At 32.9% G+C, this 57,671-nt stretch carries 51 protein-coding genes and 3 pseudogenes (2 of these 54 cut by a window edge); 1 reads left to right on the forward strand and 53 read right to left on the reverse strand.

The window, feature by feature from the left end:
- The 49 genes and pseudogenes from BAU27_RS00560 to BAU27_RS00795 all read right to left on the reverse strand — a co-directional run.
- Positions 1-524, reverse strand: the 5' portion of a protein-coding gene (locus tag BAU27_RS00560) for a class D sortase (protein WP_071769844.1). 112 nt of this gene lie to the left of the window's left edge; only the first 524 of its 636 coding nucleotides appear in the window; its start codon is at positions 522-524; its stop codon lies beyond the left edge, outside the window.
- Positions 525-532: 8 nt separating this feature from the next.
- Positions 533-1,240: an LPXTG cell wall anchor domain-containing protein gene (locus BAU27_RS00565; protein WP_071769845.1), complete on the reverse strand. Its 708-nt coding sequence runs from the start codon at positions 1,238-1,240 to the stop codon at positions 533-535.
- Positions 1,241-1,388: 148 nt separating this feature from the next.
- The gene (galE, locus tag BAU27_RS00570; protein WP_071769846.1) at positions 1,389-2,381 is read right to left on the reverse strand and encodes a UDP-glucose 4-epimerase GalE; all 993 of its coding nucleotides are present in this window, start codon (positions 2,379-2,381) and stop codon (positions 1,389-1,391) included.
- A gap of 89 nt (positions 2,382-2,470) precedes the next feature.
- Positions 2,471-3,241: pseudogene (locus BAU27_RS00575) on the reverse strand (SGNH/GDSL hydrolase family protein).
- A 99-nt stretch (positions 3,242-3,340) separates the two neighbouring features.
- Positions 3,341-4,255, reverse strand: coding sequence for a polyisoprenyl-teichoic acid--peptidoglycan teichoic acid transferase TagU (gene tagU, locus BAU27_RS00580; protein WP_071769847.1), 915 nt, complete (start codon positions 4,253-4,255; stop codon positions 3,341-3,343).
- Between the two features lie 44 nt (positions 4,256-4,299).
- The gene (locus BAU27_RS00585; protein ID WP_071769848.1) at positions 4,300-5,376 is read right to left on the reverse strand and encodes an NAD/NADP octopine/nopaline dehydrogenase family protein; all 1,077 of its coding nucleotides are present in this window, start codon (positions 5,374-5,376) and stop codon (positions 4,300-4,302) included.
- 13 nt (positions 5,377-5,389) lie between these two features.
- Positions 5,390-6,715 carry a phenylacetate--CoA ligase family protein gene (locus tag BAU27_RS00590; protein ID WP_071769849.1) on the reverse strand — a complete coding sequence of 442 codons (1,326 nt, stop codon included), beginning with the start codon at positions 6,713-6,715 and terminating at the stop codon, positions 5,390-5,392.
- Between the two features lie 40 nt (positions 6,716-6,755).
- Positions 6,756-7,490, reverse strand: coding sequence for a WecB/TagA/CpsF family glycosyltransferase (locus tag BAU27_RS00595; protein ID WP_071769850.1), 735 nt, complete (start codon positions 7,488-7,490; stop codon positions 6,756-6,758).
- A 4-nt stretch (positions 7,491-7,494) separates the two neighbouring features.
- Positions 7,495-9,408, reverse strand: coding sequence for an alginate lyase family protein (locus BAU27_RS00600; protein WP_071769851.1), 1,914 nt, complete (start codon positions 9,406-9,408; stop codon positions 7,495-7,497).
- 48 nt (positions 9,409-9,456) lie between these two features.
- Complete coding sequence (gene murJ / locus BAU27_RS00605; protein WP_071769852.1) at positions 9,457-11,004, reverse strand: murein biosynthesis integral membrane protein MurJ; 1,548 nt, start codon at positions 11,002-11,004, stop codon at positions 9,457-9,459.
- Between the two features lie 13 nt (positions 11,005-11,017).
- Complete coding sequence (locus BAU27_RS00610; protein ID WP_071769853.1) at positions 11,018-12,085, reverse strand: glycosyltransferase family 4 protein; 1,068 nt, start codon at positions 12,083-12,085, stop codon at positions 11,018-11,020.
- Positions 12,086-12,123: 38 nt separating this feature from the next.
- Entirely contained in the window at positions 12,124-12,585 is a 462-nt protein-coding gene (locus BAU27_RS00615) for a serine O-acetyltransferase (RefSeq protein WP_071769854.1), read from the reverse strand.
- Between the two features lie 71 nt (positions 12,586-12,656).
- Positions 12,657-14,027, reverse strand: coding sequence for an O-antigen ligase family protein (locus BAU27_RS00620; protein ID WP_071769855.1), 1,371 nt, complete (start codon positions 14,025-14,027; stop codon positions 12,657-12,659).
- Between the two features lie 22 nt (positions 14,028-14,049).
- Positions 14,050-15,288, reverse strand: a complete 1,239-nt coding sequence (gene wecC / locus BAU27_RS00625) for a UDP-N-acetyl-D-mannosamine dehydrogenase (protein ID WP_071769856.1) — start codon at positions 15,286-15,288, stop codon at positions 14,050-14,052.
- 30 nt (positions 15,289-15,318) lie between these two features.
- Positions 15,319-16,005 carry a sugar transferase gene (locus BAU27_RS00630; RefSeq protein WP_071769857.1) on the reverse strand — a complete coding sequence of 229 codons (687 nt, stop codon included), beginning with the start codon at positions 16,003-16,005 and terminating at the stop codon, positions 15,319-15,321.
- 18 nt (positions 16,006-16,023) lie between these two features.
- Positions 16,024-16,905: pseudogene (gene galU / locus BAU27_RS00635) on the reverse strand (UTP--glucose-1-phosphate uridylyltransferase GalU).
- Between the two features lie 243 nt (positions 16,906-17,148).
- Positions 17,149-17,916 carry a tyrosine-protein phosphatase gene (locus tag BAU27_RS00640; protein ID WP_071769858.1) on the reverse strand — a complete coding sequence of 256 codons (768 nt, stop codon included), beginning with the start codon at positions 17,914-17,916 and terminating at the stop codon, positions 17,149-17,151.
- 83 nt (positions 17,917-17,999) lie between these two features.
- Positions 18,000-18,689 (reverse strand): CpsD/CapB family tyrosine-protein kinase, encoded by a 690-nt coding sequence (locus tag BAU27_RS00645; RefSeq protein ID WP_071769859.1) that lies wholly within the window; start codon positions 18,687-18,689, stop codon positions 18,000-18,002.
- On the reverse strand, positions 18,679-19,416 hold the full coding sequence (locus tag BAU27_RS00650) for a YveK family protein (protein ID WP_002184593.1): 738 nt from the start codon (positions 19,414-19,416) through the stop codon (positions 18,679-18,681). The genes BAU27_RS00645 and BAU27_RS00650 overlap by 11 nt, the downstream gene beginning before the upstream one ends.
- Positions 19,417-20,015: 599 nt before the next feature.
- Positions 20,016-20,450, reverse strand: a complete 435-nt coding sequence (fabZ, locus tag BAU27_RS00655; RefSeq protein WP_002184592.1) for a 3-hydroxyacyl-ACP dehydratase FabZ — start codon at positions 20,448-20,450, stop codon at positions 20,016-20,018.
- 1,195 nt (positions 20,451-21,645) lie between these two features.
- Complete coding sequence (locus tag BAU27_RS00660) at positions 21,646-23,448, reverse strand: ABC transporter ATP-binding protein (protein ID WP_071769860.1); 1,803 nt, start codon at positions 23,446-23,448, stop codon at positions 21,646-21,648.
- A 2-nt stretch (positions 23,449-23,450) separates the two neighbouring features.
- Positions 23,451-24,638 (reverse strand): nucleotidyltransferase domain-containing protein, encoded by a 1,188-nt coding sequence (locus BAU27_RS00665; protein ID WP_071769861.1) that lies wholly within the window; start codon positions 24,636-24,638, stop codon positions 23,451-23,453.
- 22 nt (positions 24,639-24,660) lie between these two features.
- Entirely contained in the window at positions 24,661-25,113 is a 453-nt protein-coding gene (locus tag BAU27_RS00670) for a lasso peptide biosynthesis B2 protein (RefSeq protein WP_071769862.1), read from the reverse strand.
- Between the two features lie 45 nt (positions 25,114-25,158).
- Positions 25,159-25,458, reverse strand: a complete 300-nt coding sequence (locus BAU27_RS00675; RefSeq protein ID WP_000095761.1) for a lasso peptide biosynthesis PqqD family chaperone — start codon at positions 25,456-25,458, stop codon at positions 25,159-25,161.
- Positions 25,458-26,387: an aldolase gene (locus BAU27_RS00680; protein ID WP_071769863.1), complete on the reverse strand. Its 930-nt coding sequence runs from the start codon at positions 26,385-26,387 to the stop codon at positions 25,458-25,460. The genes BAU27_RS00675 and BAU27_RS00680 overlap by 1 nt, the downstream gene beginning before the upstream one ends.
- A gap of 107 nt (positions 26,388-26,494) precedes the next feature.
- Entirely contained in the window at positions 26,495-26,626 is a 132-nt protein-coding gene (locus BAU27_RS31540) for a paeninodin family lasso peptide (RefSeq protein WP_016130932.1), read from the reverse strand.
- Between the two features lie 14 nt (positions 26,627-26,640).
- Positions 26,641-28,578, reverse strand: a complete 1,938-nt coding sequence (locus BAU27_RS00685) for a lasso peptide isopeptide bond-forming cyclase (RefSeq protein WP_071769864.1) — start codon at positions 28,576-28,578, stop codon at positions 26,641-26,643.
- Positions 28,579-29,606: 1,028 nt separating this feature from the next.
- Positions 29,607-30,776, reverse strand: a complete 1,170-nt coding sequence (locus BAU27_RS00690) for a DegT/DnrJ/EryC1/StrS family aminotransferase (protein WP_071769865.1) — start codon at positions 30,774-30,776, stop codon at positions 29,607-29,609.
- A 13-nt stretch (positions 30,777-30,789) separates the two neighbouring features.
- On the reverse strand, positions 30,790-31,422 hold the full coding sequence (locus BAU27_RS00695) for an acetyltransferase (protein WP_016130935.1): 633 nt from the start codon (positions 31,420-31,422) through the stop codon (positions 30,790-30,792).
- Between the two features lie 13 nt (positions 31,423-31,435).
- Complete coding sequence (locus BAU27_RS00700; RefSeq protein WP_070146104.1) at positions 31,436-32,032, reverse strand: sugar transferase; 597 nt, start codon at positions 32,030-32,032, stop codon at positions 31,436-31,438.
- Between the two features lie 346 nt (positions 32,033-32,378).
- A complete protein-coding gene (locus tag BAU27_RS00705) occupies positions 32,379-33,926 on the reverse strand; it encodes a lipopolysaccharide biosynthesis protein (protein ID WP_001264123.1) in 1,548 nt (515 codons plus the stop codon).
- A 48-nt stretch (positions 33,927-33,974) separates the two neighbouring features.
- Complete coding sequence (locus tag BAU27_RS00710; RefSeq protein WP_016130938.1) at positions 33,975-34,982, reverse strand: glycosyltransferase; 1,008 nt, start codon at positions 34,980-34,982, stop codon at positions 33,975-33,977.
- A gap of 43 nt (positions 34,983-35,025) precedes the next feature.
- Complete coding sequence (locus tag BAU27_RS00715) at positions 35,026-35,952, reverse strand: SP_1767 family glycosyltransferase (RefSeq protein ID WP_071734716.1); 927 nt, start codon at positions 35,950-35,952, stop codon at positions 35,026-35,028.
- Between the two features lie 128 nt (positions 35,953-36,080).
- Positions 36,081-37,247 (reverse strand): acyltransferase family protein, encoded by a 1,167-nt coding sequence (locus tag BAU27_RS00720; RefSeq protein ID WP_071769866.1) that lies wholly within the window; start codon positions 37,245-37,247, stop codon positions 36,081-36,083.
- A 72-nt stretch (positions 37,248-37,319) separates the two neighbouring features.
- Entirely contained in the window at positions 37,320-38,501 is a 1,182-nt protein-coding gene (locus tag BAU27_RS00725; protein ID WP_071734717.1) for a glycoside hydrolase family 88 protein, read from the reverse strand.
- Between the two features lie 20 nt (positions 38,502-38,521).
- Positions 38,522-39,703, reverse strand: coding sequence for a glycosyltransferase (locus BAU27_RS00730; protein ID WP_016130942.1), 1,182 nt, complete (start codon positions 39,701-39,703; stop codon positions 38,522-38,524).
- 12 nt (positions 39,704-39,715) lie between these two features.
- Positions 39,716-40,906, reverse strand: a complete 1,191-nt coding sequence (locus BAU27_RS00735; RefSeq protein ID WP_016130943.1) for a glycosyltransferase — start codon at positions 40,904-40,906, stop codon at positions 39,716-39,718.
- Between the two features lie 13 nt (positions 40,907-40,919).
- Positions 40,920-42,080: a polysaccharide pyruvyl transferase family protein gene (locus tag BAU27_RS00740; RefSeq protein ID WP_000671003.1), complete on the reverse strand. Its 1,161-nt coding sequence runs from the start codon at positions 42,078-42,080 to the stop codon at positions 40,920-40,922.
- A 17-nt stretch (positions 42,081-42,097) separates the two neighbouring features.
- Positions 42,098-43,129: a glycosyltransferase gene (locus tag BAU27_RS00745; protein ID WP_071769867.1), complete on the reverse strand. Its 1,032-nt coding sequence runs from the start codon at positions 43,127-43,129 to the stop codon at positions 42,098-42,100.
- A gap of 84 nt (positions 43,130-43,213) precedes the next feature.
- Positions 43,214-44,410: a glycosyltransferase gene (locus tag BAU27_RS00750; RefSeq protein ID WP_071769868.1), complete on the reverse strand. Its 1,197-nt coding sequence runs from the start codon at positions 44,408-44,410 to the stop codon at positions 43,214-43,216.
- Positions 44,411-44,419: 9 nt separating this feature from the next.
- On the reverse strand, positions 44,420-45,160 hold the full coding sequence (locus BAU27_RS00755) for a glycosyltransferase family 32 protein (protein WP_000885932.1): 741 nt from the start codon (positions 45,158-45,160) through the stop codon (positions 44,420-44,422).
- Positions 45,161-45,263: 103 nt separating this feature from the next.
- Entirely contained in the window at positions 45,264-46,337 is a 1,074-nt protein-coding gene (locus BAU27_RS00760) for an EpsG family protein (protein ID WP_000469601.1), read from the reverse strand.
- 150 nt (positions 46,338-46,487) lie between these two features.
- Positions 46,488-47,390, reverse strand: coding sequence for a glycosyltransferase family A protein (locus BAU27_RS00765; protein ID WP_071769869.1), 903 nt, complete (start codon positions 47,388-47,390; stop codon positions 46,488-46,490).
- A 30-nt stretch (positions 47,391-47,420) separates the two neighbouring features.
- Positions 47,421-48,512, reverse strand: a complete 1,092-nt coding sequence (locus BAU27_RS00770) for a hypothetical protein (RefSeq protein ID WP_016130947.1) — start codon at positions 48,510-48,512, stop codon at positions 47,421-47,423.
- Positions 48,513-48,569: 57 nt separating this feature from the next.
- A complete protein-coding gene (locus BAU27_RS00775; RefSeq protein WP_000340571.1) occupies positions 48,570-49,670 on the reverse strand; it encodes a glycosyltransferase family 1 protein in 1,101 nt (366 codons plus the stop codon).
- Positions 49,655-50,809, reverse strand: a complete 1,155-nt coding sequence (locus tag BAU27_RS00780; RefSeq protein ID WP_071769870.1) for a glycosyltransferase family 4 protein — start codon at positions 50,807-50,809, stop codon at positions 49,655-49,657. The genes BAU27_RS00775 and BAU27_RS00780 overlap by 16 nt, the downstream gene beginning before the upstream one ends.
- 115 nt (positions 50,810-50,924) lie before the next feature.
- Positions 50,925-52,739, reverse strand: coding sequence for a polysaccharide biosynthesis protein (locus BAU27_RS00785; protein ID WP_016130949.1), 1,815 nt, complete (start codon positions 52,737-52,739; stop codon positions 50,925-50,927).
- 442 nt (positions 52,740-53,181) lie between these two features.
- On the reverse strand, positions 53,182-53,841 hold the full coding sequence (locus BAU27_RS00790) for a CpsD/CapB family tyrosine-protein kinase (protein ID WP_000581658.1): 660 nt from the start codon (positions 53,839-53,841) through the stop codon (positions 53,182-53,184).
- Positions 53,831-54,529 (reverse strand): YveK family protein, encoded by a 699-nt coding sequence (locus BAU27_RS00795; protein WP_000409967.1) that lies wholly within the window; start codon positions 54,527-54,529, stop codon positions 53,831-53,833. The genes BAU27_RS00790 and BAU27_RS00795 overlap by 11 nt, the downstream gene beginning before the upstream one ends.
- Positions 54,530-54,899: 370 nt before the next feature.
- Between BAU27_RS00795 and BAU27_RS31545 the strand changes: the two are divergent.
- Positions 54,900-55,015, forward strand: a pseudogene (locus BAU27_RS31545) (transposase); the annotation flags it as partial.
- A 192-nt stretch (positions 55,016-55,207) separates the two neighbouring features.
- On the opposite strand, the gene galU (BAU27_RS00800) reads toward BAU27_RS31545, so the two are convergent.
- The 4 genes from galU (BAU27_RS00800) to mreB form a co-directional block, all read right to left on the reverse strand.
- Positions 55,208-56,089 (reverse strand): UTP--glucose-1-phosphate uridylyltransferase GalU, encoded by an 882-nt coding sequence (gene galU / locus BAU27_RS00800; protein WP_000757802.1) that lies wholly within the window; start codon positions 56,087-56,089, stop codon positions 55,208-55,210.
- 236 nt (positions 56,090-56,325) lie between these two features.
- Positions 56,326-56,589 (reverse strand): glycosyltransferase, encoded by a 264-nt coding sequence (locus tag BAU27_RS31550; protein ID WP_071769871.1) that lies wholly within the window; start codon positions 56,587-56,589, stop codon positions 56,326-56,328.
- Between the two features lie 160 nt (positions 56,590-56,749).
- Positions 56,750-56,995, reverse strand: coding sequence for a glycosyltransferase family protein (locus BAU27_RS31555; RefSeq protein ID WP_071769872.1), 246 nt, complete (start codon positions 56,993-56,995; stop codon positions 56,750-56,752).
- A gap of 459 nt (positions 56,996-57,454) precedes the next feature.
- Positions 57,455-57,671 carry the 3' portion of a rod shape-determining protein gene (mreB, locus tag BAU27_RS00815; protein WP_071769873.1) on the reverse strand. It continues 785 nt past the right edge of the window, so the window shows 217 of its 1,002 coding nt (coding positions 786-1,002); its start codon lies beyond the right edge, outside the window — the gene reads right to left on this strand; its stop codon occupies positions 57,455-57,457.

A 57,671-nucleotide genomic window follows, 5' to 3' on the forward strand; every position in this document is an offset into this window, starting at 1 on the left:
TCATAATCAGTTGGAACGATAATTGTATCATCGTTTGCTCCCGTAATTTTAAAGTCTGTTATTTCATACACAAACTCACCATACGGTGTTCCGAATTTGATTTGATCACCCTTCTTCAAATCTTCCAGCTTACGAAAACTCGTATTTCGGTGTCCGCTTAGTACAACATTTCCACCTTGTCCGGGTAACATACTTCCAGCAAAATGTCCCACTCCTGATTTTAATTCTTTCGGATGCGTTCCTTCTACAACAGGAACTTCATACGAATGAGAAGGAAACTTCAATTCACCAAGCTTCTCTCCTGGATCAGGAATTTTAGACCAAATTTGTTTAAACTCTTTTTCAGCCTCCGCTGGCTTATACGGTGTAATCACTGTATGAGCTAACAATGTTGTTTGCTTTGTTAATTCCCATCCGAAAAAAGCAATAATTCCAAGGCCTAACAAAATAATGAAAACGGGAATCCCGATGATTACCCATCTCCATTTTGACTTACGCTTACGTACTTTCTTTCTCTTTTCCATAAGACGTATTACGCTTGTTCTGTCTTACGAGCTAATCGTACTGCTGGAACTAATGCAGCTGCACCTAGAAGTACGATTAAGCCACCAATTAACATATACGTATGTTCATTAGATGCTGTATTTGGCAGTTCAGCATTTGTCATTGGAACAAAGTGACCAGTTGCGTTTAGCTCACGCTTCGCTTCCATCGCAACTTTCAATGCATTTACCATACTTTTGAAGTTAGCTGCTTGTACCATTTCTCTTGTTGGGTTAATTGTCGCAAGCAGTTTTCCATCTAAATCTTTTAATTGAATTAATAAGTTATTATCCTTACTAATTGTATAGTTTAAAAGATCTAACGACTTCCCACTTTCATCTACAAGTGAAACTTGTAAATGTGCAAGTTTTGCACTATCGAGGAATAAACGAAGCATTTCTACTTTTTGCTCATTCTGTAGACTCATAACATCCTTCGCGCCTGAAAGGATTTCACTCACTCGAGCTGCATTTGCATTAATTTGAGCTTGCTCTTGATCAGTTAAGCTCGTTTTTTGTAAATAAGAATATAAGTAGTCCACGTGATCAAGATTTAAAGTTTTTAATGAATTTACTAGCTTTTGTGAAGCTTCTTTTCCATTCGTATCTGCATGTGCAGCTGGTGCAGCAAACGCTGTTAAGCTAAGACTGAGTACAGCGACTAATGAACCTTTTTTCATAACGTTTTTGAAATTCATGGTTACTTCTCCTTTTTATTACAATTTAGTAATTTAAATATATCATAAGTGCACTAGTGAGGATAACCTATATTCTATTTTCAATATAAACAAAAAAGAACTTCTACTTGAAGTCCCTCATTCTATCCTTTTTTAAAGCTTAGAAAAACTACTTCTCATAGCCAAAAGGTTTCTTTTGATGCCAATTCCACGCATGTTCAATAATTATTTTAACCTCTACATACTGTGGATTCCATCCTAATTTCTCTTTCACTTTTTGTGAAGAAGCAACTAGACGTGCTGGATCTCCCACACGACGTGGCGCTACCTCTGCTGGAATCTCATGATTTGTAACTTCACGAACCGCATCAACGATTTCTTTTACGCTGAAGCCATTACCATTTCCTAAATTGTAGAAATCACTTTCTCCGCCATTCTGTAAATCTTTAAGCCCTAAGAAATGAGCCTCTACTAAATCTTCAACATGAATATAATCACGGATACAAGTACCATCTGGTGTATTATAATCATCACCAAATATCATAATCTTCTCACGTTGTCCTAAAGCTACTTGTAAAACTAAAGGAATAAGATGCGTCTCAGGACGGTGATCTTCACCAATAATACCGTTCGGCGTTGCACCAGCCACATTAAAGTATCTAAAAATCTTATAGCGTAAATTCGAAGCTTGGCTATACCAATGAAGCATCTTCTCGATTGCTAACTTCGTCTCTCCATATGTATTCGTCGGATTTGTCTTCGTTTCCTCAGTAATAAGATCTACATCTACTTCACCATAAGTCGCTGCAGTAGAAGAGAAAATAAACTTATCTACTTTAAACTCATCCATTACTTCTAGCAGGCAAAGTGCACCATACACATTGTTATTATAATATTGAAGAGGCTTCTCCATGCTAACTCCAACTAAAGAATCAGCTGCAAAATGCATAACCGCCTCGATACTTTCTTGTTTAAAAACATCTCTTAAAAATGCTTTATCACGAAGGTCACCATTATAAAATTTTGCCCCTTCTGTAATTGCATCTTCATGACCAGTTTGTAAGTTATCTACTACTAATACCGATAAACCTTCATCCACTAGTTTTTTAACAGCGTGGGAACCGATATAGCCCGCTCCGCCGCATATTAAGATTGAATTCATTGTTTTCCTCCCACATATTTACTACGATTTCTTAATTACTTTACTAATATAAAAGGTATATGATTGCTCGTATACCTTTTATATACCCATTAATTAGCTACAAAATAATCCGTTACATACTGCGCCCAAACTTCATGCCCTTTTGCACTTGGGAAACCGAACTCTGTTTGTAAGTACGGTAAAATCGCTTTCGTTGTTGCATCAGGCCACGCTGTCCAATGGTCAACATATGTATAACCATTTTGCGTAGCGAACTGCTTTAATGCTTCAATTGCCTTTGGATAATTCTTCGCACCATACACTGGGTTTGGTGGTTGAATCATAATTGTAGCGCCTTTTGCACTAGTAGAAAGTGCTTAAACAAACTTCTGTGTATTTGCAACAGAATTTCCATTACCCGTTTTTCCGTTATCAGTAATAAATGGTGGCTCAAATAAAATTACATCTGGATTGTCTTTCGCAATCTCTTTATCACGTTTATTCGCAATTAATTCCTCTGTACTTTCACCCTTATATTCCTTTACCGTCACATTCCATAAACCTTTACCGTAAGAAGCCTCTAAATTAGCAGTGAACTTAGCTACCCAAGCAGCTTTTTCAGATGAAGAAGCTGCTTGGGTAGCTAAGTTCACTGCATCCGGTAAGTTCCTTGCGTATGCTTCATTAAAAGATGACTTTGCATCTTGTTTTTTCTCGTCCTTCTTCGCTCCACTATCTTTCGCTTCAGCCTTTGTTTTCGTTACTTCACTTGTTTGTCCTGTTGCATTTGCAATCTTCTTATTCCAATATAATTTACCGCTCACAACCGCAGCAATAAACAATACAAAAATAAATAGGACAAGTACTGCTTTCTTATTCATCGATTCACCTCACCTATTAATCTCACAATATATAATACTAATATAAATTCAAGCAAAAATAAACCCAACTCCTTCCAAGGGAGTTGGGTTCAATACATATTACTTAGTCACTTCAAGATGCGCTCTTAACTTGTTCGTTAAATCTTGTTTTGCTGCGTCTGGAACATAGTAGTACCAAATACCGTCAGCGGCTTTGTGACCGTCACCAGGGATTTGGATTTCCTCACTGTTCTGTATGCAATCTTTATAATTCTTTTGAATATCAAACATTTGATCTTGAGTTAAACTTGTTTTTACGTTTTTTTCAATCGCTTTTAACACGTCACCATAGTTTGCTAAAGAAGAAATACTAGCACCTTTTTTAATTACTGCTTGGACTACTTGACGTTGACGCATTTGACGGCCGAAGTCACCGCGTGGATCATTGTACCTTGCACGAGTATATAAAAGTGCTCTATCCCCATTCAAATGAACATCACCTTTTGTAAAATGAAATTTATCCACATCAAAGTCTAAATCATTATAGACATCAATTCCACCCACTGCATCTACAACATCTTTAAAGCCTTCCATATTAACTTCAATATAATGATCTACAGGTACATTTAAAAAATTCTCAACAGTTTTAACTGCCATATCAATACCACCAAAGGCATAAGCATGATTAATTTTATCTTTTTTTCCTTTTCCAACTATTTCAGTGTACGAATCTCTAGGAATACTAACAATCTTCATTGACTTGTTTTTGGGATTTAATGTTAATAACATCAATGAATCTGAACGTCCTTTGTCACCTTCCCTCTCATCTACACCTAACATTAAAATAGAGATAGGCTGATTTTTACCCACCTCAACCTTCTCATTTCTTTTTTCAGAGCTTTCTCTATCCAAAGGCTTATGCACAGTATCTAATGTTTTAGATACTGTAGAGTATACATTATAAGCATATACTCCACCTGCAATTATCACTATCCCTATTATTCCTAATATCCAAAAGAAAATTTTCTTTTTCATTTTTAATACTTTCTTTTAATTATTTTCCGACTTAAAATCGTGTATTATACATATTCAACGCAAGAATCCATTAGTTCTCTAAATTCATTTTCACCCAATCTTTTTACGCTTCTTCCATTAGCTCTAAAATCTCTTTTTAAAGCCCCAGACGCTATATTAATTAATGATGAGCATATAGGGGTAGGGATATTAAAATATTGACCTAAAGATTCTAATAATACAAGCCCTTCTGGTACATCCTCCGTAATATACCTAGAATCCACCTCATTCGGGCCTTTTGGCGAATGATTGTTTGCGTAATTAAAAAATACTTCTCTAGCATTTTCATTAGAGTTACTAGAATTCCTTTTCTTACAAGCCTCTACATAAGATAAACGTGGTAAATTCAGCCGATCTAGAACTTCCATTTTCTCATTATCAAGTCCTTCTACTAAATTCCACACAGAAGGTGTGAAAACCTCTCTGTACATCCAGTACTCACCCTTTGTATATTCAATCCTTGGCATACTCATTATTGCCCCTAAAGTATGTACAATTAAATTAGGATTATGCAAAGCACTTTCAATAATGGAATTTACACTTTCAAAATTATATCCCAGCGTAGCTAATTTAATCAAAGTTTCTTCTGTTCTAGGCACTGGGTATACTCCAATAGGATTTACAACATTTTCAAACAATACAGTTACTTCTCCTGGGTTAGTAATACGACAATCTATAGGAGAACTCTCTGCTTCTACATAAGTAATTGTTTCTAGTGAATTATATTTTTTAAAATAAAGTGTTCCTAAATAACCAGGCTGTAGCATTACAATTTGATCCCTTAAGTACGGAGCTATTTTTTTAGCAACTTCTTCATGGTAATTTGTTTGAATAAAAACAATTACTAACTCACTCCCCTGAAGGGCCTCTTCATAGTCTGTAGTAATTAATTTTAACTTCGCTACTTTTTTAACACCATTTCGAATTAATGATATTTTGTATCCATTATTAAGAATGGTATTAAAATGTTCATTATGGATACCCTTAGATGTTTTTAGTAGCGTGATTTCATGACCTTTGAGGGTTAAATCTGCTGCGATTGCCGATCCGCCATTTCCTGCACCAACTATAGTTATTTTCATATTGTTCACACCTTTATTTTAAATTATTAATTATAAGTTTCGTTTTTCCAGACTTTGTTTTTTCTACTTTAGATATATAATGAATTTTAATATCGAAAAAATCTCCCCATTTTTTTTGTTGAGATTCTTTTATTTGATTTTCAATATCAATATTATAATTATCTCTTCTTAAAATATGAAATTCTACTTTACCTGCTTCATTCTGAACAACTTGGAATACTTCAACATACTTCCATACAAATTGATCAATTGAAATTGAGAAACCAGGTATTTTAGCCCCAGTTCTTGTTATTAAAAATTCTTGGGCCCTTCCTTCTAAGTTTTTCACATACCCATTCTCAATTTCTCCTAAATCTTCTGTTCTATATCTGATCAGAGGCATTACATAGTTCCAATAAGATGTGCCTACTAATTCTTTATATCCATCTTCACGAATGTAGTTTTCACTAAAACCATATACTTTTTCACATTTATATACAATAGAATTATCTTTAAAAATACCCCAGGCTAAATTTGTTCTTTCGGTAAGACCATAGCCAAAATTAATTCCGACTCTATCTCCAAATATTTTATTTATCAAGATTAAAATGGATTTATCAACATATTCTGAAGCAATGAATATTCCTTTTAGGCTTTTTAAATCTAAATTATTTTCCTCCATATATTGCAATAAATACATTAAAGAAGATGGATATACATGAAAATATTCCACCTTAAAATCATTAACCTTGTTATAAATAATTTCAATCCATTTTTTATTCAAATGATAGGGCGAAATTAAGAGCCTATCCCCCTGATAGCTAAAAGGTGAATCAGAATCTTTCTTTATACCATCAGCTCCAATTCTGACTACTTTTGATTTAGAATTATATCCTAATTTTCCCCATTCATAATCATAAAAAGCTCTCTCAATCAATATTTCTTCTAAAGTATTAAAAACTTTAATCCCTCTTCCAGTAGAGCCGCCACTGGTTCGTGTAATTAATTTTTGATTTATAAATTTTTGATTCAAAAATTTATCCGGCTGTTTCATTATAGTATCTTTTGAAATAATCGGGAATTTCAGTAGTATTTCCCTAGCATTACCAGCATTAATTTCTGAAACTGATATATTCAAGTTTAAATCTTTATAAAAAGGAACATGTTCTAAAGATTCTTTTAAGATAGCCGCTAATCTATCGTTGAGAATACCCTCTAAATATTCACCTTCATCTTGTCTTTTCAATATTTTTTGAATCTCAAAATAACTCTTAGGATAAAAAAGTTTTTTGGGCATACGATTTGTTATTTTTACAATTGTTGAATATAAAAATTTATTATTTTTTATTTGACTTATCATTAACTAAAATGCCTTCCTTTCTATAAAACATGCCTTATTCCTATTTCTTCCTCCACTCCTTGTACAGCAGAGCTAAAAATCTTGAATTTCCCACAAGATATCTTTTCCACATACGTCCTGGTTCTTGAATAAATCTATAAAACCATTCCAGTCCAGATTTTTGCATCCACACAGGCGCTCTTTCTGTAACACCAGCTATTACATCAAAACTACCACCTACTCCCATACAAAAAGGAATATTTAAATTGGGTCCATATTTGTTTAAAAAGTACTCCTTAGCCGGTGAACTAAATGCTACAAATAAAACATCGGCTTTTGACTCTCTAATTTGTTCTACAACCTCTTGCTCTTCATCTTCTTTAAAATAACCGTTTCGATATCCCGCCACCTGTAAGCTCGGATATAATGTCTGATAATGCTCCATCGTTTTTGTAACCACCTCTTCTTTTGCTCCAAAGAAGAAAATTCTATAGCCTTTCTCAGCTGATTTCTTTACGAGTTCCTCCATAATATCAATGCCAGTAACTCGTTCTGGTAGCGGTCTTCCTAATAATTTGGCTGCCCATACAATTGATTGACCATCTGCATTGATAAAATTACACCCTTGAACAATCTCTCTCAACCTCTCATTATCTTGCATGAGAACCACTTTTCCTGCATTAATTACAACATGTTGAGTGTAATTTTTAGTATTAATAATTTGTTCTATTTGTTCTAATGTTTCATTTAAATTTAAAGAAGCAACATCACAATTAAATAATTTTACTGTATTCAAAGTATTACTCTCCTAATATTTTCTGTAGATTTATCTCTTCAGTATTAATTTTTAACCTATCATCATAAACTTCGAATGGAGATGGCGAAATAATAGTGTAATGCACAGGTTTTTCTGAGAAATTATGTTTTATTAGTAATCCTGTAGATTTAACTTTTTCCATAAATTTTTGTGATACATACTTTTCTACAATCTGTAAATTAGATGTAGTATATAAATATAATTCATTATTAATCAACAATTTATTTGATGTTCGTTGTTCAACTTGAATGCTAGGATCAAACGTATAATTAATATTTGCTTCTTCATTAAATTGATCTGCTATTATTAATAGGTTATATTTTTTCAAATAATAAATTGTCCTATGATGTATTGAAGAATTATAACCATTATGCTTCCCTTTTAATAAATATCCATTTTCAAAATCCTCAGCATTTTCTAAAGTTGCTTTTGCTTTTTTCCCCCATAAGAAAGGCCCTTGCATTTCAGATTGATCACTTCCAGCTATACTTAAAGTATTGTGTACATCTGTACGTCTGAAATAATTTCTCCATTCAGATTCTATATTGTAAATATATGTGCCTGGCTCAACTAATATCGGATTATTTTTATAATGATATATAACATTTAAAGCATCTGCATGCCCATGAGCTGCTAGTTCACCAAAACCTAAAGAACCTGTATCAAATACAAAAAAAGTATCTTCGCTATTAACAACAGAATATCCACCTTGTGTAAATAAAGATAATTCCTCATATATAACGTTCTCTAACTTAATTTGTTTTGTATCCCCTAAAAGAAACTCAATTTCCGGATATATTCTTTCTGATACAATAAATCTCTTTTTAAAATAAAAAGAAGCTAATTGCAATAAGTATTGATAATAATTTGTGTATCCATCGAAATATATAATTTTGGCGTCATCACTATCTCCTATCTCTGGAACTGAACCACCTTGGGATAAATAGCCTAGAAATTCCGACATTTTATGTACTATACCTTCATGTAACGGAGAATCCCCTTTGCTTCGGAGCATAATATTATACTGAATCAAAATATCAAGTACAAATGCATGATAATGAACCGCTTGCTCTTTATTTACACCATCACTATATACTTGTTTAGGAACTTCTTTTTCCAATATATTATATCCCTGTTGGAACCAACTCTGCTTATAAATCGGTTCCAGTATAAAACCTATAATTGAGCTAATTGCTGCCTCTAAAATCAAGTGATTATTGGCCGAAGAATGTTTTGATAAATTCTTCATTACATAATCTATAGAATTTATAACTCCTATTAAAAGATCTTCTACGAAATTCGAATGTTCTTCTTTTAAAATAGAATATGTTAATATCCACTGATATGCCCTAATAGAAATCTCCATAGGAGAAGCCCAATTCACTCCTTTATAAAAAGGATTTTCATCTATCCAATTATAAAAATGACTCTCTAATATTTCTAAATATTTCTCTTGCCTAGTTTGCTTATATAACAACGCTAATCGTGGGAAAAACAAATGCCTATTTATCTCCCACGTATATCTTACTTCTCCCTTATCGGAATCTCGAAATGGGATATTAAAAGAAAAACTCTTAATATCCCATTTCAATCCACCTGATCCTTGGTGCCAATCTATTTTTTCAAAAATATTGATATTATTTTTAAATGTTTTATAATTTTTCTGTTTAGATATTTCTCTAACAACATCTTCATAATATAAATTCCCTAATCTTTGATTTGTCTTCTCTATACCTGACTTAGATAACTTAATATTATTGTCTAATTTTAAAATAGAAGTATTTGCACTATACTTCCACTTTCCGTAATGCTTTTTAGATAATTGTATTACCCTATAAGGAATCTCAGCAGGTGCCATCGCCTTTAGTCTGTTATAATACCAATTTATTTCTTTCATCCTATACTCCTTTTCATACCATATAATCTCTATAAGTACATAGACGATTTACCTTGTACGACTAATTGAGTTTCTTAGTCCTTTAGAATCCAATACTTTAAATACAATTGATAAAATCAAAAATACAATAATCCCTATAACGCTAGCACACCCTATAGAAAATATTTGGACCGTAATATTTGATGAATTCAAAGAATCCCAAATCCATTGATACGTTAGCTTTGAACAAAAATATATAGGTATACTAATTACTAATATTAATGAAAAATACTTAGGAATTCCTTGTAAAGTTACACTCTTTTCTTTCAAATATCTCATTTGCAGGATGGTAACAGCCATTACACTTAAAGAGGTCGCTAACGCTATTCCACTTAACGACAAATACTTAACAAAAATCACTTTAAGTACAATGTTTATTATTACACCTAATATTGAAATAAACATAGGTGTTTTGGTATCTGCCAATGAATAAAACGATCTATTAAAAATTTCTCTAAATGTAATAAATATCATTGCAGGGCTATAAAACAATAAAACTTTTGCTGTTTCTAAAGTGGCTTCATGTGTAAATTTACCTCGCTCAAACAAAACACTAATTATAGGCTCTTTTAGAGCTATTATTAGTATTGTAATAGGTACTACCACTAAACTTGTCATCTTCACAGCATTTTGCAATGTATTGGCAAACTCTTCTTTTTTATTTCGAGCTGCTAATTCAGATAAAGTAGGAAAAACTACTGTTGCAATCGCCAATCCAATAACATGAGTCACCAAAACATTTAATTTTGAAGCATAATTTAAGATTGATAAAGCACCTGAGGCAATTAAACTGGCTAATATACTATCAATTATTAAATTTACTTGCAGTACGGAGGATCCTATAAAAACTGGTATTACCCTTTTAAACATATTTTTCATTCTACGTTCACTAAAAGAAATAACTACACTATATTTGTATCCTACTTTTCTCAAAAATGGTAACAACGAAAAAATAGATATAATATAACCAATTGTTATTGTATAAACAATACCATATTTCCCTAACTTATCATGCCAAAAACATAGAAATATTATCAAAGTGAGATTTGTATAAATACTTACACTTGCAGCTGCTCTAAAACTTTTATAACAATTTAAAACACCTACTAATATACTTTGAATACCTATTAAAATTAAAGTAAAGGACATGATCTTTACAGAGTTAATAGCCACATTAAGTTCGGTTATTGAATAATTAGTTATAAACCCTGGTGCTAATAATCCAATAATTTGTCTTGCAAATACAAAACATAAAAAACTTATGCATATTAAAAATAGAAAGCATATATTCAATGTGTTACTTATAAATTTATTTTGTTCGTCACTTGAGTCCTTCACAATTAATTCAGATAATATAGGACTAAATGTAGTGCTTACTGCTCCTCCTACAGAGATGAATATAAGGGTTACAATAGATACTAAAAATACATATAAATCGCTGGAAAAAGAAGGGCCATATTTATATGCAAATAGGGTATCTACACCCAATCCTGAAACCTTACTTAATAAAGTAAAAACAACTACAATGATGGTACTTTTAAAAAATGTATTTTTCATAAAATCCTCTTCCTTAGGAATCCGAAGTTAATACTGAATACATACTCAATATTTCATCTCCTATTACATTTAAACTAAATGATTTATCAACTTTATAGTTCGCATTTTTACCAAACGTTTTTCTAATATCTTTGTCTGCTAGTAAAATAGTAATACATTTTACTAATCCCTCTTTATCACCTGGTTTAATAATAAATCCACTAGAATTATTATCAATTTGTTCTGGGATTCCACCGATATCAGTAGAAATAACCGGTAAACCAGCGGCCATAGCTTCTAAAATTGATACAGGTAACCCCTCATTATAAGAAGGTAAAATAAATACCGACGAATGCTCTAACAATTGAACTTTTTGGTTATAATTAATCCATCCATGTATAAAAATTGAATTATTTATATTTAAGTCTTCAATTTTTCTTTTTAAAGTTGATAAATCACCATCACCTGCAATATGCAATTTTACATTAGGGAATTCTTTTATTAAGTACGGCATTATATCTACCAAGTCGTATATTCCTTTTCTCGTCCCAACCCTACCCATAAACAGAATATCCTGACTATCCAAGTCTGACAAATTAAATTTTTGATTATCAATGGCGTTGTATATAACTTTGACATTCTTATTATTAGTAATACTTTCTATATCCTGTTTCCATTTTTGCGATAATGTTATTATTACATCTACTTGATCCAATATTTCCCGAATCTGATTTTTGACAGTTTCATTACTCTCCTGATAAAAAACCATAAACTCCGCACCATGTATATGTAAAATAATCTTTTTCTTAAATAATTTACCCAGTTTAACAAAGATTCTTTTGCGGAAAAAACTTCCTCTAGAAGCAGTATGAATATGAAGAATTTTCACCTGTTGATGAAAAATTAATATAAATAAACATTGAACTATACCTTTTAAAAAGGCTGCAATTTTTTTAAATTTACTTCCATCATTGTATGAAGACACTAAAAAAGCTCTTTCTTGCATATCCTGTAATTCTAGCAAAGATTTAATTACAGAAGAAATCCCTCCCCTATTGAACGGGGAAGGACCAATCATAATAATATCTTTTTTATTATTCATTAATATAAAATCTCCTTTTTTGTTAGAAGGTTCTTTCTTTATTGATCCATATTCTTTAAGTTACAATACTCGAATATATTAACATTACTTTTTATAACTACAGCAGGATTCCCTGCAACAATCGTATTATTAGGGACAGATTTAATTACAACTGAATTAGCACCAACTATTACATTACTTCCAATTGTAACATTCCCTAACACTTTAGATCCTGTACCTAGATATACATTATCTCCAATTATCGGTAATTCAGGATTATTGGACTTCCCTCCTATAGTTACTTGAGGGCCTATTAAAACATTTTTCCCTATTATTGCTTTCGGATGAATAACTACTCCTATACCACCATATCCGCATTTAGAATGCATCCCGATTTTTGTCTCGCTAGGAATAATAGAATTAAACAGAAAAAAAATCACCCCTTTGACAATTTTAGGTATTACAGGAACTTTTTTTCTATAAAAATAATTTCCAACTCTATATAAATTTATAGCATTCATTCTATCACTCTCTTATTCTTCATTGTATAAAGTACACATCTTTGTATAAAAAAGAAAATATACTTATCAATCTATTTTTTACTAAATTGTATTTCCTTTAACATATAAACCAAAGCAATTAAAAATATCCACCGAGGACCAGCTGAATATTGCGTATTAGAAATTGTCATAATTACTGTTACATGAGCCAATACTGGAATTGCGAAAAATAAAGTATATTTATAGTTTCCCGTCTTAAATAGTAACTGATTGATTCTTATAATAAAAGCTAGCAATAGTACTAAACCTATTAAACCATTGGATAAAAAGGTATCTAAGTAATCATTGTGGGTATAATCTTCTAAACCAAAGATTGAATATTTATAAACAAAATACCTTGAATTACTTATACCATATCCTAGAATATTTTGAATCCATGACCCTTCAGTACTAATCCCCTCTATAATACTGTACCAAATACCCAACCTTCCGCCCCCAAAAGTATCGGAGCTTGAAGTATCCAGAAAATCAACGGTTCTTCCAATTACTACATCACCAGCAAAGGTTAGTACTCCACAGAGTACTATAAGTCCAATAAATAGCGTTTTTATTAATGGAATCAACGTTTTCCTTCTATAGGAATAATAGAATGCTTGTAACAATATTGTGCTAACTAGTGCTAAAATTACAGTTCTTGTTAACGTGGAACATATTCCTATTACTATACAGATGCTTGTTATTAAATATATCCTATTTTTGGAACTAACATACTTATATACAGACATTACATATAAAGGAAATAGTGATATCGCACTTGCAACTGGTCCACCAAAACCGCCGCTAGGTCTATATACACCACCATAATATTCACTCACTATACTAAAACCTAAAACAGTTGTTATACCAAATTTCTCATACAAAATTAGCTCCACACCTGTCAATATTCCAGAGAGGGCTCCACAAACAACTAAAATTTTACATAACATATCATTATTTTTTTTACTTGTAACTGTAGTCGCAAAATAGTAAAAAAGTAACCATCCTACAAATAATCTTAAATAAGACACGATAGCATCATCTATATATCTACTATAAAAAATCCCTATAAAGCTCCAAATCACCATAAAAAGGTACAGTATTGTTAAGCTCAATAAATGGTTATCACTTTTACCCCTTAAAACTACAGCCATACTTAGCGTCAGTAACAAAAAAACAGGGAACAATTGGGATAGGGGGTATCCTCCAATGCTAATTGCTGCTAAAAACCCCTGAAAAATACTCCACATCCCCATTACTATAACCATTACTTTTAGAGGATTCTTTATACCTAAAATAAGTGGGTACATTAAAAATGAAAAGATTAAAGCACCCCATGGTAATAAACTACTTGTGATTCCAATCAAACAGCATATAGCTATAAGAGAAAAAATTAATTTTCTATTATACAAAGTTGTAGAATTCATGCAATAAGTCCACCTATTCTGATTACAGTATACCTCTAGTATCCACTACTACCTTTTCTTTTAGTAACTCCTGTCCAATATCTTGAAAACCTTCATGATCAACTAATAGTAAAACAATATCTGCCTCATCAATTGCCTGCTCTGTGGATACAAGAATAACATTTTCTGTATTTAACAATTGCGGTAATTCTTTAATATGCGGTTCAGAAATTCTTAAAGAACCTATCTTCATTTCCACTAAACTTCTTACAATTTCAATAGCTGGACTTTCTCGTAAGTCATCAATATTAGCTTTAAAAGATAACCCTAAGCAAGCAATCACAGGATTTTTAAATCGATCTGCCTTCTCTTTGACTTTTTCTACAATATACATTGGTTTGTAATCATTAACGTTTCGGGCTGTATGAATTAATTTCGACTCCTCTGGCGCAGCATCTACAATAAACCATGGATCCACTGCGATACAATGACCTCCTACACCAGGCCCCGGCTGTAAAATATTCACACGTGGGTGACGATTTGCTAAGCGAATTAATTCCCAAACATTGATATTTAATTTGTCACAAATTAATGATAGTTCATTTGCAAAGGCAATATTTACATCACGGAATGAATTCTCCGTTAATTTTGCCATCTCCGCTGTTCTTGCATTTGTATCCAAAATTTGCCCTTTTACAAATTGCTTATAAAATCCCACCGTACGTTTTGTAGATTCCTTATCCAATCCACCAATAATTCGATCATTTTCTACCAACTCTTTTAAAATATGCCCTGGTAATACACGTTCTGGACAATGCGACACATAAATCCTACCCTTTTCACTATGCATTTCCTCGGAAGTTGTTAAATCTGATCGTTCTTCTAAAATCCATTCTGCAACCTTTTCAGTTGTACCAATTGGACTTGTAGATTCAAGAATAATAATATCCCCATTTTTTATAACAGGAGCAATTGTTTTCGCAGCAGCCTCTACATATGATAAATCTGGTTTATGTCCATCTTTAAATGGCGTTGGCACTGCCAAAATGAAAATATCTGCTTCTTCAGGCTGTAATGATGCCTTTAATTTCCCACTTTGCACCGCTGCTTTTACTAAAATGTCCAGATCTGGTTCATAAATATGTACTTTCCCACTATTAATCATTTCAACTGCGTTTTCATTTACATCAACACCATGTACTTGAAATCCTTTTGTGGCTAGTAAACTAGCAGTAGGTAAACCAATATAACCAAGTCCCATTACACAAATCTTTTTATCCATTTCTTTCAACCTCTTCCCGTGAATTAACTACTAAGATGCTCCATTAGATTTAATCATAATTTGAATTGTTTTAAATATAATTTTCAAATCATAGAGTACGCTTCGTTTATTTATATATTCTAAATCTAGTTCGACCATTTCTTTGAATCCAACACTATTTCTCTCCGTTACTTGCCAAAGCCCCGCACATCCTGGAGTAACAAGTAAACGCTGCTTATCATACGCTGTATATTCCGTTACTTCCCTTGGAAGTGGTGGGCGTGGTCCAACTAAACTCATTTCACCTTTTAGTACATTCAGTAACTGTGGTAATTCATCAATACTTGTTTTTCGAATAAGTTTCCCGATTCTTGTAACTCGAGGGTCCTCTTTCATTTTAAACATTGCACCAGATACTTCATTATGTTTTAATAAGTCCTTTAACTTCTCTTCTGCATCTGTAACCATCGAGCGAAACTTGTACATATAAAATTCTTTTCCATCTTTTCCAATACGAATTTGTTTAAATAACACAGGTCCTTTTGGATCCTCATATTTAATTAAAACTGCTACAATCAAAAAAACAGGAGATAATAAAATTAGTCCACATAACGCTCCCGTAACATCAATACAACGTTTAGCTACTAAATATCCTTTACGCGCATTTACTTTTTCCCAATCAAGTTCTATATTATTTTCCTTTTTTAGATCCCCGCTTGATACCTTTACCAAGGTCAACGCTCTCCCACCTCACTTTTATACATGTACATTTTCTTTCTTTACAAGTCCATTCATATACTTCATCAATTCTTCTTTTAACTCTTCCTGCTGTAACGCCATCTCAATCGTCGTCTTAATAAACCCAAACTTCTCTCCAACATCGTAACGCGTCCCTTCAAAATCATAAGCAAACACTCGTTGAATTTCATTTAATCGTTGAATCGCATCTGTTAATTGAACCTCTCCACCAGCACCTGTTTGTTGATTTTCCAGGAACATAAAAATCTCTGGTGTTAATACGTAACGTCCCATAATCGCTAAATTAGACGGTGCTGTTCCTTGAACCGGCTTTTCAACAAATTGACGCACTTGATAACGACGATCATTTTGTCCAATTGGATCAATGATACCGTAACGATGTGTCTCATTTTCTGGTACTGTTTGTACTCCAATAATAGATGATTGTGTTCCTTCATATTGATCCATTAATTGTCGTAAACACGGTGTTTCCGCTTGTACAATGTCATCACCAAGTAATACCGCAAATGGTTCATTCCCAATAAATTTACGTGCACACCATACCGCGTGACCAAGCCCTTTGGGTTCTTTTTGTCTTATGTAATGAATATTAATCTTTGAAGATGCTTATACTTTTTCAAGCATTTCATACTTCCCTTTTTCTAAAAGATTTTGTTCTAATTCAAAAGAATGATCGAAGTGATCTTCAATTGCACGTTTTCCTTTTCCAGTTACAATAATAATATCTTCAATGCCAGATTCAATTGCTTCTTCTATAATGTACTGAATCGTTGGCTTATCAACGATAGGTAACATTTCCTTTGGCATCGCTTTTGTCGCTGGTAAAAACCTTGTCCCCAGTCCAGCAGCTGGAATAATCGCTTTTCTTACTTTCTTCAAACTTATTACCCCCAAGAGTATTATTTTTTCCATATGTAGATATAACAAAAACTCTACTTATGGAGTCATATTTATAACTCCATAAGTAGAGTTTCTATCATAAATAAATTATGGGCATCTAACCCTACCTCACATCATGCTTTTGACAACAAACGCGTCTAAGGTAGAAATTTACTCTACCCACAGCATAGCCGAGTGTCTCCATTGATATTGGTTAGGAGGCATCACCAAGTTGTTCTCTCTTTAAAAGAGACCGAATATTTTTTTTCGTCTTATTTTCTCGGGTTCTTCTCGATAAATCATTTTTCCACTTATTAGTTCATATGTATTTTCCTTGAAGTAGCACAATGTAGGACTCCCAAATATTTTCCCTACTGTTTCATACGCAGCTTGCAAGTGAAAGGAGCGCGTTGTTGTGTTATGAGCATCTGATGATATGACATGTGTTAAATGATGCTCAATAAGTTGCAATGAAAACTTATTGATTTTCTTTCCGAACTTCCCTGTCACGCTTCCTGCGGTAATTTGTGTTAGTGCCCCTTGATTGACGAACTTATACAACACATCGGGGCGTTCAATAATTTCCATATTCCGTTCTGGATGAACAATAACCGGCGTGATCCCTTTCACACGTAATTCATATAACATTTTTTCTGCATAGCGCGGGACATGGTTTGCTGGAAATTCAATTAATATATATTTATCGGTACGATTCAGTGTAACAATACGTCCCAAATCATAGTCCTCTAATAACTCTCCGTACAACCTGATTTCTTGACCAGGTAAAATGGTTAAATTGATATCTTCTTCTTTTAATCTTTCATTTAACTGCTTTACCTGATGAAGAATGCTTTCTGCTAGATTCATATAAACCCCATTTTGGTGATGAGGAGTAGCAACGATTGTATGAATTCCTTCTTCGCATGCTGCCTTTGCCATTGCAACGCTGTCTTCGATTGATTGTGCTCCATCATCGACATTAGGCAAGATATGACAATGTAAATCAATCATTCTATTTCATCCCCTCTCCACATATTTTTCACATACTGAATATAAGAAGAAAAGATGAATGTTCACCTTTCCTTCTTTTGCATTTAGTTAGAACCGTAATAGTAATATTCGGATCCATTTTGTTCTTTATCGTTTAAGACAACGCCAAGTAATGTACCTTTTGCGCTATCTAATGATTGTTTTGCTTTAAGTGCCGCCTCTTTTTCTGTTGCACCACTTCGAATAACAAGTACAGAAGCATCACATTGATTTGCCATAATTTGTGCATCTGTAACTGGTAAGATTGGTGATGTGTCAAAAATGACAAGGTCATACGTGCCATAAGCTTCTGAAAGTAAATCTTTCATCGAGCTTGCACCCAGTAATTCCGCTGGATTTGGCGGGATTGGACCACATGGTAAAAATGTTAAATTACCGATTTTCGTTTGTGTCACACATGTTTCTAGTGTTTTACTACGTGTTAATACGTTTGTTAAGCCAAATATATTATCCACCTGCATCATTTGATGTAATGCTGGTCTACGTAAGTCTGCATCGATAAGTAATACTTTCTTACCTTGTTGTGCGAAAACAATTGCAATATTAGCAGCCGTTGTTGTCTTTCCTTCACCTTGATTCGCAGATGTTACGATAAGAGAACGAATCTTCTTATCAACAGATGCAAATTCAATATTTGTTCGTATATTTCGGTATTGCTCTGACACAGATGATTTTGGTTGTTCATATGCAATCAGCTGACGGCGAGTACGTAATATTTTTTTCTTAAGAACCAATTGTATGACCCCCTACTCTCTTCGTTGCTGATAAACTACCGCTCTTTGTGCCATCTTCCTCCATATGAGAAACGACGCCAAGAACTGGTACACCAAGTTGTTTTTCAATATCTTCTTCTTTTTTCATCGTGTTATCTAAGTACTCTAGTAAGAATGCAATTCCAACAGAAGCCATTAATCCAACAACAAATGCAATTGCTACGTTCAGCATCTTATTTGGTTTAATTGGTGACTGTCCTTCTGTTACTTCTGCTTTTGATAAGATTGTTACGTTATCAACACTCATGATTTTTGCAATTTCACTCTTGAATACTTCCGCTGTTGTGTTTGCGATATCACGAGCTAGCTTTGCATCTTTATCTTGTACAGTAACAGCGATCACTTGTGAATCTTTCTCGTTTGCGACGTTAATTTTGCTATTTAAAGCCCCAGTTGACATGTTAAGCTTTAACTTTTCTTTCACTTGATCTAAAATAACTGGGCTTTTCACAATAACTTTATATGTATTTGTTAATTGAAGACTTGTTTGTACTTCACCAGGTTGAAAAACACCTTCTTGCTTCTTTTGATTAACAAGAATTTGCGTCGAAGTCTGATAAATTGGCGTTATAAAGTAGAAACTTACGATCGCGCTTACAAGTGCTGCACCAATCGTAATTACTAGGATCATAACTAATCGTTTTCTTAAAATAGCAAATAACTCTTTCAAACTTATTGTTTCTTCCATGCCTTCCTCCAGCTTTCAATAATTTGTTATAAAAACTTCTGAAAATAAATAAATTGTCAGGTTTTAGGATGACCACAAAAATCTGGTATCTAGTCCTAAAGTTGTTTAGTTATAAATAACTATTTAACATATTACATAACTTACATTAGTATAGCAAGAATGGTTGAGAAAATTGTTGGAGAAATTGACAAATACTATACTACTGAATCTGACGAATTTCGACACAGTTTTTAATGTATAGATTTTCATTTGCTATATACTGTCGATATATGGGGATTATTAGTATTAATAGTGAATATACCATTGATTGATCTGTGTATTTATACTATCTTATTTATAAAAATCTTACCATTTTTGATTTCTATTTTGTTTTTTCTTAATATTTTGATATATTTTTCAGACTTTAGTTGATAAACTTTTTTTCGAAAGTCCCCAATTTTTTTAATCAAACGTTTGTTTAAAAGTAAGAGAACTTACCTATCGACAAATCCTCTTACCTTTCGTCCATTTCTTCATAATTCGCTTCAATAACAATAAAAAAGATGAATGACCATACTCTCTTCATTCATCTTCCAACGTAAAGTTATGTTAACAAATCTTTATTCTTTCTTATCACCAATTGCAAATGTGATTTCAGCTTCACAAGCGATTTCACCATTTACAGTTGCTACTGCTTTTCCTTTTCCAATCGGTCCACGGACACGTGTCATTTCGACTTCTAGGCGAAGTTGATCACCTGGGCGAACTTGACGTTTGAAGCGGCAGTTATCAATACCAGCAAAGAATGCAAGGCGACCGCGATTTTCTTCCTTCTTCAGTACCGCAACAGCACCCACCTGCGCTAATGCTTCTACAATTAGAACACCTGGCATCACAGGATAATCTGGAAAGTGTCCATTAAAGTATTCCTCATTTGCCGTTACATTTTTAATCCCAACCGCACGCTTTCCTTCTTCTACTTCTAAAATTTGATCGACTAGTAGAAATGGATAACGATGTGGAATAATTTCTTTAATCTGTTGAATATCTAGCATATCATTCTCTCCTTATATACCAAATTGGTCATACCACCAACGCACTGTCCTTATTATCCCATTCTCCATTGTTTTTGTCACGAAAAACAAGAAATGCTTTCTACCCAAAATATCTATTAGGACTATTCATACAAAAAAGATACACCCTTTTCCCTTCGCTAATCGGCATAACAAAATAATAGCAATTAACACGGAGGTTGGAAAAAGGTGTATATCAAAGTTAGGGAGAGGAAATATACATTATTTCCCTCGTATGTCGTATTCATAGCTCATTATAAAGGACAAAAATAAGAAAGAAAAATTTAATATTTACTCCTTTTTACCATTATCCCCTTAATTTTCTACAAATTTCTACAAATTTCTTCATTTTTCTTATATTATCTTAAATAATATATCCAGAAATTAAGATTCGTAATACAGAACACTATACTTTATAAAAAAATAAATCTTCGTGGATTAGCCTTTAATAAAAACCCTATAAAATATCATCACAAAAGATACATTTATATTTCACATAAATATCCAATATTACATATGAATTCTTTTAAATCTATTTAACAATACATACGAATAAAGTATAACTAATAAGAAATTGTTGCTTTTCCTTGTTTATCTATTAAATAAGGCATTCCGGAGTATTTGAGAGAAAAACTCAAATGAAATAAAAAGAAATACTTATATAATATTCTTCACTATCTCTCTTTCATCTCCTCAAATCGTTTCCCTTCTTAATTACTTATATAAAATTAGTAGCAATTCAAAATACCAACAATTCATTAGGCACTACCTCTCATTAATCACTGACCATAAAAATGTCTACAAGGTGCTTCAAAATATATTATCACAACTACACTAATAAACCTTTATATACAAAAAGCAGCGAGACCTCTAGTCCTAAAGACAAGGGGTCTCGCTGCTTTTTGTTATATGGTATAAATAAAATCAGGTTCCATGTTAAATTATAACACGGATATTTACACATGTGTATAGATGGTATATTAATAAGCCACAAAAAATATTTCTAATTTTTTTACTGGTCACACAATTAAATTAAGCTCATATTTCCATAAAAAGACCAGTACACAAATACCAATTATCCCCCGAACCATAAATAATCAAATTGTGTTACCGGCCCGAAAGAAATAAAGGCAGTGTATTCCTTAAATTTATAAAAAATAATTGTGACTAGTCATATTTAAATGTTTACCTTAGCCTGTTGTCCAAGTAGACTACTAAATAAACCACTTTCATCTTTTGCCAGTTGTGCGAAACTACCGTGTTGAATAATTTGACCTTGATCCATTACAATTACTTGGTCAGCTTTACGTATAGTAGATAGTCTATGTGCAATGACAATAATTGTCATTCTTCCTTTCAATCTTTCCAATGCTTCTTGTATTTTCGCTTCATTTTCAGCATCTAACGCACTTGTTGCCTCATCCAATACTAAAATAGAAGGCTTTCGAAGTATCGCTCTAGCCAGAACTAGACGCTGTCGTTCTCCTCCTGAAAGCTTGACTCCCCTATCGCCAATCATTGTATCCAATCCTTGCGAGAGCCTGCTAACAAACTCAGCGGAAGCAGAAAATTCCAAAGCTTCCCAAAGCTGCTCCTCACTTGCATTTGGTTCAACCATTCTCAAATTGTCTCTTATACTGGCATTGAATAGAAATGGATCTTGAGGAACATAGCTAATAGATTTCCTCAATGATAATAGGTCCTTACTTGTCAATGGTTTGTTATCTATTAATAACTGACCGCTCTCCGGCTGCATAAGTCCCATTATGATATCAATTAATGTACTCTTTCCAGCACCGGAACGCCCTGAGATAGCTGTCATACAATTTGCAGGAATACACAAATTAATATCTTTAAGTGAGTACACAGCATTTTCTTTATTGTAGCGGAAAGAGATATTTTGACACTCAATAGATTGTTCTATCTGCATAGGATTTATACAATCATAATCCTGCTCTATATCTTGCAATTCTATACTTTTCTTACACTCTTCCTGTAATTGCAACAAATCTTTAAAAGCGGGAAGATTCGCTGCAATTTGTTCCATGTTTGATTGTATACCTGCAAATCGTGGCCACAAACGAGAAAATATAAGAATAATTAATAATAATTGCTCTGTTTTCGTCTGAAACAGCTGAACAGATAGAAAGATAAGAATAGCAATGAAAACAGCTGATGCAATTTTATAAAAGAGTTGAGAATTATTTCTCACCTTAATATATGCAAACTGTTCACGTTCCACATCTTCTACCCAATTACGTAACCACATATAACGAGATCGTTCTAGTGTATTGCTCTTAATATCCTTAATTCCATTAAAATGATCAGTTATACCTGAAAGATACGCTTTTGAATTCTCTGAGGTTCGACCACCTAATCTTTTTGATTTTTTAATAAATCTTCGTGAAAGAAAGGCAAGTACCACAGCGCAACATAGTACAAAAATTGTTATATCTGCCGCTAACCAAAAAGCGAAACCAATCTGTATAAATGTAAACATTAAAGAAGTGAGCAACTGTAAAAATAAATTAGTGCCTGCGCTAACACGCCCTAATTCCGTTGTCAAAGAATTGATAAGATCTGATTTTCTCTTTTTCACAAAAAAACTCCAGTTGGCCTGCAACAATCCACGATAAGTTTCCAATCTCAAATGATTAATAAAACGTATCTGGATTTTCGCATTACGAACTGTTATATTCCTTTGCAAAAGCGCTTGTCCCACGACCAATATAATATATATTCCTAATACAATTGGTAATCCTAAAGTAGTTGGAATCTCACCTAGGAATCCAAGAACCCCTGAAAGAGGACTTGTCTGTTCATTCATCTTCGCAATACCGCTAATACTTATCATAGGAATTAATAATAAAATGCCGATTCCTTCTACAAGACTGACCAATACCATTCCCATGAGATTAACAATGAGAATGTTTCCAGTAAAAGAGTATAACCGCTTTGTAAAATATAAAATATTTCTCATTTTCACTTCTCCTTACGGTACCTCATTTCCCTCCAAATCCATAAAACCGGTCGCAAAGGGAAATATAAAACATGCAGTTGTTTTGGCAGTGGTAAAGTTTCCACATCCTGAGGATAAGGATACAACCAACTAAGATGAAACAGTAGCTTTTGAGAGCTTGTCTTTAACAAATATAAATATCGCTCATGATATTTTGAAACTTCTTCTGGGACAGGATCTGTATGCAAGTTAATCATATTTTCCAAGTAATATATAGCAAGCTGCGCTAATTGCGTTACCCTTCTCCCTGACATTAATACTTTTGCCTCTCCCGCTATTATAAGAGTATCTAAAAGCTCAGAAGATAAAATAAGCGCCTGACCTACCAGTTGTTTACATCTATATCTTTCCAACATAACAGTGAGTTCTTCCCAATCTATTTCTTGCCTTACCATACGGTCAATGTCCGTTAACCATCGAAGCCTGGACCAACCATGCCTAGTCCCATGAGTCACAAGAAACATAAACAAATCCTCTCTACCTAAAAAATAGACAGGATAATTTGTGACAGGACTCGTCCTCTTTCGCCCCCATAACTCATCGAAGTGTGGTTCCTTTCCCGGTCCTGGGTGTAGTCGCCAATGAATCTCCAATTTCACCTTACTTATCGGATGCATGTAAGTTGTATGGTGGCGTCTCCACTTCCATTCATTCATAACCGTCGGAAAATCATCCTCTTTGACATAACCATTCTTTACAAGTAATTCGTTCACTTTTCCAAGATCATCTATAGGAACAAGGGCATCCAGATCCCCTGATGTTCGAAGGGAAACATCTCCATATAGGTCTGCGCCAAGAATAGGGCCCTTCAAAAATAGAAGTTGAAGTTGGTTTTCAGCAAATAATTTACTTACTTTTCCCATTTCTCCACTTAAATGAAGCATATGGAATGTATTCCTTTTAAAATATGTACTTAATACTTGCACAACATTTGATGGAACTAACTGTTTATCAATAGATTTCATTTTTGGATAAATGAACGCGTACATACGATGATGCAGCGCCAGTTTCAAAAATTTGTTCCAATCAATATTTATGAACCAGTCTCCCGGGATTTCTTGTATCTCTTTATCTTCCTTTTTTATAATTTCAAGTAACAATTTTAGTTCTTTAGGTAAATGACTCAAATCAAGATTACAACCGGTATACATCTCATTCTCCTTCAAGATTTTTTTACCCTATCCTTTTTGCAAATTTACCAACAACGGTAAATCTCTTCATTTCTTCTACGCCAGTAATATAAAAGGGCCCGCTACGTAACCACGCATGGGCAATCATATTTCCTGTCTCATCTTTCGCGGTCCCTAAGTAAAGGGTACTTTCAATTTGACGCTTCTCCAACATTTTCATTGCAGCGATAGCTTTAACGAGACACTGGCTTTCCCAAAATGTATAACGGCTCATCATATGCACTGCTTGAGAAATTTTCCTTAACGTAATCTTTTCCGATTCATCATAGCTTAAAGACGTTTCTGCCATATGAATTCCTAATATAGGAGCAGATTTAGAAAACGGTATACTTTTAAGAATACGAGCCCAGCCTAAATAAAAGAAAGCTTCTATAAGTAATAATTTTGTTCCCATATCAAACGACAAGAAAGCTTTGGCTTTATTTATGATATTCATCGATCCTACTCCTAATCTATTAAATCTGGAACGTTCAATTAAAAATCAAAGTTTTTCATCAACCGAGATTAACCCTTCTGCATACAAATGATTTAAGAAAGAGAGTACTTGTTCCTTACATTCTGCCTCTTCAATCATATATCGAGACAATAATATATCAATCACTTGATTGACAGATATTAATTCATTAATTAAACTCCAAATTTCACCACCTATACCTCCTAAGTTATAGTATTTCCCATTATGGATGCTCATCATCACTTTCTCCCCATCCATATCGCTCACTACATTTTCCTGACCTTGTACAACAAAACTGTGTAATGAAATTGTTTGTTTACTACTCATTATTTTTCCTCCTCTTTTAAAGACTCTAGAATTTTGGATACTAAATCATGTGCCGTAAACTTTGAAATAGGACGTCTCAATTGAAACATATCTATTTTGTTTACGATATTTGTAGAATGCATAAAATGCCATTCCATCATCCCCAATCGTGGGATTAATGAATTCCTATATGTATGACGCAGCAATGTGCGTAGTCTCTCCAGTCCTTCAATCTGCTGAAGTTCAACATCCCCATTTTCTACTTTCACTAATTCGAATACACCTGCCAATGGTAATGATTCCTCGAAAAAGTTAGCTGTAACGGGGACAGCATATTTAGTTTCCCTTTCAAATAATGGCTGATAATGCGCTGTCTCCATTCCAAACTGATCAAGACTCTCTTTCCATAACTTTTGTTGTGGGTAAGATGGTGTAACAAAAGGAGTATTATCCTCAGAAAGAGACACAGCAATTACATCATCGCTTAAAAGCTTATAGCCTTTGCTTAAAAGGGCTGATGCAAGAGTTGATTTTCCAGCTCCTGATCTTCCTACAAAAGCATACGCCTTTCCATTGATGGCTATTACACTTCCATGCAGAGGGAGTATTTTTCTCTGCATCAACAATGCCCCCATACAAGTCCCAAGAATATAAAGCCGAATCTTATCTTGATCAGACCCTTTCATAGGTGAAACAATGATTTTTTCTCCATTTTTAATACAAAACGTAGCAGTTTCGGGGATTTGAAACATAATTAATTCTTCTTCAACTACAAACAATGACTTCGGAGAAGATAACTCTCTCCATAATTGGGACAAATCTGCAGTTTCTATTTTTACGTCTACTTCATTTTCGTAATTACTTACTTGAGGCAATTCCGGCAGGGGAATCTCACTTAATAGGGCTAATCCGAAGGCTTTGTAAATCTCTTTCTTTACAGTATGTATCATCTTTCTCACTCCAAATAGTTGAAAAATTGATTAAAAAAAACCCTTATACCGTAATTAAACTATATAAGGGCTGTAAAGCATATAAATCTCATTTAAATATTAGTGCATTAGCTGTGGTGAAGAGCGCCTGACTCATCCTCATCTTCAAAAACTTGGTCAACAAGTCTCTTTCCTGGTCCAGCCATTGTCATGTTGATATCAAGCACTTCTAATACTGGTGATTGCCATTCTTGTTTCATAATTTCACCCCCTTTCAAATATATTTTTTGATAAATCGATAGACAATAAGACTACGCATTAAAATTCTAAAATCTGGATCAAACACGTATTCTACTCGTGGTTCTCCTTGAATTTTCAAAATCGCGCTCTTAATAATCTCCATATTAAAAAAGTTAGAGGCCACTGGGTCTTTACTAAGCTGCTGAAGTTCCTCGATAAACATTTTCCATGAAGGAATCATGCGATGAACCACATCAGCTGCCTGTATTCCCCGCACACGTTGATTTAATCTTACTTTGTCAGGAAGAAATCCTTTTGTGGACCTCCGGACAAGTGCACGATTTAAGCCATTTTGAACAAATTGTTCGAGTGGTAACGATAAACAGAATCGAATTACCCGTAAGTCATTCGTTGGATCATGCCCTTGTAAACCATAACGTAAGGAGAGCTTTGTTCCACTTGTACCCGTTGTATTCCACAAGTTTAGCTGTTCAAAATGTTTCTGCCTTATTTCATATATATTTGGGATAGAAGCCCCTGTTACTTTCACACCATGTTCTTCAAGCTTTCTAAATACATCAGTACGTTTTGCAAGTTCTGGACTAACTAACGTTGGCAGTTCGTATTGCTGTTCTGAGGAAAACATGTTTTTTATCGATGGAAATGCTTTCTCCCCTACAACTTTCAGTATTCTCGATTTTTTAACTCCAACGTTCTTACCATACAAATCAATTTCACGATAAAGCTGCAACCAGCTGAACTTTTTAAGTAAAATCGCATAATAATCTAAAGCTGGCCCCCAAGAGATTGTGAAATTTCCTCTCGCTCCATTTAAGAGCACCCCAATCCCTTGTTGTTGAGCTTTTTCATAAATTCCTTTCACCCAGACGGAATTTTCGAAAAATTTATATGGCATCTCCATAATCTCAAGCCAATCATCAATTTCTGAGAAAGAATTTTCTCCCGGAAAATTCAAATAATTCCCTTTAATATTCCCTACATGTTGTACTGTAGTTTGAATAAATGGCTTTTCATCAGCAATCGTATGACCACGAGTCCAATCAGTAAACCCTTCCGCAGGTACCGAGCTGAATGTATATAATTTTTTGTTCTCTTTTTGCAGGGCTCTCGCAGCAAAGCTAGCAACAGCTCCTGAATCTAATCCCCCACTTAAATGAGAACCAACATTACGATGAGTACGTAACCTTGATGTTACTGCGCTTTCAAATACGTCCCTGAACGCCTCTTCATAATCTTCATTTGATTTGAGTTGCAACTGCTCCTCTACAAATAACGTGTCGTATTTCGCAATACTAACTCTTCCCTTAACTACGGAGATAGTATGAGAAGGCGGGACTTGCTCTATATTTTTATGCACTGTTGAAAATGCATCTATTGTATCAAGCATATTAGGTATCGCTAAATATTCAGCTAACCATTGCTCATTCAATTCCTTCCCAACGTACGGTAAAGAAAACAGCGGTTTTATGCTAGTACAAAAAGCAAATTGATTTTGATTGCGGTAAAAGTAAAAAGTCCGACTTCCTGAAAAATCACGTGCACCAAAGAGCAATTGCTTTCTCTCATCCCAAATCATAAAAGCAAAATCACCAATTAGATACTTTGGTACATGCTCTCCCCACTTTTGATAAGCGAGTAAAATCAACTTACTATCAGGCATCTCTCTTCTATGTACCTTGTCTACTTGCAATCTATCGAATAATTCATTGCGATTATCAATAATAGCATCAGCAGTTATAACCAACTGTGTTTCATAATCATAGTAGGGTAATTGTTCATTAATAGATTCAGATGTTATCCATTTTGCATGGGAGCCAAAAAAAATATTTTCCTTGTGCCATATATCGGTATTGTCACCTGGATAACGAGATAAATCTTTCATGATTCCAATCCTATGTTCAGGCGGTATCGGTTCTCCATTTAAATGATAAATTCCGGTTATTGCACTCATTTTTTCCTCCCACTACGAGACAATTAAGGGAAAACCCGATGGATAAGTAAATTACTAGATATATCAAAAAAATGTTATTAATATACTAGAAAACCCTTTCCTCAAACTACCTCGTTTACGCATAACAGATTTTAAAACCCAATTTTATAGCCTTAAATCTTTTTCAGTTGAAGTATTCAAGCTTCCAGGCTACCTATCCTATTGTAAACCCTTGCATTTTAATTTTCTCAAAAAAGAACAAAGGTGTGATTTTCTTAATTCGAATCAAAATATTACCATCTGAATTTTATATAAATAAAAATCAATGAATTTAATATATCGATAAAACGTTTATATTCTTTATAAAGAATATAAACTCAGATTACCATTTCACTATTACATTGTCAAGTATCTATATACTCAAGAAAGTGAATATTTATGTATCTTTTTTAGTAACTGTAAGAACAAATAATACAGTACAACTTTAATCGGTAGGAGGCTTTACATCCCTACCGACTATTAATCTCATCAATCGAGCTTTTACGAACATTCCATCTATCTTCTAAGTTTCCCTAAAATCTTAAGGTAGTGCTCTTAATGCTCATAAATAGCAGGATAAACGTTATATCTTACAAATACACAGGATAATTTTCATCTTTTTATATTTTTAAAATTTCTGTGCTATGATATTTTATATAATTTATTATTAACCCACTAATTAAAGTTGATTTTTCACTTGTTATGTTCTCTATTACTTTATTCTCCTGCTTCTTTAATCGAAACCGGAGAATAACCTTTTTATATTTATACCATTTTCACAAAGGGGATGATATAATATGCGTTTACCACTAATAAAAAATACCATTCGCATTTACCACAAGATTATGTACGCTTACTATTTCACTCTTTATAGGGATTGCCGTGACTTTCATTCAAAGAAAATTTTTTTCAGTAAAATGAGATTTCACAAAAACAGCACTGAATGAGATATTAAATCCTCCTAGTTCATTAACACCCTTCTTAATTAAAGCTGTTTCTATTTTTTATCTTTACACGCCAGCACTTACCATCAATATATTCTTAATACATGTAATAACTCTTGTCTGATCTTTTTCTGTCATACCTGATCCAGACGGAAGACATACGCCTGTTGCAAATAATTTTCTAGAAACATCCTCACTCTCACTATGCGGATAATACATTACATCTTCAAATAAAGGTTGCATATGAAGAGGCTTCCAAACAGGACGCGCCTCAATGTTTTCATTTTCCAGTTGTTTCAGTAATGCCTGAATCGGTACTCCTGTTTTTTCTTCATCTACAGTAAGAACTGTAAGCCATCGGTTTGAATAAGTATCCTCTAACTCAGGCATAAACTGTATCCCTGAAATATGAGATAATTCTTGATAATATCTATCAAATATTCGTCTTCTTGCATGTACTCTCTCTTGTAAGACCTGCAGCTGTGCTCTACCTACACCTGCTAAAATATTACTCATACGATAATTATATCCAACCTCACTATGTTGGTAGTGTGGAGCCGGATCTCTTGCTTGAGTAGCTAAAAATCTTGCTTTTCTCAATGCCTCGACATCATTTGAAACAAGCATGCCTCCACCTGAAGTTGTAATGATTTTATTGCCGTTAAACGAATAAATACCAAATTTTCCGAATGTCCCGCTTTCTTTACCTTTATAGGAAGAACCGAGCGATTCTGCCGCATCTTCTATCACTGGGACATCATATTCATTACATAACGAAAGAATTTCATCCATTTTAGCGCTTTGTCCATATAAATTTACAACAATGACAGCTTTCGGAAGTATTCCTTTCTCATTTGCATCACGTAATGCACGTTCTAAAGCTTGTGGCGACATATTCCACGTTTCAAGCTCAGAATCAATAAATACTGGTTTAGCCCCTAAATATAAAATTGGATTTGCGCTCGCTATAAAAGTAAGACTTGAACAAAACACCGTATCTCCATCATTTACATCCAGTAAGCGAAGTGCCAAATGGATAGCAGAGGTTCCTGAACTAACTGCAGCCGCATCAAGAACTCCAACATGGGATGAAAGTTCACTTTCAAACGCATCTACATTTGGACCAAGTGGAGCAATCCAATTCATATCAAATGCTTCCCCTATATATTTTTGTTCATTACCGCTCATATGTGGAGCGGAGAGATAGATTCTTGTTTTTTCCTGTGAGTATACCACTTTAAACACTCTCCTATAATTCTTTGTTTATCACTCTAGCTGGAATACCAACTGCCTTACAATTCGCTACAATGTCACGGATCACCGTTGCTCCGGCACCGATAACGGACCAATCGCCAATTGTAATATTTGGAATCACATTAACTCCTGCTCCTATATGTACTCCTATTCCTACAGTAACGGATCCTGTAAGCACTGCATTTGGGGAAATATGTGCAAAATCATTTATCTTATTATCATGTTCAATAATAGCGCCTGAATTGACAATAACGTGATTCCCAATTTCAACATCTGCATTAACAATTGCACCTGGCATAATAACCGTACCAGTTCCAATCTTTGCACTTAAACTAACAATAGATTGTTTATGTATAAGCGTCGCATAGCGATGACTGGGAATCTCTAACTGCTCCATAATTATCTTTCTTGTTCTGTTATTCCCTATAGCTATCACGAACTTTGTATCTACATGCTCATCCATTAACTTTACAGCTGCAGAAATAGGTCCAAAATAGACACCATCCTCAATTTTTAACTCTTTATACACATCATCTAATTGCGCAATGATTTCATAATTTCCATACGATAGGATAATATCTCGGATTACTTTACTATGACCACCTGCCCCAATCATAATTATTCGCATCCATCTCACCTCCTCAAGAATTCTTTGTACCATTAAATTTTTCCACAGTTACATGCCCAACCTGATTGATTCCTTCTGACTTAAATACTTTCTTTACCGTTAACAACAAAATTTTCATATCAAGCCAAAAAGTCCGTTTTTTTGCATACCATACATCAAAATCAAATTTTTCCTCCCAAGAAATCGCGTTTCTGCCATTTACTTGGGCCCATCCCGTAATCCCTGGTCTGACATTATGCCGCTTGGCCTGCTCTTCTGTGTATAGTTCCAAATACTCCATCAATAATGGTCTTGGACCTACCAAACTTAAGTCCCCTTTTATAACATTAAACAACTGTGGCAATTCATCTAAACTATATTTTCTCAGAAACCCTCCGAAACGGGTAAACCTTACATCATCAGGCAACGCATTCCCCTCACTATCCTTCTCGTCAGTCATAGTTCTAAACTTATAAAGAAAAAAAGGGACACCATGCAATCCCGGGCGTTGCTGCTTAAATATGATAGGGGAACCCAACTTAATTCTAACTAAAACAGCCACTATTATAATAAGAGGTAAAAGAAACACCAATAATGACAAAGAAACGAACAAATCGAAAAGTCTTTTCATATATAATCATACTCCTAATTTGGTTTATGTATTAACCTCTACTCCATAACTGCCTAAAACTTCTATCTTCATAAAAAGCAGCCCCATTCATAGTTGAAAAATAACGAATTGATTTACTTTTTTATTTAAGGACATGTCATGCAAAATACTTAATTAAAATACTCAGTAATAAGAACACCACCATATTCAACAGAGCATAGTGGTGTTTCATTTCTAAAAGATTCTTAATACTTTCCTTTTATTTACTTGCTCTTACTTTAAGCATTATAATTTTGTGTCAATTCATTAGGCGCTGGTGCTCGATGGATTGGGTCAGTAACGGGATTATAGAAATGTAGATTTCAAATTAAAAAGTGCCCTTTTTGTGTGACTGAATTTTCACCCTCAGGTTTCCAATTATACTTTTAACAACTCCAAATAAATACTTAAATTCATCTGTCTTATAAAAAACAAATACATAAATAGCATTTGGAATTATTAAACAAATCATCCCTCTTAATATTAATTCTAGTAATCCATTATACGGAATAAGACCACATATTAAACTTGTGATAACACAAGCTCCTAACCCTATCATCACATAGTAAGTATATTTTAAAAAATAATCTCTAACCGGTTTACGGAATACTTTCTTATATACTAAATAAGGAGCAATCCAAAATGGAACCACTAGTGTACTTATAAGTGTTCCAATAAAAACACCTGTTATGCCCATATATTGCACCAAGACAATAGAAGCCACCAGATTCACGGCAGCCTCTAAAAAGGGCGCATACCTATCTTCATGAAAAATCCCTGATGTTGTTTTGACCATAGATATAGAACGTCTCATTCCTGATACATAAAAATTTATCATTAATATAATTAATACACTTATATCCATAATAAATTTCGAACCAATCCATAAAGTAATAAAGGGTTGCATTATAATATATAAAAATATGGAAAAAAATGAGTATATCCAAAAATTACAAAGCATAGTAATCTTAAATATGCTATAAATTTTTTCATCGCTTTCTTTTGCAACCAAATTCCCTACACTATGATTTATATTATCAAAGATTTGATTTATAAAAGTTCTACAAATGTTAATTAACATATAATAATTTGAATACAATCCAACAGCTGTAACACTGACAAAAGACGCAATTAACATGTTATCAGTACCAAAGACAATATATCCGCCTATATTATGTAGCACTAAAGCCTTTACATTTTTAACAATATTACTTTTGGTTTCACTATCTAATTTGCTTGCTGCTTTATTTTTTAAAAATGGGTACATCTTATCTACCAATATAGCCAAGAACGCAGAGGTACTGATTGTTATAATAATATCGATTATTAGATATAAAATATAACTATGCGTAAAGTATAAAATTCCTATTTTAATGCAAGTAGATATAATAGATGAGATAGAATAAATCCCTGTAACAATATATCCCTTTTGACAAACATTTAAAAATGAGGTTTTATAAGAAAATAGATAAGATGAAGCTGTATTAATTAAAAATATAATATAAATAAAATGAATATTGTCTACCTTTGCATCTTTAGCGATATATCCAAGAAAAGGTAACAAAAGTAATCCTAGTAACAATACTATTAAAGCTATTGCCATATATGCCTTTCTATAAAAATTCATAAGCATATTGATTCTATCCTGATTATTTTCTGCCACTGGTTTATATAGATTATATATGATAGCAGATCCTATTCCTGCTTCAGCTAAAGATAACATTCCTAATATATTAGTAAATAATCCATTTACCCCCAGATACTCAACACCTAAATAAGTAATAAATATGGTTCTGGAAGCAAAACTTAGTAACGTAATAATAACTTGACTGCCTATACCGGCTGATATATTAATTATTGAATTTTTAACTCTCATTTTTCCTCCCACTTCAGAAAGTATGAAAACACTTTCAACCCAAGAGCATTACCTGATTTCTCTTTTATATGCTGCAACTATTAAAGGATACACTTTAAACTTTATTGCTAAATAATATATATACTCCTTAAAGTTATTGCATCGATATGAAAAACCAATTCCTTTTACACTATCTGAGAACATTTCATAATTCACTATTCTACGAAAAGCATTATTAACATCCACATTAGGGTCGCTTTTTAAATTATTAATCAAGAGTCTATATATGTGATTTATATAATAATTAGCCATATCTTTTTTAAATTGCTTATCGTGTAGTAAACCAAATTCTTGTGAAAGTTGTCTTCTCATTTGATATTGTAAAACTAAACTGTTCTCTAAATTTGGTTTATACGGAACCCTCATTAAGCTATTTGGATTATTAATAGTATAAAAATAAAGAACTTCTGAGACTGCACATACCCTTTGTGAGTGCAATAAAAACTCTAAATTAAAAATAACATCTTCTCCAATAAACACTTGTTCATTAAATCTGATGTTTTTTTCTTTTATAATGCTTAAATTGTATATATACCTCCATGCGAAGCATAGATCATTCTTGGAATGAACATTTGGAGAGCTCAGTATAAAATCTCTCCCGTTCATAACAGTATCTAATTTGAAGTTAGGAATAATACTATTATTATTTGGAACAGTTTTGTATCCGCATATTACAGCATCACACTTTTCATCTTCCGCAATACCATATAACCTAGTAAAATAGTTTTCGCTTACCACATCATCGGGATCTATAAACACTATATACTTCCCTGTAGCAGCCTCGATCCCTGCATTCCTTGCGCTACTCACTCCTCCATTTTCTTTATAGATTACTTTAATTCTATTATCCTTTTCTACATATTCTTCACATATTTCACCACATTTATCTGTTGAACCATCATTGACTAGAACTAATTCAATATTGACGAAAGGCTGTTTTAAAACACTTTCAATACATCTAGCTAACCATTTTTCCACATTATATATGGGAACAATAACACTTATTAATTCATGCAATCCTTTCACCTCTACATTACTTACATAAGTTAAACCCTCATGCCTATCTTATTACAGCTTTAATTTCGCTTAAATATTTCTCATCTTGAATATCGCCCACATTTTGTCCAGCACCTGCTTCACATACGTACTTATTTTCAATTTTGATTTTAGTTTTTGCTTGTCTTAAAAACCATTCGTATTCAATATCCACATGCCCTATATCAATTGCTTGATATCCCTCTTTATACAAATCATATGCTAATATAGTAGCAGTAGGCCCTATCGCTAATAGAATCAATTTAGATTTATTATTTTTTTTTGCTGCTGTTAAGATTTTATTGTAATGTAAGAATGCGTGCTCCTCTGGTACTAAAATCCTTTCAATTGATTTAGCATTGTCAAACAGATCATTTCCAATACCTAATCTACTCTTACTACCCTCTATTAAAACTATATCCCTATCTTTCCATATTAATTTTAATAATATAAACCATTCTTTACATTTTGACTTATCTCGAAAGGGATAATAGAATCTCGATATAAAGGAATTATAATATATTTTTCCCTTCTTCAAGTCTTTATACCACTTTAATCTATATTTTGCAGTATGAAGACTCCAATAATCCTTTGGCTCATCTGCATATTTTGATAAATCTTGAAAAACATCCGGCAAACAAACTAAGAACTTCTCATCTTCACTTAGCAATATTTCTTTTAATCTTTTTGATAACAAATGATCAGCCCGTTGAAATGTTATATCTAGATTATGAATTAATTTAAATTCACCATCACCATACCTGGCTACGGAAGCTTTATCATGAATAATTTTTTTTAAAGTTTCATCTATAGATTGAATTCTAGGGGGCTTGAAAAAGCACTTCGTGAATCGATCTTTTATGATAGTTAATCGATTCAAACTCTGAATTTTGATATCGATCAATTTATTCCAAATAAAAACTAACATACTTTTTATTTTTATTTGCACCATACCAAGCTCCTTTCTAATACTTTTCTCGATAGAGCATTAGATTATCTTTCCTCTTTTTCTTAAGAAAATTACTCTTATCCCTCTATTCACATCTTACATACTATTTATTCTTATTATTTTCCAATTTTTCAACTAGCCTTTTTTCTCAATGAAACATCGCCTCTAGAATTTTTAGTGGCAAGTTTCCGGCCTATTTTTATTGATGGAATTTCAATAAATTTATAACATAAGACCGACACAACCATAGTAAATAAGAAAGAAATTAATAAAATTAAAGGCACTGATATCTTTCCATAGAAAATATGAACTGTTGTTAATAGAACAATTGGATGTACTAAATAAAGACTATATGATATTTCCCCTATAAATTGTACTGGTTTAATCAGTAATAATTTAGAAAATAGTTTTGAACTTAGAGCGGATAGAATAATTAAAACTGCACCAAAGCATATATACCAATCGATGATAATAAGATACAAATCATAATCGATTTCACCAATTAGTTTGGAAAGTAACATAAATGGGATACGGGGATAGCTAAAAAATAAAAGACCTAAAGGCAATAATATATATTTTACTTTTGAATTAATAATTTTACTCACTAAATATTCTCTGTTTTTGGCTAGTAGTGCACCAATAATAAACATTGAGCTATAATGTAATGTGATAAAGTAATTGGTGGATACTGGCATATTAAATTCGCTTGGAATGTTCTTCATTAATAAATAACCAATAACTGATAAAAACATCGCTATCCCAATACTTACTTTCCAGTTTACTCTAAGTAAAAGAAAAATAATTAAAGGAAACACTATGGAAATTCGCATCTCGTGAACTAATGACCAAATCACCATAATAAACGCATCAGAATTAAATTCTCTCAAGAATAAAATATGACCTATTACTCTATTAAAAGAAACTTCTATGTTCCATGAACCCCATTGTACCAAACCAGGAATGGTACCAATTTTAGAATGAATCCCCAATTTAATTCCTATTGCAATAAAAAGAATCATAATATAAGGAATGTAAATCCTACAAACTCTTTTAATAAGATACTTTAAATAATTAAATTCCGTCCCTTTATAAAAAGGCAAGGATAGAACAAATCCACTTAACACAAAAAATATAATAACAGCCGAATGACCTTGCCATAATATAGAAAAATAGGTCCCAAATGTTGAATACATTACCTTTTTACCTAATATCGGAAATAATGCTAAGAAGTGCCCTAATAGAACAATGATTGCAGCAATACCCCGAAGGGAATCCAATTCTTTATAACGTCCCGTCATAATTCTTCCCTCTGTTCTAAAATAAAATTTATTAATCTGACTATTGAAATTTAGTCATCTTTATAAGGATGACTAAATTTTATAATTATTACGTAAATTAATTAATCTAATACAAAACCCTTGTGTGAATGGCAGGATATCGAATAACGTAGAATATACACCTATATCCTTCGTATCACCTTGAGAGAAGTCGACCGCTCCGTTTCTTCTTGTCACTCCCATCAAATAACCGATAGCTTTATCTGCACTTTCCAAACATTCCTTTGAAATATCTTCTATCTTTGCTGCATTTAACATAAACCACCCCAGTGTGGATGTAGCGGAAGAATCTGGTCCGCATTCGTTCCTGGTTACAGTCCAATTCCAATTGCCTTGTTGTTGAAATTTCATCGTAGCTTTTGCAAATTTACGTACACTTTCTTCTAATACAGGTTTATAGCTGTTGTTTTCCGGTAATTCATTCCACGTATCTATAAGACCTATAGCAAACCATCCAAGACCTCTTCCCCAGCCATATAAACCTAGAGGAACTTTATCTTCTAATCTATAAGCATGACATGGTATATGACTTAAGTTTAACATTCCATATGTTTCATATTCTTTAATCTGCTTTACAGCCAAATCTATACACTCACTTTTGTTATACCTAATGCCGTAAGTCACTAAAAATGGACATATGAAACCTATGGTATCTACATAGCGATACCCTTTCATAAACTTCCTATATTCTATTGTACCATCTTCACCTAAATGCTCTTGTATCATTTCCCAAGTAGCATCCAAGGCTTTTTTATATTTATCTATATCCTCAAAATCCAGCTTCATGATCGCATAAGCAAGTATTGCCCCATCTACATACTGAGGTTTGTGCGCCCACTGACCATTATGATCAAATTTAGAGTTCAAAAACTTCGTAATTTCATGTTTCACTGCTTTGTCATCGTTATATTTCAGGTATTCAGACAACCCTAATAGTAAAGATGCTTCTTGCCAATGCTGTATAGCACTTTTCGTATAATTTCCTTTCAACATATCAATTGCTATTAATCTTGTGTTATCAGTTACCTTAATCTTTGGTGTTTTATTTAGCCACTTAACACCTATATGAGTGATTGACTGATTCCATAAGCTTTTATCCGTATACCTTCCTATTTTTATTCTTCCCAACCAATTCTTTCCTATAGGAATGAAATCAATCACTACAATAATTGCGATTACAGCAAGTAACACAAAGCACGCTGCCTGTATAACCATATAATTATGTCCTTTCTATACTACTCAAATAATGTATATAATTTTTTTATCTCCGACTCGGTTCCTAGCTCTTCATCTGATAAGTTCTTTATTAACTTATTTCTTAATTCTTCATTATGTATTAATTTCTTAATTCCCTCCGAAAGTGAGTGAGCATCCATGTCTATAATCAGCCCATTTTCTTCATTTTTAATTTGGTCTTTAGCTGTACTGAAATTTGTTACCACTATTGGTTTATGCAGTATTTTTGCTTCGTCTATTGCGATAGACTTTCCTTCGAACCTGGATGGTTGTACATATATATCTGCTTCTCTTATATACGGATAGGGATTTTCTTTCAGTCCTAACAGTAAAAAATGATCTTGAAGGTGATTTTCTTCTATCATTTTTTCTAACTTACCTCGCCCTTCCCCTTCTCCAATGATATACCACTTTATTTCATATCCATCTCCAACCAGATTCTTACAGGCTTCTATAGCCAAATCAAATCCCTTTTCATGACTTAACCTTCCTACAGAAACAAGCTTTACCCCTTTACGCTCTAGATCTACCTTTTCCTGTGACATTTTATTTATCGTACTTGGAGATACAATGTTATGAATAACACCTATTTTGTCGTTATATATAGAAAATCTTTGTTTTAAAACATTGGCACATTCCTCAGACACCGTCACTATATGATCCAATGAACGAAAATAACCCCTATCAATGTTAGGATCCATTCCTAATTTGTCATAATCAGTGTGTATAAAACCAATTTTCTTATTCGCATTTACTTTGTCTATACAAAAGTAAACTGGGTTCTTTTCTAAGTACCCAATCGCTACATCATACTTTTTACTTATATTCTGTAAAGATTTTGATAGATATCGCCATACTCTCTGTTCACAACGAGCCTTGTTTTTTTCACTTTTAAATATGTAACCTGCACAAACCCTTGATAAGGCTATATCTAGTCTTCCTTGTCGCAAGCATTTCATGATAGCTGCTTTTATCGGCATATCAAACAACTGATACTCAGGAGGTTCTTCTAATACATTCACTTGTTTAGGAATTTTATTAAGGAATAAACCTTCATGCTTAAATAAAAATAAATCCACATTATAGCGAGAGTAATCCATCGTATTCAACAGAGAGATTAATGACTTCTCAGCCCCACCACAGTTCAAATTATTGATAACAAATAATACGTCTTTTTTCATAATAATCACCTTTTAAAGAATTCCGTAGAGCTTATTTATTTCTTTTTCGGTTCCTAACTTTTCTGTAGATAAATTATTTACGATTCTTTCCCTTAATTCTATATCTTTGATAAGCCTTTCAATTTCAGTTGCTATTCCTTCTTCAGACATCTCAGCAATAATTCCGTTTATTCCATGATTTATTTGATCTTTTGCAGTTTCAAAGTTAGTCACCACTATCGGTTTATGCAATATTTTTGCTTCATCAATTGCTATAGACTTACCTTCATACCTAGATGGTTGCACATATATATCTGCTTTTCGTATATAAGGATAGGGATTTTCTCGAACCCCCAAAATTGTAAAATGGTTTGATAGATGATGATCTTCTATTAAACGTTCTAATGCATCTTTTTCATTTCCATCCCCTAATACGTACCAATTTATCTTGTATCCTTTTTCAAGAAGTAACTTGCAAGATTTCACTGCTAAATCTAAACCCTTTTCATGACTTAATCTGGCGACAGTAATAATATTGGTATAATGTCTATCAAACAAACTGTCATCTTCTATATCTTCTTTAGATAAATCATATATAACGCCAGGAGCTACTATATTATATATAATCGTAACTTTATTTTTTAGTTGTGGAAAATTTTCTTGTAACGATTTTGCACACTCTTCTGAAACCGTTATTAGATTATCTAGTTGTTCAAAATATGAGTTATCGAACTGGCAATCCATACCTGAATTCGAGTAGTTTGTATGTATCCATCCAGCCTTTTTTTTGGCATTGACCTTATCAACTACGAAGTATATTGAAGACTTTTCAAGATAGCCTATCGCTGCATCATACTCTTTTTCTAACACTTCAAATGACTTACTTTGATATTCCCATGTATACTGTTCTGAAATTGCAGCTTCCTTTATCAATCTATTTTTAATAGTGAACATCAATCTTGAATATGCTAAATCAATTTGTCCATTCTTTAAAAAGCCCATTATTGAATTTTTAAGGCTAGATGCAAATATTTTATAATCACTTGGCAGATCTAATATATTTACCTCTCTTGGTATCGAATTTATGAATATTCCTGTTTTATTAAACAAAAATAAATCTACATCATATAAACTGTAATCTATCTGAGATAGTAAATTTATCAAGCTTTTTTCTCCACCACCAGCAGATAAACTAGGCATAACAAATAGTAGTTTTTTTTTCATAATGTACCCCAAATTACTTAGACAATTCTTTCAAATATTCTACTGCTTTGTAAGACATTTTCTTTATATTAGGTATAGATTGTCGTAGCTTTTGCCTTATCTCCTCTTCCTCTCGTACCATCTCATCAAATCTTGCTTTTAATTTATTACTATCAGATATCTCCTCTATATCTAAAACTAATTTTTCTTCCCCAAATATATCTTTAGATATCCCTTTGGACTTTACACTATATCCCAATACCATAGTCGGAATAAAACTAGAGTAAGCAGCTATAGTTGCATGCGTTCGAGCTCCTATAAAGAAACGCATTCTAGCTATATACCCCTTATACTGTATTGCATTTAAGTTATCTGGTAACAGAATCACTCTGCCTGTGTCCTTAAATTCTTTGTAATATTTGTAGAGAACTTCGTAATCATTGTTCCCATCTTCAATAACGTGAGGTGTAAGAGCAATCGTCATATCTGTCGTATTTAATATATGATTAATTAACTCTCTTACCGCAACTTGAGAATTCTCATTTCTATTCCATACAAGCGGGCTAAAATTAAGACCCATTGTATTTCCTTCCTGCCATCCATTAGGCAACTCCAATTCTTCTTTTTCCATTGTAAATGCAGCATCAGCACACAATTGAACGTTATTTAATCCTTGTTTTTTTAACATATTATAGGTAAGACTTTCGCGTGCTAATATTAAATCAAAGAGCTTTAGATCTTCCAACTTTCTTTCAGACATATCCTCTTCTCCTATAGAACATCCCCATAGTACTAGCTTTTTCCCCTGCATTTTTACTCTTCTATCAATCTCATACCACCCAGGTTGCTCTCCATAGCAATAATTATCCCCCCCGATAGATAAACATACATCGGAACTTTTTATATGCTTTATTATGTTATGATGAATTTTCCCTAATGCATAAGACTCATCGTTAAAGAGTTTTACTTTAACTGAGGACAATAACCAATCATATGAATATTTTTTCAGACTGCGGCTAGAACCATCATATATATAATCTAACTTATTGATTACCTTATCTGTTTCAGGTCTATCTGATGCCAAACATACTTTTGCTCCATCTATTTTTTCTTTTATAATATTTGTAGAAGCTCGAACTATCGCTTCGCACCCTCTATTTAAACTGCCCCCATGGGCAAACATCATAAACTTCACACTAAATTCCTCCAGTTTTATTTATTTCTAAGCCTGCTGTAAGAGACTGCGAAGTATAACCCCACAGTAGATTTTCTTTTAATCATATTTATTAAAAATTTCTCATATCTACCAAGCTTGCTATAAGTTACTTCACAATATAGCGGCAATGCCTCTCTAACATATTTATTGCATATCATATTTTTTATGTATTCATATCTCTCACTAAACCGTATTTCCTTAGACGGTTCAAAATAAATATATACGTAGGAAATTACACTATTTATAAACTTTCTTGATTTCAATTCACGTATCTTTGCCTTATCGACCTTTTCGATGTAAATTTTCGGTAGTTCCATATTATATACTTCCACAGCTCGCTTGAAATAATCTTTTTTTGAGATATCCCGAGTTGCGCTACCCGCTACATCCCTATAATAATATCCCGTATAATCTATATATTTCATATTAGTTGCATTACTAAAAAATTGAATATTAAACATTCCATCTTCTCCTAATGCGACCTTCTCTGGAAACTTCACATTATTTTTCGTTATTATGCTATTTTTATAAATTTTGTTTACAGCAGTATTTAAATTATCGCTTTTAAGAAAATAGGTTAATATCTCTTTATTTACATATTCTTTTTTTAGAACGATATTAGTTGGAAATGGATATTCAATTGTTACCTTATGCCCTTCAATCTCACTTCTTAAATTTGATATAATTACATCACAATTGCTTTGTTTTGCTGAATTATACAGAGTTTCATACATATCCGCTTCTACATAATCATCAGCATCAACAAATCCAATATATTCACCATTAGCTATAAGAAGTCCTTGATTCCTTGCAATACTCACACCTTGATTTTTTTGATTTATAAGTATAATCCTGTCATCTAGTGCCCTATACTTTTCAATAATCTCTACGCTATTGTCCGTTGAACCATCATTAATAAAGATAAATTCGCAGTTATGAAGCACCTGATTTAACAGTGATTCTATACACCGAGTAATATATTTACCAGCATTATAAACCGGTATAATTACACTGACATTTCTATTCATGGGCAATTCACCCCTTTGCTTTGAATCCCTTATACTTTCATTTTTAAAAATTTTTGTAGTTGTACCAATACACTTAATAAACTTTTAAGCCTCTATAACTTCATACAACTTATTTAATTCATATTTATTACTATAATCAGTATTACTACAATTGTTAGCTAACTGCTTTCTTACGGTAGCATCCTTATACAATTTTTCTATTCCATCTGCTATTCCTTCAACGGATAATTCCGTAATATATCCGTCAACCCCATTTTTCACTTGACTGTTTGCGGTTGTATAATTTGTAATTAGGACTGGTTTTGCAAGTATCTGAGCCTCTCCTACTGTAACAGCTTTTCCCTCATATCTAGATGGTTGGACATATAAATCAGCTTCTTTTATATATGGATATGGATTGATTTGCTTTCCTAGCAACACAAAGCTATTTTCTAATTTCAAATCCCTTATTAGATTTTTAATCATTGTTTCGTCTCCACCATATCCAACTACATACCAGGCTATATTCTCATAGCCTTTATCTTTCAATATCCTTAAAGCCCTAACAGCATTATCGATTCCTTTTGCATGAGATAGTCTAGCCACAGTTATAACTTTAAAACGGTTATCAAGAAGCATAGGGGTATCTATTTCTTCATTCGCCATATCTCTAATAAACTGCGGGGAGGTTATATTTTCCATTACTATAACCTTATTTTTTAATGCACTATATTTTTTTAAAAATGAATTTTTGCATGCCTCTGATACAGCTACAATACAATCAAATTTATTCCATACTTTTAAATCCATCTCTATATCTGTCTCAATTGTAGAATAATCTGTATGAATCCATGCTATTTTTTTCTTAGCCTTGACCTTATCTGCTACAAAATAATGTGGCCACAAATAACTAATTGCAACATCATACTCTTTATCTAGTTTAGGTAAAAATGGAATAGCATATTTCCACATTAATTGCATTTGATAATATCCTGTCTCTACTATTCCTTTAGCTTTTCCTGCAAAACGAGTATTTATCTTAGATAAAATTCTAGAAAATCCAATGCCATACTCTTTATCCTTTAATGTTTCTCCGATTGACTTCCTAAAGGTGGTGTATTGTGGAATTTCTTCTAATAAATTTACCTTGTTACAAACTAATTCCATAAAATCCCCTTGATGCCTATACAGCATTAAATCAACAGCGTATTTTTTGTAATCAAAACCCTCAAGCATACTTATAAGGCTTCTTTCTACTCCTCCAACTTCCATATCAAATGAGGCCACCAGTATATCCTTCATATATGCCTCCTAATTTTTTGTAACAAATTTTCTTATCCGCGCTATATTTTCTCCACCTATAACCTTAGATGCTAACAGTTTTAAACCACTCTTCAATCTTGCTTTAGGTGGTAACCAACTTTTATAAAAATGATGCATTGCATATGTATTTGGAGTAATAAATTTTCTACAGTTAATATAATCATATGGAGAAAAATATGTTTGAGGATAGAAGGCTCCTATCCCACTTATTTCTTGATATTTTCCATTCAACTGTAATCCTTTATTTTTTAGTATCTCGCTTATAATGGCCACATTGGTTAAACTGTCATACTTTCCGTCCTCTTTAATAAAACTTTTTTCTTCGTATGAATCTAGAAACATTCTTATTAACACATTTCCTTTAGTCGCTCCTATTGTACTTGTAGCTATATAGTTCTCTTGTTCAAATCCCCAAAATGAATCATGATGTAGCATATCATCAAAAGATTTGAATACCTCCACATCCGTATCTAAGTAAATTCCTCCAAATTTATAAAGAGCGTATACTCTTACATAATCACTTACAAATGCAAATTTTTTGTATTCATAGGCTTCCTTGACATATAAATTACAATTTATATCAAAATTATCTTCATTCCACTCAATTATTTCATAACCAGCTAAATTCTCTTTCCAGCTATCTATACATTTTTTTACTATTATAGGTTTTTCTCCTTTACCAAACCAACAATAGTGAATGGTGCGTGGAATCTTTTCTGTAAATGCCAACTCAGTATCCCCTTTCTAAACTATATAGAATAATATACCTATACACCTAAATTTCCATATTTCATTGATCAACTAGTCATTAACATATTTCACCTTAAAAAACTTAGAAATTTAAAAAATTACTTTTATAAATAATGTTTAATGTTATTACATTCTCGTATGCATAGAAAATAAAATAAAATACTAATATTGCATAATAAACTAGTTTTTGGTCTTTATCAGTAAATAATTTTATAATCCATGAAATTAAAATTAATTGGTATAATCCAAAATATATAGAAAATCTTGCAAAAATCCAATTTTGTGTTGAAATTATCATGAATACAAGTCCTAATATAGACATATTTACTACATAGTCACTTTTAGGAAATATTTCCCTAAGTTTCTCTCTTCCAATGTAAGCAATAATAATTGGAGGAATATTAACTCCAACTCTAAGTATATTTGCTCCGCCCTCAGAAAAGTTCTTGTAATCTCCATACTGACTATCTCCTATGACTGAGAATAACGTATCTAAAAATTGATTAAACCCTATAACTATGAATACAGAGCAAAAAAGGGTTACATACGTTTCCCATGACCATGCTTTTCTCCTAATCATAAAATATATTGGAATAAGGATAAGTGCAGTTTGATGTATTGTTGATGCAAATAGAATAATTAGAATATACTTTTTCCAGTTACCTTCAAATATATATTTTGTTGCAGCAAAAATAATTGCTGCTGCAAGAAATTGCCTTATCCCATTCATTGATATTAAATACATTCCACCTGTTATATATACATATAAACTCAATTCGAACATTCTTGTATATTTATATAAAACCAACACAATAAGTACATTTGTTATTAGTGCCGTTACAAAAATCAATATTTGAGGGTCATTAGAGAACTGTTTTAAAATCATCTGAAGCACATTAAAACCCATATCTTTTCCTTCTTTTATATGTTCCCAATCAAACGTATCTTTTTTATAAGAATACATATAAAAAAAAGTATCCCCGATATTATTACGGAGACCAGACACCATTACAAGAATAACTATTGTTAAAAATACTAACAGCTTATTTGGCTTTGATTGAACAATGTGTGGTCCCATTATTACAGGAGTAGAAAAATATCTTGCTAAAAAAGAAAGAATATAAACTAAGACCAGCGTAACCCAAAATATAAACATTTTTAAATTCCTTTCATATTATAGATTGTAAATATAAAACTCTTTGCTATTCTTTAACCAAATAATTCAATAATATAGCCTATCAGTCCTATATTTCTCTTACAATCTAAATACATGTGACAATAAAATACATAGTTAATTAAAGACCTACTATTTATTTTTCAAAACAGTAGCTTTACTCGTCTTTTGAATATAAAAATGAAGCATAATCCCAAAAGGTGTAGCCACCAAAGTAATAAGCTTACATGGGGACTCAATAAGAAATTTATAGTTTTTGATCATCAAGTTGCTAGATACATAATGTATAGATTCTCGAAATTTTTCTTTTAATGTAGGAGCATATTTCATAGCAACTTTTCTAAAGAATGAGAACCCTTGGGGGTTTTTTCTATATTGCTTAATAATGTTCATGCTAGATCCATCTGCTAAATACTCAACATGACAAAGAACTTTATTCATGATGAGTAAAGGCTGCTCTTGATCAATAAGAATATATTTATAACTTAAAGGACAGTACTTTTCGCCCGCAAATATTGGATATGGTGGGGTTTTTCGTGTTAACTCTGATCGATAAACTAACTTTTTATCACCTGTGACTTTATATTTCGCATGCAAATCTGTCAGTTTAGATTCCTTCACATGTTCCGGCATCATCGTTCCAATAACTTTTCCATTTGGATTAGCGTCTAATCCTATTATGCCAGCGTAATCATTACTTCCATACTCCTTCCAAAAACGAGTGATATTTTCAACGGCATCATCCGCCATATAATCATCAGAATCAATACAAACATTAAGTTCCGTATCAATTAATTCGTAAGCAGTATTATGTGCCCCGTGCATTCCCTGATTCTCTTGATAATGATACTGAATTGAGATACTGCCTTGGGAAATCCAATTTTCTATTAACTCTCTTGTGTCATCTGTAGATCCATCATCAATAATTAACCAAACAAAATCCTTACTTGTCTGTCGCTTTAAACTTTCATAACATAAATGCAGCGTGTAAGCACGGTTAAATGTAGGTGTAAAAATTGTAAGAGTAGGTTTCAATTTACATCTCTCCATCAATCATCTAATCTATTAAAATTCATTCCCTAATATTGTTAATATACTATTTAATACTAATCTATCAGGTCTTACATATTCATGGTAATATCTATAATTGTTAATCATCATTTGATATCTATAATTTTCATCATTTGATAAAGTATATATTTGATTTATACATTCTTCTGGTGTTTTAAAAACAAGATAATTTTGACCATCACGAAAATCACCTGGGACTTCATAATGTAATTCTTCTGTTACTATAGCCTTGCTTGCTGCAACATACTCTGCAAATTTCCAACCAATAGATTGATGTAATCCCATAGTTGCAATACAAATTGCAGATTCTTTTACCTTTCTTAGGTAATTATTCCGTTCAGTAGCTTTTCCGTCTTCTATAACAATATCTGCATAATTTTTATATGCAAATTCTGATGGTGCTACTCCTCCATAAAATTTATCTCCAAACTCTTTTCGACAAAGTCTAATGCATGTTGCTCGAAAATCATTAATATATGCACGTTCTTCCTTTTTATTCGAAGAAATTTGCCCTTCATAATCTCCATTTACATCCCATAACCTAGCCATAAAAAGAATTTTTGAATCTATTTCTTTATGAGGTATATCTTCAAAAGAATTAATACGATATAAACCATTGTAATATTGAGACAACGGAACCTTCCGTATTACTTTCTTAATTTTCTCCCTAAGTGGATCTTGAGGCATCGGTGAATGCGCAATATTTCCAGGTATTGTAACCATATAATTTAATCCAAGAGGATAAATTTTTTCCTTATGCCTTAACTTTGAATTATAAAAACTATTAAAACTTCGCTTAAAGTAAAAGTCGTATTTTTCTAACAACACATTCATAAACTCAACATAATCCTGATTTTGCTTAAGCAAATTATCATAACCATCATTAACATCATATAACACTCGAGTTTTCCCGTTGATTATAACTTCCATCATATTATAAGGTAATTGATCTTGATGATTCTTACTAAGTTTCTCTATCCTCAAGTCTATTACTCCTTGTTGAGCAAGTAGAACAAAACCTGCAGTTATATTATAGAGATGCAGCGGAACTTCTCCTAGCCTAAGACAACATGAAACTCTTGACATCATTGTGCTCCTTTTTAATCCTTTAGACATTATTTAAAATATAGAAGTTACTATTAATTAAAGCGCTTGAAGATAAAAATTCTCAAGCCAAGTAGCCGATTCACTTATATCATATCCTTCTTTCTTGATATATCCTTCTACATCTTGCATACGTTTATTGACATCCAATATATCCTGCGCCCATATTTCGGGAGAGGTATTTATGCTTTCAAAACTCACTAGACCTGCTCCCATGTCTACTTCTTTAGTTATCGCATCCGAGATTACACAAGATAACCCAGCTCCTTGCGCTTCTATAAGAGTAACAGGCAATCCTTCATGAATGGATGGGAATGCAAATACATCAAAAGCTTGAAGTAAATGGTCGATATCGCTCCTTATGCCAAGAAACTTTACATTAGCCCCTAAATTTAATTCTTCCACTTTTTGTTCAATCTTTAACCGTAACGGACCATCCCCCACCAAAACAAGAACGGAATCTCTTCTAAGTTTAACTAACTGAGCAAACACTTCGATAAGGAATCCATGATTTTTTTGATGCGCAAACCTTCCTACATGCCCTACTACAAAGTTATCAACTGTAAGATTTAGTTCCTCTCGTATCTGTTTTCTAATTTCGGGGGAAAATGAAAACTTTTCAGGCTCAATTCCATTTTTTAAAATCGTGGCAGTATCTGTTTTACCTGCAAATAACCAGCGTGATGCTGCATCCGAACATGCTAAAAGATGTGTCGCACTTCGTAATATATACTTCCCTGCATACCACTTATATACTTTCGCAGCAACTCCACCTTCACTGCTAGTATTGTGACTATGTGCGATACGAACTGGTATACCGGCTTTCTTAGCTGCACGTAACACAAATCCACTCATCTTATCCATGTGTGAGTGTACAATCATATATTCTTGATGAGATTCAAAAAAATTATCTAAAGACTTTATGTATTCGTTATGACCACCATCAGTAATATATGGAATCCTGTGCACTTTCCCACCTAATTCCGATATTTCTGTATCGAAAACACCTTCCTTACAAGTAAGAAAATCAAACTGCACTTTATTTCGATCTATATTCCGGTACAAGTTCATAATAAGGGTTTCTGCACCACCACGGTTCATATTGACTACAACATGTAAGATTCTTAATGGACAATCCAATCTAACGCCTCCGTTCTACTCATAAACATGGTGTAAATATAGCTCTTTTCTTCTAATACTTTATTGACGGCATAATTATTTTTAATAATCTCACGACCAGACTCTCCGAATATGCCTTGTAAGCTACTATTTTCAGCAAGATATTTTATCTTTTCTGCCATTGTCTGTATGTCTTCACGACCTACTGTCCAACCATTTACACCATTTTGAATTAACTCTTTATGGCCCCTGTTCTCACTGGCTATAACAGGCAATCCGCAAGCCATCGCTTCCATAATATTAACTGGTAACCCCTCACGTAGACTGGATGCAACAGAAATATCACAAATAGGTAAAATTTTTGCAATATCATTCCTATAACCAAGGAAATCTATCATTTCAAATACACCCATTTGTTTAGCTAAATTTTTGCAATCATTTATCAAAGGACCATTCCCAGCCAATAGAAGCCTCGCATTGGGAACATGATCTTTTATTAAGGCCAATGAACGAATCAAAAACTGCTGATTTTTATTTTTATTAAACTCAGCCGCATAAAACATTAAAAAATCATCCGGTTTATAACCCATCTCAATCCTTAGACAATTCTTTTGAGCCTCACTAACTGGTTTAAAATATTCAGTGTCCACTCCCACCCCATGAATTTGTTCAATTTTAGGTACTTTAAACTTTCGCTGAACAGCCAAGTTATAATCTTCTTGGTTAATTGTAATGAGGCAATCTGTATAATTTGCTAGCATTTTTTCAATTGGATAATATAACAGCCAATTTGCAAGCGGGGCACCTTTACAAAAATGAAATCCATGCGCAGTATATAAAACTTTTGTTCCATGCTTTCTAGACTTTCTTGCTGCCAAACGTGCAACGGCTCCCCCCATCGGGGTATGGCAATGAATAATTTTATATTGATTTTCATCAATAATATCTTTCAGCTCTTTATAAGCCTTAATATTCTTAAATTGCAAAGGTGACCTTTGAATAGAAATGTCATACTTCTTATCCACATATGGAAGTTCCATGTTGCCAGCAGCAGCAACATGGACTTCCCAGCCTTGTTCTTTAAACCATTTCATATACGGCAAATGAAATGCTTTAAAGTGAAAGTCTACCGTCGCACAAAATAATACTTTATTTTCCATATATATCACCCTACAATTGTTATATTGTAACTAACCACCTGTTCATACTTCATTCTCATTTCTCTACATAGTAAAACATAAGTCTAACCATATATATGCAGATTAAAATCCATATTTACATCATATTTTGTGGAGTTATATGACTATTTGCCAATGTCAATACACGTTTTCTTAATTCCGTCTTCTCCAGATTCTTATAAGTTTGGAGAACTGATTCAATTTCGTTTATACAAAGGTTCGATGTTTTACCTATATAAATTTTAGGATGAATTTGTTGTTCATGTATTTCTTCTTTTTTCAATAGTTCTTCAAAGAGCTTCTCTCCAGGTCTTATTCCAGTAAACTCTATTTGTATTTCTTCTAGCGAATTTCCTGATAATGTAATTAAATTTTTCGCAAGATCTACTATTTTCACAGGATCTCCCATATCTAATACAAATATTTCTCCTCCTTTAGCTAATGCACCAGCCTGTATTACAAGCTTGGATGCCTCTGGAATTGTCATAAAGTAACGAATCATATCTGGATGTGTAACCGTAACTGGACCACCTTGCTTAATTTGTTTTTTAAACAACGGTATAACACTACCGCGGCTTCCTAATACATTACCAAATCTTACAGCCACAAACTTTGTATTACTTGTTTTGTCCAAGTTTTGAATTACCATTTCAGCAAGCCTTTTTGTTGCTCCCATTACACTTGTCGGATTCACAGCTTTATCTGTAGAAATCATTACAAACGTCTCGACCCCATTCCAGCTTGCCGCTTTTGCCACGTTTGTTGTCCCAATTAAATTGTTTTTGATAGCTTCTTCGGGGTTACGTTCCATCAATGGTACATGCTTATGTGCAGCGGCATGATAAACAACTTGAGGCTGATATTGACTCATTACTGACATCATTTTCAGATCATCCTGTACATCAGCAATTTCTGTGGTAACGACAATATCTGTGTCACCGTATAGCTCTTTCAATTCCATTTCGATAGAATAAATACTATTTTCACCATGACCTAATAAAATCAATTGTTTTGGGTTGAATTTTGCAATTTGACGACAAATTTCAGATCCAATTGAACCACCAGCACCAGTTACTAAAATAATTTTATTAGTAATAAATTCTGAAATACTTTCAATATCCAATTCAACAGGATCACGTCCTAATAAATCGTCTACTTGGACATCACGAAATTCATTCACTGAAACTTTTCCAGTCACTAAATCCTCTAGCATTGGAAGAATTTGTGTTTTTACTTTTGTCTTGGAACATTCTTGAAAAATCATATTTAATGCTTTCTTGCTAAGTGAGGGAATTGCTATTATGATGCTATCGATATCTAATTGCTGAACAGCAAATTCAATACGATCAATTCCTCCAACTACCGGTATTCCAAGAATATCCAAACCTTGTTTCTTTATATTATCATCTATAAATACCACAGGCAGTAATTCAGTATCATTACTATTCAAAAGTTGCCTTACAACCATTGTACCTGCAGAACCCGCACCAATAATTAGTGTTCTTTTTTTGTCGTCCCCTTTTTGAATATAAGCATCTCTGAACATCCGCCATAGAAAACGTGATCCTCCAATCAGTAAAATATGAATCATCCAAGTTACAACAAGAAGACGGAAATAAATATCTTGAACCAATATTTGTTGTACTACTGCTGTTGTGATAACAGAAAGTGTGATTGCTTTTAAAATAATTAGCAATTCCCCTACACTTGCATACTCCCATGCTTTTTTATAAAGCTTATAAATAAACGAAAAAATATGATGGCTAAGTAGCAGCGTCATTGCACTCACTACGATGGGAAATGTTATGACATTGAAATCAGCACTTACCAAGAAGCGACTAAAGAAAACCGTAGTTAATACGATTAAGGAATCAATTAAAATTAATAAGGATAATCTCTGACGATATGTCATAATAGGCCCCCCTCTCTAAATTTTTTTATATATAACAAAAGGAAATCCTCATAATTGTTATCTTAGAATTAAAAGATTTATATATTGAATATGTCTAGCTAAACATATAGACAAGGAAAATAATCAATAACCAACTAATACAAAGTTCCTATCTACAAAATCCTTTAGAAAGACTTTCTAGACAAGAACCTCAAATAAGTTTGGGCATCTAACCCTCCCTCACACCACACTCTTGACGACTAACGTCTAAGGTTCTTCAACCCACAGTATGATCGAGTGTCTCCATTGATAGTGGTAAGGAGGCATCACCGTACCCTATAATTTTTTATAGGTGGTCTTTCATTCTCTACTATAAAACATATGAAAAGCTTCTCATCCTTACGTCACCCATTAGGAAAGCGCTGTATTATCATTTTATGTATAATCAATTCTAATAAATCTCTTATACTTTTTTATTTAGAATAGCCCCTACAAGCTTTCCTTTTGTTAAATCTAAGGCCCTATTCGCTTCAACAACTGCTTCACTAGCAGTTTGATAGCAACTTAACACCAATAATACCCCATCACATTGACTAGCTAGTATATTTGTATCTATAACCTCAAGAAGGGGCGGAGAATCAAATAAAATAATGTCATACTGCTCTACGGCTTTGCTAATTAAGTTTTGCATAGATGGTAAACTAAGCATCTCAGCTGGATTATTAACTTCGGGACCACTTGTCAATATATGTACATTTTTGATTTCTGTCTGCATTACCACTTTTTCTAATGCTGATTTTCCCTCCAAAATATTTGTTAATCCAGATTTATTTTCCATCCCAAAAATCGCATGTAGTTCCGGAGTTCGCAAATCCGCATCAACAACTAAGACTTTTTCATCTCGCTGAGCCATAGAAACCGCCAAATTTGCCACAGTGGTGGTTTTACCTTCTCCATATCCAGGAGAAGTAATAATTATAGTTCTTGTTTTGTCCGTGCCGATTGCAAATTGAAGGTTAGTACGAATTGTTCGATATTCCTCAGCCATCTTCGATTTCGGAGCGATATGAGCAATTAAATGACTATTATCAAGGATACGGCTTTGCTTTTTATTATGAATCAAATGTTTTCCCCTCCACTATTACACTTTCTCTCTTACTTGTTTTATCTACTATATTATTTTTCTTCATTTGAGAAACACTTCCTAAAACGGGAACCGGTAATAATTTTTCAATGTTACGTTCCGATTTAATTGTTTCATCAAGAGAATCCAATACAAAGACTACTCCGATACTCAGTATAAGACCGGCAGCCAAGGCCATCTCAATCGCTTTTGCATGATTCAAGTTTATCGGTAAAGGATGCTCTTGTACTTTTGCTTCTGTTAAGATGCGGACATTCGAAAAATTTAGGATAGCATTGGCTTCTTCTTTATAAACATTTGCTGTAGCATTGGCAATTTTGACTGCCTGGGCTGGATTAGTATCCACAGCCGTAATAACAAAAACCTGTGACTCTTCAATCTTTCCAACACTGACCTGTCCGTTCAATGCATCTGCTGATTTTTGCGAATTTAATTGCTGGGCCACTTTCTCTAAAACAATAGGTTCCTTTATCATCACTTTAAGTGTAGCTATAGCATCGGCATTAGCTGGAATGAGGATTCTTGCAGAAGACGCATATAAAGGCGTTTTCATGAAAATGCTATATATACCACCAATACATGCCGCTAATATCGTAATTACTGCAATAATCCAAAATTTTCTTTTTATAACATTAAATAATTTTTTTAAGTCTATTTCCTTTTCCATGTTTCCCCTCCATTACTGTCTATTTGATTAATAAAAAAGCAAATCGTAGGTAAATTAAATCGTATAACCTAAGTTAATTTTGATTATACCGAACATAACTTACTAAATCATAAACAGGATGAATTTTCCGAGTATATATTTTATTCAGAAAATATATACCTTTTTTTCATTAATCTTAATATACTCGATATTCATTTTAGTTCTTGATAATGAACCCGTCAATATAAATTTATACATCAAACCCATCGATTACCTTAGTATATTTCATTCAATTATCCTTATATAAATTCAAAAATAACGGAGTTAGTATAGTCATATGGACACAACTTAGTTAAGTCCTTACAATGGATTTCAAGGAGGCAGTGTCCGGATGACAAACAAGAAATTTAATGAAGAGTTTAAAAAATGGTGGTTGAATTATATCATTCGGGACAATCTGTAAAAGCATTAAGCAGCGAGTATGGCGTATCAGAAGTAACCATTTACAACTGAATTAAATAATGTTCTACAAGTACGATGACCGAAAAAAGAAATATCATTAAAAGGTTAATCCCCAAAACAGATTTACCTTAACTTTTTACCAAGTATATTGACTCTAATTCATAAAAATTTAGCATCCTTTTCTAAAAAAAGACTTCATTTCTAATGAAATAGAAGTCTTTTTTGTGTCGTTAAAACTTAATTATAAACCATTTCGCTTTCTACTAACTTTTTCATATAGTCTAATAGCTCTTTTCTTAGGTTTTCATGTTGCAGTGCCATTTCAACAGTTGTTTGAATAAATCCAAGCTTTTCTCCAACATCATAGCGTATCCCTTCAAAGTCATAAGCAAACACACGTTGGATTTCATTTAAACGCTGAATTGCATCTGTTAACTGAATTTCTCCACCTGCTCCAGTTTGTTGATCTTCTAGGAACATAAATATTTCTGGCGTTAATACGTACCGTCCCATAATTGCTAAATTAGATGGTGCTGTTCCTTTAGCAGGTTTTTCCACAAATTTACTCACTTGATAACTACGATCCTTTTTCTCTAATGGATCAATAATGCCATAACGGTGTGTTTCATTTTCTGGAACCGTTTGAACACCAATTACTGATGATTTTGTTACCTCATATTGATCCATTAATTGACGTAAGCATGGCGTTTCAGCTTGAACAATATCATCGCCAAGTAATACAGCAAATGGTTCATTCCCAATGAATTTACGTGCACACCATACAGCATGTCCTAGACCTTTAGGCTCCTTTTGACGAATATAATGAATATTGATTTTCGAAGACTCTTGTACCTTCTCAAGAATTTCATGCTTTCCTTTTGATAATAGGTTTTGTTCTAATTCAAAAGAATGATCAAAATGATCTTCAATTGCGCGTTTTCCTTTTCCCGTTACAATAATAATATCTTCAATTCCAGACTCAATTGCTTCTTCCACAATATACTGAATTGTTGGTTTATCAACAATTGGTAGCATTTCTTTCGGCATAGCCTTTGTCGCCGGTAAAAAACGAGTTCCTAATCCTGCAGCCGGAATAATGGCTTTTCTTACTTTTTTCAATGAAAATCCTCCTAGTAATCTAAAACGTATTTATATAAATCATAAATCTAACCACTAATAAAAAGAAATAGAGAATTTAATTACAATCCTATATAAAATAAATTATCTATATATTTTATATTTTTAATTTTATGATGTCTACCTATTCATATTTCACACGTTATTATTCTATGACTAAAGATATTACTAATACAACATCAATAAAATATTATATCGATATCTCTGTTAATGCCTTCTTATTCTGTTTTATTTTTTTGTACTTGCTCTTCTAAAATATTTTCCCACTTGTCACCAACGATATTAAAAGTATACCCCTCAACATTCTTTTTAGCCTTGTGACCATATTCTTTTCTTAATTCTCCAGATCCTATTAAAGTCATTAATGAATTAGCAAGATCATCAATATTTCCTTCTTCTACAAGCAATCCGTCTTCTTTATTTTTAATTATTTCAACAGGACCTGTACAAGCAAAACTTACACAAGGAACCCCTACTGACATGGCTTCAATGATCCCCCCCAAAAGCTTCCTATCTGGAACTTAAAACATAAATTGATGAATTAAGCATCTCACCAATAATATCATTCGTCTTTGGCATTAGAAAAATATTATTATAAGCTTTATGATCAAAAATTTGTTGTCGAAGAAGTTGTTCATCTTCTCACGAACCAAACATTCCCAACTTCCAATCCGGATATTTCTCTATAACTTTAGAAAAAACAGGAACTAAAAGATCGAAATCTCTCTGAGGTACATATCTACCTGCAGCAATCACTACCTTTTTATCCAATCCAGCTGTTTTCTCAGGGATTGCTGTAGCATTTTCTGCTTTATATAACTTTACCCGAGTTCCTTCTAATAGTAATTGATAGTCATTAATTTCTGAATCTGTCAAACAAGTTAACAATCTAATTCCCCATGATATTGACTCAAATCCACATTATCACATTAAAAATTTCCCTTGTTATATTAAATATTGATTCCTTTAAATAAGATCAAATGTACCGTATGTAATTACCTTTTTCATACTTCATTGTCCCCTGTGAAATATTCCCTTTATAATTGGTTAAAGAAAGTAAATTAAAACAGAGATTTCCCCGCATCATGAAATCATAAAAGCCCCTATAAACCTAAACAAATTTACATATAATTTACATCAGGTTCGCATAAAATTCACAATAGTGATTATCGCATACTTTTCATTTACAAACTATTACCATTAATATGCAGTTTTTGTCATATACACTCTAGGAAAGCACTTTCTTAGTTAGTTCTACAAAGTTCTATTTATCTTCTTCAACTACAAAAAAATCAGGAAGAAAACATCCTCTTCCTGATTTTTACTACTTTTATACGTTTTTGAACCTTATCGTAATGCACGACGTGGTAATTTATCGATGTTTTCTAACATGATACCTGTACCAACAGCAACACATTGCATTGGGTTTTCAGCAATTAATACTGGTAATTTTAACTCTTCTGCTAGAAGCATGTCGATACCGTGTAATAAAGCTCCACCGCCTGTTAGAATAACACCACGGTCAATAATGTCCGCAGATAGTTCTGGTGGTGTGCGCTCTAGT

The sequence above is a fragment of the Bacillus sp. NH11B genome, from assembly GCF_001884205.1.
GTDB classification, from domain to species: Bacteria; Bacillota; Bacilli; order Bacillales; family Bacillaceae_G; genus Bacillus_A; species Bacillus_A proteolyticus.

Bases quoted from the DNA above. Each gene is read 5' to 3' on its own strand.
- BAU27_RS00745 (WP_071769867.1), bottom strand. From the start codon at position 43,129: ATGAATAGAAATGTCAGTGTAATTATACCGGTTTATAATGCTGGTAAA.
- BAU27_RS00640 (WP_071769858.1), bottom strand. From the start codon at position 17,916: ATGATTGATTTACATTGTCATATCTTGCCTAATGTCGATGATGGAGCA.
- BAU27_RS00620 (WP_071769855.1), bottom strand. From the start codon at position 14,027: ATGAATTCTACAACTTTGTATAATAGAAAATTAATTTTTTCTCTTATA.
- BAU27_RS00725 (WP_071734717.1), bottom strand. From the start codon at position 38,501: ATGGTTATACAGGCAGCGTGCTTTGTGTTACTTGCTGTAATCGCAATT.
- BAU27_RS00770 (WP_016130947.1), bottom strand. From the start codon at position 48,512: ATGTCAAGAGTTTCATGTTGTCTTAGGCTAGGAGAAGTTCCGCTGCAT.
- BAU27_RS00715 (WP_071734716.1), bottom strand. From the start codon at position 35,952: ATGGTGCAAATAAAAATAAAAAGTATGTTAGTTTTTATTTGGAATAAA.
- BAU27_RS00600 (WP_071769851.1), bottom strand. From the start codon at position 9,408: ATGAAAGAAATAAATTGGTATTATAACAGACTAAAGGCGATGGCACCT.
- BAU27_RS31550 (WP_071769871.1), bottom strand. From the start codon at position 56,589: ATGTCAGTAGGGGTTCCTTGTGTAAGTTTTGCTTGTACAGGTCCTGTT.
- BAU27_RS00670 (WP_071769862.1), bottom strand. From the start codon at position 25,113: ATGAATATCATAAATAAAGCCAAAGCTTTCTTGTCGTTTGATATGGGA.
- BAU27_RS00565 (WP_071769845.1), bottom strand. From the start codon at position 1,240: ATGAATTTCAAAAACGTTATGAAAAAAGGTTCATTAGTCGCTGTACTC.
- fabZ (WP_002184592.1), bottom strand. From the start codon at position 20,450: ATGCTAGATATTCAACAGATTAAAGAAATTATTCCACATCGTTATCCA.
- BAU27_RS00650 (WP_002184593.1), bottom strand. From the start codon at position 19,416: ATGGAAGAAACAATAAGTTTGAAAGAGTTATTTGCTATTTTAAGAAAA.
- BAU27_RS00735 (WP_016130943.1), bottom strand. From the start codon at position 40,906: ATGAAAAAAAAACTACTATTTGTTATGCCTAGTTTATCTGCTGGTGGT.
- galE (WP_071769846.1), bottom strand. From the start codon at position 2,381: ATGAATTCAATCTTAATATGCGGCGGAGCGGGCTATATCGGTTCCCAC.
- BAU27_RS00730 (WP_016130942.1), bottom strand. From the start codon at position 39,703: ATGAAAAAAGACGTATTATTTGTTATCAATAATTTGAACTGTGGTGGG.
- BAU27_RS00665 (WP_071769861.1), bottom strand. From the start codon at position 24,638: ATGTATACCGGTTGTAATCTTGATTTGAGTCATTTACCTAAAGAACTA.
- tagU (WP_071769847.1), bottom strand. From the start codon at position 4,255: ATGAAAAAGAAAATTTTCTTTTGGATATTAGGAATAATAGGGATAGTG.
- BAU27_RS00750 (WP_071769868.1), bottom strand. From the start codon at position 44,410: ATGAAGGATATACTGGTGGCCTCATTTGATATGGAAGTTGGAGGAGTA.
- BAU27_RS00760 (WP_000469601.1), bottom strand. From the start codon at position 46,337: ATGTTTATATTTTGGGTTACGCTGGTCTTAGTTTATATTCTTTCTTTT.
- BAU27_RS00705 (WP_001264123.1), bottom strand. From the start codon at position 33,926: ATGAGAGTTAAAAATTCAATAATTAATATATCAGCCGGTATAGGCAGT.
- BAU27_RS00795 (WP_000409967.1), bottom strand. From the start codon at position 54,529: ATGGAAAAGGAAATAGACTTAAAAAAATTATTTAATGTTATAAAAAGA.
- BAU27_RS00675 (WP_000095761.1), bottom strand. From the start codon at position 25,458: ATGAGTAGTAAACAAACAATTTCATTACACAGTTTTGTTGTACAAGGT.
- wecC (WP_071769856.1), bottom strand. From the start codon at position 15,288: ATGGATAAAAAGATTTGTGTAATGGGACTTGGTTATATTGGTTTACCT.
- BAU27_RS31540 (WP_016130932.1), bottom strand. From the start codon at position 26,626: ATGAAACAAGAATGGCAATCACCAGTATTAGAAGTGCTTGATATCAAC.
- BAU27_RS00700 (WP_070146104.1), bottom strand. From the start codon at position 32,032: ATGAAAAGACTTTTCGATTTGTTCGTTTCTTTGTCATTATTGGTGTTT.
- murJ (WP_071769852.1), bottom strand. From the start codon at position 11,004: ATGAAAAATACATTTTTTAAAAGTACCATCATTGTAGTTGTTTTTACT.
- BAU27_RS00785 (WP_016130949.1), bottom strand. From the start codon at position 52,739: ATGACATATCGTCAGAGATTATCCTTATTAATTTTAATTGATTCCTTA.
- BAU27_RS00680 (WP_071769863.1), bottom strand. From the start codon at position 26,387: ATGATACATACTGTAAAGAAAGAGATTTACAAAGCCTTCGGATTAGCC.
- BAU27_RS00720 (WP_071769866.1), bottom strand. From the start codon at position 37,247: ATGACGGGACGTTATAAAGAATTGGATTCCCTTCGGGGTATTGCTGCA.
- BAU27_RS00585 (WP_071769848.1), bottom strand. From the start codon at position 5,376: ATGAAAATAACTATAGTTGGTGCAGGAAATGGCGGATCGGCAATCGCA.
- BAU27_RS00695 (WP_016130935.1), bottom strand. From the start codon at position 31,422: ATGCGAATAATTATGATTGGGGCAGGTGGTCATAGTAAAGTAATCCGA.
- BAU27_RS00780 (WP_071769870.1), bottom strand. From the start codon at position 50,809: ATGGAAAATAAAGTATTATTTTGTGCGACGGTAGACTTTCACTTTAAA.
- BAU27_RS00615 (WP_071769854.1), bottom strand. From the start codon at position 12,585: ATGAATGCTATAAATTTATATAGAGTTGGAAATTATTTTTATAGAAAA.
- BAU27_RS00685 (WP_071769864.1), bottom strand. From the start codon at position 28,578: ATGAGTGCAATAACCGGAATTTATCATTTAAATGGAGAACCGATACCG.
- BAU27_RS00660 (WP_071769860.1), bottom strand. From the start codon at position 23,448: ATGAGAAATATTTTATATTTTACAAAGCGGTTATACTCTTTTACTGGA.
- BAU27_RS00610 (WP_071769853.1), bottom strand. From the start codon at position 12,085: ATGAATAATAAAAAAGATATTATTATGATTGGTCCTTCCCCGTTCAAT.
- BAU27_RS00590 (WP_071769849.1), bottom strand. From the start codon at position 6,715: ATGATAAGTCAAATAAAAAATAATAAATTTTTATATTCAACAATTGTA.